The following is a 57,671-nucleotide window of genomic DNA, read 5'->3' as shown; positions in this document are numbered from 1 at the left end:
TTTTTTTCGACAATCGTTTCTGCTAGATGATAACTTTTACGGAGCCTATTAAACCAAAATTTCTTGGTATGATCAAAACTTTTGGCCCCCATAGCAACATAATGTTTTTTAAATTCTTCATATAGTGATTGATCTGCTTTTTGTAAAGCAGCTAAGTCAATCTTTTTTTTAGCGAAAAATTCTTCAAAAGTCATCCTGAAAACATTTAGTCTACTACAAATGTATAGTATTTTATTAATCTTTAATAGCCTCAAAAGGATTAAAGCTAAATTTTTGGCATAAAAAAAGAGCGTAAAGCTCTTCTTTTATTATAATAAGTTTGTACTTATGCCATGTTGTGGTAGACCGCTTGAACATCATCATCCTCTTCGATTTTGTCTATCAATTTTAACACATCAGCCGCATCTTCTTCCGAAATATCAGTGTGTGATAAAGCGATGCGTTCTAACTTGGCAGAAGAAACCGCAATACCTTTTTCTTCCAATAAGCGTTGCATATTTCCAAAATCTTCAAATGAAGTTTGAACAACTACAACATCATTTCCTTCCTCATCGGCCTCTAGATATAATTCTTCAAGACCACCATCGATAAGTTCCAGTTCCAGCTCTTCAATATCCACATCCTCAGTTGCAGGGAATCTGAACAAAGATTTACGGTTAAAAATAAAATCCAAAGATCCAGTTTTACCCAAGGTGCCACCAGCTTTGGTGAAGTAGCTGCGTATATTGGCAACAGTTCTATTGGTATTGTCAGTTGCTGTTTCAATTAAGATCGGTACACCGTGTGGACCGTATCCCTCATATACATATTCTTCATAGCCTTTAGAATCTTTTTCAGAAGCTCTTTTGATAGCCGCTTCTACGCGATCTTTAGGCATATTTACAGCTTTCGCATTGTTTATCGCTGTACGTAATCTAGAATTTGACTCTGGGTGAGGACCACCTTCCTTCACCGAAATTGCAATTTCTTTACCTAAACGCGTAAATTGGATGGCCATTTTGGCCCAGCGTTTAAATTTACGTTCTTTTCTAAATTCGAAAGCTCTTCCCATGTTATAGTTTGTTTGTTTTAAGATTCTCAATCATATCGGCAGTAAGCTTTGCTAAATCAAAAGCAGGCTTCCAATTCCAATCCGCTCTCGCTGGAGAATCTTCAATACTAGCAGGCCATGAATCTGCAATCGCCTGTCTAGGATCATTCTCCGAGTAAGTGATTGCAAAATTAGGAAGAATTTTTTTAATTTCTTCAGCAAGTTCTTTTGGAGTGAAACTTACTCCAGTAAGATTGTAACTTGAACGAATCGTTAAACTTTCCTTTGGAGCATCCATCAGTTGCAAAGTGCCACGAATCGCGTCATCCATATACAGCATCGGTAAAGCAGTATCTTCCGATAGAAAACATTCATAACTACCTTTCTTCAATGCATCATAAAAAATGTGTACAGCATAATCGGTCGTTCCACCTCCTGGTTCCGCTTTCCATGAAATAATACCTGGATAGCGAATACTGCGGATATCCAATCCACGGTGCTCTTGATACCATTCGACAAGTCTTTCTCCTGCCAATTTACTAATACCGTAGATCGTGTTTGGATCCATGATACAATATTGATCTGTATCTGTTTTCGGAGAATGTGGTCCGAATACTGCGATTGAACTTGGCCAAAAGATTTTTTCGATCTTATATTCAACAGCTAGGTCTAACACGTTCAAAAGACCGTTCATATTGAGATCCCAAGCTTTTTTGGGATATATTTCACCAGTTGCCGATAGCATTGCGGCCAATAGATATACTTGTGTGGGTTTATATTTTTGAAATAAGGATTCTATCGCACTTTTATCAAGTACATTTAGGGGCTCGAAAATTTCCCCGTCCTTTAAATTTTGAGGTTCCCTAATGTCGGAAGTAACGACACTTTCAGTACCAAATTTTTCTCTTAAAGCTGTAGCCAATTCAGTTCCGATTTGGCCATTTGCACCGATTATAATAATGCTTTCTTTCATCGATGCAAATATAGTATTTTTATTATCCTAATCAATGTTTCAAAAGTAGCTTATAATCTTCTTTTTTCAATACTAATTGTTTGGTAAAGTATTTATTATCAAACTGTTCTTGTGCTGTTGTTTGATGTTTTACACCCGTTTTCCAGGCCTTTTTTTAATCGAATTTATTGATATTTTTTTCATTTTCTTTCTTGACATTACAAAGCAATCGATTGCTTTTTTTTCATTAAACTTGACCAGATTTATCAAATCAATTTATTTCGTTTTTAAATCTCCGATTTTACCGTATTGTTATACAACTTTAATAGTGTGTTGGATGCATTTTTTATGAATTTTTTTTGGACCTCTTATTTGTGATCATAATTCTCATACCATTACTACCCCGGGTCAAAAGATGATATCCGTTAAGAAGCTCTTTGAAGTGTTGCTCCTCTTGATGAGCGCGATGCCTATATATCCGCTCTTAAAGGAGCTTTGTTGATTACTAGTTTGACTTTTAAATACCGCATTGTTTTAAGATATTTTATTAAAATCGTTTTAACTTATTGATATTAATATCTATTTCCCCATTTTTTTGCAATAATCATCAAATATTTAGCTTGAATTTCGTAAGTTTGAGAAATAACAATATTCTACTTAGAATATTTATAGAAAAATTTCATAACAAATTAAAGAAAAAGTAACAAGATGAAAGTCGCAGTAGTCGGCGCAACAGGCCTTGTAGGTACTGAGATGCTAACAGTGTTAGCAGCGCGCAATTTCCCAGTTTCAGAATTAATTCCAGTAGCTTCAGAGCGTAGTAAGGGTAAGGAAATTGATTTTAAGGGAAAGAAGTATAAGGTGGTTACACCATCTGAAGCTATTGCTTTAAAACCTGATGTTGCTTTATTCTCGGCAGGAGGTGGTACATCTCTTGAGTATGCGCCATTATTTGCCGCTGCTGGAATAACAGTTATTGATAATTCATCTGCTTGGCGTATGGATCCGACTAAGAAATTAGTCGTTCCCGAAGTGAATGCACATGTCTTAACTGCCGAAGATAAAATTATTGCAAATCCTAATTGCTCTACAATCCAGATGGTCGTTGCATTAAAGCCGCTACATGATAAATATAAAATTAAACGTGTTGTTGTTTCTACATACCAATCTGTAACCGGTACGGGTGTAAAAGCAGTTGATCAATTGATGAACGAGCGTGCTGGTATAAAGGATGGCGAGAAAGCATATGCATATGAGATCGATTTAAATGTCATTCCTCAAATTGATGTATTTCAAGAAAATGGATATACCAAAGAAGAAATGAAGATGATTTTGGAAACAAACAAAATCATGGGAGATGATTCGATAAAAGTAACAGCAACCACAGTGCGTATTCCAGTAATTGGAGGACACTCAGAATCTTTAAACATTGAGTTTGAAAATGATTTTGATCTAGTAGATGTTCGTGCAGCTTTATCCGCGCAAAGCGGTGTCATTGTAGTAGATGATCCATCTAATTTGCAATATCCAATGCCAAAGGATGCACATGGAAAAGACGAAGTTTTTGTCGGACGTATACGTCGTGACGAATCACAGGCAAATACATTAAACATGTGGGTGGTTGCGGATAATCTTCGTAAAGGTGCTGCTACGAATACCATTCAAATTGCAGAAACACTGATAGAAAAAGGATTAATTTAATTCTTAATGGATATAAGAAAAGGAGCTGTAACACCTGTTATAGCTCCTTTTTGTTTTCTCATCTTCCACTCGATCGGATGCTGAACGGTGCCCTGGGTTTCTCGTTGCTCAAGCTGTTGCTGATCTGGTGACGACTTATAGCTTCGTTCCCAGTTTTTATGATGACGAGTATATACTAGTAGACCATGATTGCGGTTTACCATAGTTTGTAAGTAAAAAAGGGTTTGTACCATATGATACAAACCCTTTTTTACGTTTAATAAACGTGAATTATTTTACTGGAACAAATTTCCAAGTATCATAGTATTTGTTTGATCCGTTTTGACCTGTAGTTACATAGCCAACATTGTCGATTCCGAATCCAACAGCATCTTGTCTGGCCTGACCTTGGAATACTTGATTGTCAGCATTCCAAACATCAGTTGTAGGGTTATATTCCCAGATTGTGTTTATAACCGTTTGTTTTACACCACCTACGACATAAGCTAAATTGTTTAATACAAAAGTAGCTGTATTAGAACGTGTTAGATTGTATGTGTATGAGTTGTCATTGCGGTTTAAATTATTTAATTTAGTCCATTTAGTACCGTCATATTTGAAGAAGTCTTCAGGATATGAGCTATTATCAACACCACCACCTACATAAGCAATGTTATTGATGACAAAAGCAAAACCATATCTTCTGTTCGATTCTAATGGGCTATCTACAGCTGACCATTCATTTGTAGTAGGATTATATTTGTAGAAAGATTTTACATTATTATCAGTATTATTTCTAGAGCCTGTACCTACGTATCCAAATCCTCCAATTGAAAATGCAACAGCACCAAATCGTGCTTCAGCAGGAAGATCTGCAATTTTCGTCCAAGTATTATTTTTAGTATCATACTTATAAAAGTCAGATAAAGCATTAGATCCATCATAACCTGTACCTACATAACCATTGTCACCAATAGCAAAAGCAACAGCGTTGTTACGCGGTGCACCTGGAAACGCAGCCTTTTGAGACCAAGTTCCTGCAGATGGGCTGTAGGCCCAAGTATCTGTTTTACGAACATCTACTTGTCCTTCTTTTGAAAGACCTGTAGTTACGTAAGCAATATTGTTAACTAAGAAAGATACTGCTCCACTTCTTGCATCACCATCGAAAGCAGACGCTCTTGTCCATTCTACTACTTCGTCTGCATCATTTTTATCTTTCGATTTACAAGAGTAAGTAGAGAAAGTTACGACGCACGCTAATATGATAAGTAGCCAATTTTTCTTGTTCATAAACTGTTAAAATTTAGTATATAAGATGTTTAATTTTATTTTTGGTTTGTTATTTGCATCTTTTGCCACAATAAGTCGATCTGTATTTGAGAATAATCCTGTTGTCGGTAAACTCAAAAATAGTGAAGATTTATAATAGCTTTCTTTTTTAATATTATTTAGATATTCGATCAAATTGAACGTATATTTTGCATTTGCTCCAAAGTCATTAGCTCCAATATAGGTCGCTTGTTGTACTGTTGTTGAAAATGGTGAATTTACTATACTCATCGGATTGCCATATCCATTGGCCACCATTAATATCACACTTGATGGTGAGTTAAAAAATGAGTTATGGTATTTACTTTCTGTCTCTATAACGAGTTCTGCCTTATTGATTGCTACAGTTGGATCATTAACTAAAGCCAAAAGTGTCGGAAAAGTTATTTTGACCACAGCTCCTGTGCTACCTTCCAAGAAGACATCACCATCTGTCACACTACTAGTGAGTTCTGGATTTGCGATACTTAAAGCGCTGAAAGCTGTTCCTGTGCGGTCTGCTTCGATATTATTAAATTGATAAGCCTTATCTGCTAAATTAAATTTAGCAACGCCATTCACTTTAAAACCTTGCGCATTTACAAAGTTATAATGGATCTGCATGCTTACCGTATCTTTATAACCGATAATGGCTGTATTATTTTCTCCTGGTACAAGTGCAATACCTTTAAAATAATCAATAAAATTTTGATTTGAAGAAATTGTTGATCTTCCTTCTTTTATCATGGAAAATAAAGTACTACCTAAGTTATCGTCCAATCTAACGGCTAATGAATCTAATCTTTTAACAAAAGGTCTGAACGATAAGGTTCCTAATGCATTAGGATTATAGGCAAACTTTTGATTATTGTAAATAGCTGCACCACTTACAAACACAGGTCTTTCATTGATATCAGAACCCGAGTTGATCTCTTTCAACGTAATTTGCTCTTTTACTTCGTGAACAGCTATTGTCTGCGTTTTCGTGGTATCTCCGTAAAAATATTTATTGGGTTTTAAAACAAACGTGATGGAGTCGTATTGCGCTGCAGTTGGAATAGAAGCAGTCGTAATATTTCCAATTCCAAGACGCATATAAGAAGTTGAACGAACTGATCCCGTAGTTGTATTGCTGTTTTTTCCAACGAGGATCACTCCAGTTCCTGATGTGGGTACATCATCGAGTTGATAAGTAGATGCATTCACTTGAATCGAATCAACAGGAACGATGCCCATGGATTCATCTCTTGAATTGTCTAAAGAGAGCGAAATATCTTTATTACAAGCTGAAATGCCTATCAGTAATAACGCTGAGAATAAAAATTGAACACTACGTCTCTTAAAGTTTCTTATCATGCTTAAAAATTGAATAATGCAAATGTAATCAATGCGCATTGTTAATCAGTGTTATATTTTGTTAAATATGGTTAATTACCAAGGCGAATGCAAATCTAGTAATTTAAATTTGTTTTTAATTATGGCAAATAAGTTTAAATTATTGATAACACTTTCGGTATTAACCGGTATCGGAATGATTAGTATTCTGGCGATCTGGTTATACGGAAGCTATAATAATCGCCTTGAGCTCTTTCTTTCTTCAGCGGAAAGAAGCATGTTTAATGTAGTTCAAGATGTCTATCAAGCGCATAGCAACGATATCAAAAGGGAGCAAGGCGGGGCATTAGGTACTTTGCGCAAAAATCTGAGATCAAAATATACAGATGCTGAAATTGACACCCTTTTTAAAGATTTGGTTTCTAGCTATAAAGGTCGTCCATTTCGCGGAGATGCTGGCATGCACCAGGATTATAAGCAAAAGCACCTCAATGGTAAATCTGGCGGCGAACTGATGGCTCCTTATTTATTTTCACAAATTAAGATCTCTGATGCTTTGATTGTTGAGATAAAAGAAAAGTTTCATTCGGCACTTGAAGCGAAGGGGGTGCGTGCCGATTATGAAATTACCACTGAGTTATTTCCGCGTGATAGCCTTTTCGCTATTCGGAAGGAATATAGAGCCAAAAAATTATCTTGGACACGGCCCATCATGATCGACGCGGTCGAAAGTAAATTTTTGATCGTCAAATTTAAGCACGTTTGGAAAAATCTCCTGTTTGATCTTGGCTGGCAATTGGGTATTGCTATTCTTTTGGTCAGTATTTTTATAGGTTCTTTTATCTATCTTTTTAAGACCATCTTTCGGCAGAATAGACTGGCAGAGATGCAAAAAGCATTTGTTAACAATATGACACACGAATTAAAGACACCTGTTTCTACCGTGATGACCGCTATTGAGGCAATACAACTGTACGGCGTAAGGCATGATCATGAAAAGATGGACCGCTATTTGGCGATTTCCAGAAATGAGCTTGATCACCTCTCTGATATGATTGATCGTGTTTTACAGTTAGATGTAGACGAACATACTGGGCTGAAATTGGATAAAAGTCAAGTGGATCTGATTCAAGTTTTGAAAGATGCGGCAAACACTTTTGGAATTAATGTCAATAAACAAGTGCTCATATCTTTGGATCTGGATATCCCGTTTTTATCGATCAATGCCGATATCTCCCACTTGAGAAATGTCATTAATAATTTATTAGAGAATGCCGTTAAGTATTCTGGAGATCCTGTCGATATTAAAATTGCCGTGCAAGAATATGCTGATCATGTTGAATTTACAGTTTCTGATCAGGGTAAAGGCATCGCTCCAGAATATCAGAAAGAGATTTTCGAGATGTTTTTTCGAGTACCCGAAGGAAATTTACATCAGGTAAAGGGGTTTGGGATAGGCTTGGCCTATGTGCGTCAGGTTATTGTGCAACATGGAGGAAAAATATCCGTGAAAAGCAGTTTAAATAAAGGTAGTACCTTTATCATTAAATTACCAAAATAATAGCATTATGATTGATATCTTATATGTAGAAGATGAACCTAGTTTAGCTCTTATTGTTACAGATAGTTTGGAAATGAATGGCTTTTCTGTCAGACATTGTCAGGAAGGGCAGACTGCTTTACGATCATTTGAAAAGGAAAAGCCTGATATTTTGTTGATTGATGTGATGATGCCAGTTATGGACGGTTTTACACTGGCGACTCATATTCGAGAGCGCGATAGTCAAATTCCGATTATTTTTCTAACTGCTCGCGTACAAACGGATGATGTGGTAAAAGGCTTTCATCTAGGAGCAAATGATTATGTGAAAAAACCTTTTCGCATCGAAGAGCTTGTTGTGCGTATTCAATCGTTATTGAAAAATAGTCCAAAAATGCAGTTTAGCCAAAATTTGATGATTGGCGATTATGTGCTGGACAGTCTCAAGCAGACATTGAGTTACCATGGAGAAGCGATTAAATTGTCTTACCGAGAAAGTGAATTATTGCGAAGCTTATATGAAAATAGAAATCAAGTCGTACCAAGAGAAGATATCATGAAAACGTATTGGAGTTATGATAAATATTTTTCGGGTAGAAGTTTGGATGTTTTTATCAGTAGGATCCGTAAATATCTAAATAAAGATGCCCGCATCAAGATTACGAATATAAGAGGTATCGGTTATATGCTATCTGTCGATTAGGAAAGATTTATAACTTATTTTTTTAAATAAATTGCTCGTTTATAGTGGTTTAAAATGTTTTTATATTCAACTTAGATAAATTGGATATAAAATACAATTTATCTAAGTTTGTATGCAGTAAAAGAATTGTAAAATGAAAGATAGTGTATTGAGTAGAAAAGAGAAAATTATTCGTGAGGCTTTGAATTTATTTTCTGAGCAAGGATATGCAGATACCTCTACCAAAGCTATCGCTCAAAATGCTGGTGTGTCTGAAGCCTTGATTTTTAAACATTTTGGCAATAAAGATGCCCTATTGGTGCACCTGATTAAGGCTGGTTATCGCAAAGTGCTTACTCATCACAAAGGGATGATGACTTATGTCGATTCTAAAGATTTTTTGCGTAAGATGATCAATCTCCCTAGTAAATTGGTTGCGGATGAACCTATTTTTTGGAAACTTCAGGAACGACTTTCTCATCATCCTTTTTCGAAACAGCAACATGAGCAGTTCATGAAGCCTGTTCAGGCCATTATTGTACGCGCTTTTAAAGAACTGGGGTATAAAAACCCAGATTTAGAAACGGAACTCCTATTAATAGTCATCGATACCCTTTGGAAAAAAGAAGCTAATGGGGAACTTGATCATGCCATGGAGCTGGCTATTCTCCTCGAAGAAAAATACGATTTGATCTAATTTTTGATCTGTTTTTTTGAACGATCATTGCAAGTTTGTGCATGTTTTATCAAATTTGTTGCACAAACTGTTTTTTATTGTGTAAAAAATGTCCGTTCTTAGTACTCTATTTTATACAAACTAATTATGTTAAAAAAACTAGCTCTAGTTGTCGTCGCATTGACATCATCTATCTCTTTTTCACAAGCACAGGACAAAAAAGACTTTGTCAAGTATATCAATTCACCCCACAGTTGGGTAGATTCTGTATTTAACACATTGACTCCCAAAGAGCGTATAGCACAATTATTTTTAGTACGTGCACATACCAATCTTGGGCAGCGTTACATAGACTCTGTTGCTCAGGTGGTTAAAAATGAGCAATTGGGAGGTCTTGTTGTTTTTCAAGGAGGACCCGTTCGTCACGTCGATATGTTTAACCAATATCAAAAACTTTCTAAAGTACCGTTATTGATTACATTTGATGGGGAGTGGGGTCTAGGGATGCGTTTACCGGATTCGACCTTATCTTATCCTTACCAAATGACATTAGGAGCTGTTCAAAATGATCAGTTGATTTATCAAATGGGGCAAGAAGTTGCAAAAGATTTTCACCGCATAGGTATGCATTTTAATTTTGCTCCGGTAGTGGATATTAATAATAATCCCAAAAATCCAGTGATCGGTTTTCGTTCCTTTGGTGACAATAAAGAGAATGTAACCCGAAAAGCGAAAGCGTATATGGATGGAATGATGAATGGCGGTATTATTTCGTCCTTGAAGCATTTTCCTGGACATGGCGATACGGATGTGGATTCGCACCATGATTTGCCTCAGCTTACTTTTAGCAAAGCTCGATTAGAAGCTCTTGAAATGTTTCCATTCAAAGAATTGATCAAAGCGGGCGCACCTGCGATCATGGTCGCGCACATGAATATTCCGAGTTTAGATCCAGCACCAAATATTCCTTCTTCTATATCAAAACCTATTGTGACCGGTATATTGCGTGAAGAATTAGGTTTTCGTGGTCTTACAGTTACAGATGCTATGGACATGAACGGTGTCAAGAAATTTTTCCCTAATGGTGAAGCTGATGTTATGGCTATAATAGCTGGACATGATTTATTGGAAGTATCTGAAAATAGTAATCGTGCTATTGATCTCATCCTAAAAGCTATTCAAGAAGGTCGGATTAATCAAGCAGATGTAGATGCACGCGTTAAAAAAGTACTTGCCTCTAAATTATGGTTAGGTTTAGATCAATATCAAGCTGTCCATCCGACCAACCTTTATGGTGATCTGAATAGAACTTCTGCAAAGCAATTGATCGATCAGTTGGCTGAAGCCTCGGTTACTGTATTAAAATCAACAGATAAAATAAGAGCATTTAAAAAATCAGAAAAAACAGCAATTGTTAATATTGGATTAAAATCTCCAGCTGCTTTTCAACAGATTATGGCAGATGCTCTATCGGATGAGACAACGTATTATGTGACCGATGAAACAAGTCAGGATGAATTGAAAAAGATCATCAAAGAAGTTAAGAAAAATAAGCAAATCATTTTGGCAATTCATGATACACGTTCGCGCCCTCGTCCCCAATTGCCTGTCAATAAGGAAGTGGAAAATCTCGTTAAAAAGTTAGCTAAAAAATCGATTGTGACGTTCTTTACCAATCCATATGCGATCGATGGTTTTAAAGGTGTACACAAGAGTAAAACCATACTAGTGGCTTATCAGAATGATGAGTTTATGCAAAGAGCTGTTGCCAAAGCAATACTTGGGCAGTATGTGACAACAGGTAAATTACCAGTCACTATCAACAAATATTTCAAGTACGCTGCCGGAAAATAAGTCCTTAATCTACCTTTAATATATAAGAAAGGGTCTGATCAGTATTGATCAGACCCTTCTTTTTCTTTATTCGATTTCTTACTTCTTCTCTTGGATGATGAAGTCCGTCATCACTTTAGCACTTTCCTCCTGTACAAAGTCAAACTCCATCTTAGGTTGAGGTTTTCCTTCTTCCCATAGCGGTAAGCCTCTTTGTTTCAATAATGCATTTACACGATCTCTATTTTTCTTTTGATTATCGTCACGTTCTTTTTTAAATTTATCAAGTTGCAATGGTATTTTGGTTTCTTCGTCACGTTTTTCAAACGTAGCAATATCTTCCAATAAAAACTTGTACTCGGTTGAGTTTTTCATTCTTGCTTCATGCTCTTGCTCCAATTTTTTATTGATCTGCGTTAGATCGGCTACTTTTTTATAGGTACTTGATTTAATTTGATCCCATGGTAAAGCGGATGGTTCCGAACTTTCCCCAAATTTCTCTGCAGAATATTGTGTTGGAAAAGTCACATCAGGACTTACTCCTTTATGTTGCGTGCTGCTACCATTTACACGGTAAAATTTACCTAACGTAATATTGATCTGACCGTATTCAGGTGCTCCATTTGGGGTGTCCGGATCTTTCTCTTGTTGTGCTTTCAATAATAATTTACTTGTAGGGCTGATCACGCGCGACATATCGACCGCAGACTGTACGGTACCTTTACCGTATGATTGCGAACCTAAGATGACTCCACGGCCATAATCCTGTATAGCACCTGCAAAAATTTCGGAAGCAGAAGCTGAAAAACGATTGATCATAACACCTAATGGACCATCCCATGATACACCTGCATTGCGATCCTCTTCAACATCAATTGAATTGCGGACATCACGTACTTGTACGACTGGTCCTTTGTCAATGAATAAACCGGTCAGGTCGATCGCCTCTGGTAGAGATCCACCCCCGTTAAATCGCAAGTCGATCAATACTGCATCTACTTTTTCTTGTTTCAGCGTATCCAATAATAACCGCACATCACGCGTTGTACTTTTGTAGTTTGGATCACGTTTGCGGTATGCCTCAAAATCCATATAGAACTTTGGAATATTGATGACACCAACACGGTAAGTTTTACCATCTACTCCTTTTACATTTAAGATCTCTTTTTTAGCAGACTCCTCAGCCACGACGATGCGTTCCCTGGTTAGCGATACTATTTTAGGATGTGCGCCTATTGGTTGGCCAGCAGGTATAATTTTCAATCGTACAAGAGTTCCTGCAGGACCTTTGATTTTTGCTACAGCAGCATCCAATCTCCACCCAATGATATCTTCAAATTCACCGTCTTTTCCCTGTGCTACACCTACGATCTTATCATCTATGGCTAAGCTTTTATCTTTAAAGATAGGACCTCCAGGTATAATTTCACTGATAGTCACCATTTCATTGTCAATCGTCAATCGTGCACCAATTCCTTCAAACGTATTGGCCATGCCTTCATTAAAAGCTTGTGCAAAAGAAGGGTTGAAGTATGAGGTGTGCGGATCTACAGCATCTGTCAATGCAGTCATGATTAACTGAAATGCATCATTTGAATTTGTTTTTTTACCCTGAGAGATCAAATTGTTATAACGTTTACGCAAGGTCTCTCTTTGTTTGGTTTCCGTGCTATCTGTTTTTTTAGCAGTGGTCATTTCCAGATTCAACAAATCATATTTCACACGATGCTTCCATTGCGTGTCAGCTTCCGCCGTGTTTTTGAACCAGCCTAATTTCTCTCTGCTTGGAAGGAAATATTCATCCAATGTAAAATCTTGTTTAACATCCACTTGTTTGAGCGCATACTGCATGCGTTCCAAATAGCGCTTAGAGTACACATTGAAAATATGAAACGGAGCAGATAGATCACCATTTCTAAAATCTTGGGCGATCGTATTGCGATATTGTTGAAATTCATCGATATCGGATTGTAATAGGTAGTTTTTTCCTTGATCCAATGTCTTTATTAAATTGTCAAAAACAATCTTTGAAATGGAATCATTCAGTTGTACTTTTTTATAACTGGTAGATTCTAAGAGTCCTGCAACTTCTTTTGCGATGACTTCGTGTTGTGCGCTAGGCTTTAAACCTCCTTCTACTTCGGTTAGATTAACTCTCGGCTTCGAGCCACAGGAGACGATCGAAATAACAAAAAGGGTGAATATTAGCTTTTTAAACATATTTTCTATAATTTTAATAGTCATTTTTAATATATGAGATAGCGCTTTAAATCCAAAGAGCTAAATTTAAAGAATTTCAGGTCATAATTTTAACAAATCAACAAATTTATTTGATACTTTATCTCAAAAATCTCTACTATTTATATTTCTTGTAATAATAACTCATTTTAGTGAATTTAAGTATCTTTATCCAGTAAGCAATTTATGCTGTAATAATAATGTTATAAGAGGATCACAAGCTTCAGCTGGCTTATAATTCAATCGTATATGTGCCCAGAGCATCTTCTGCTTACGACCAAAAAATGAATCAGAGTGATCTCCGTAGTCGTTATTTATGGGTCATAGCAGCAGTAAGGAATAGCTAATAGCAACACATGATCGGTTTAGAATCAAGATCGATACATGAACTAAACAAAATTGGATGTAAGATGTTCATTTCATACCACGATAAGGAATTCATACCTAATATAATCATATGAAAAATTTAATAATGACAATTCTATGTTTTTGCGTCACAGAGGCGAGTTTCGGACAGCTTAAAAACGTTCGATATCAAGATGGAGATCAAGTCTTAACCGGATTGCTCAATACCGATGCGGGCGAAGGTGCTCCTGGTGTCTTAATTCTTCCAGCTTGGATGGGTATCGATGACGAAGCTACTCAAGCTGCCGTTCAATTGAGCAAGGAGGGGTACATGACCTTTGTTGCTGATATCTATGGAGAAGGTCATAAACCGACTAATGCAGCTGAAGCAGGGCAGCAGGCAGGTAAATATAAGCAGGACTATCAAGCCTATCAAAGAAGGATTCGTCTCGCTTTAGAGCAGCTGTTGAAGGCTGGAGCAAGTCCACGTCGTCTAGCTGTTATGGGCTACTGTTTTGGTGGGACGGGAGCCTTAGAGGCTGCAAGAGCGGGCTTAGAAGTGCAGGGTGTTATTTCTGTTCATGGCAACCTGGGCAAAGGTAGCCGTCCAGATGGAGCACTTAACACTAAAATATTAGTACTTCATGGTGCAGCAGATCCCCATGTTTCCGATCAAGAAATTTCAAATTTTAGAAAGGAAGTGGAAACAGCTCATGCAGATTGGCAAATGATTTATTATGCCGATGCTAAACATGCTTTTACTAATCCTGCCAGTGCTGATTTTCATCCCTTAGCAGCACAGCGCTCATGGAAACATCTACTCGTTTTCTTGGAAGAAGTTTTGAAGTAAAGAACTCTTCATCAAGCTGTAGTTCACTAATCTATAGCTTGATGAAAAGATGTCTTCAGTTTTGTAAAATCCTGATACGTATTTTCTGCTTCTTTATAGTCTTTTAGACGAATGTACACCTCCCCAAGTTTATCTAAAACGGCAAGTTCAAGATGTATATCCTTTCTTTCACGTGCCATTAAAAGGGCTGACAAGAATTCTTTTTTTGCAATTTTGATATTGTTGTCTAAAAGTTTGGACGAAGCCAATACATATTCTATTGCAGCTAATTCATTGTTGATTTTTTTACTTTCTGCGAGTTGTTGCGCCTGCAGTAAAAACCATTGCGCTTCGGTAAATTTATTTTGATCAAAGTATACTTGTGCGAGTTGCTGCCAAGCCACGATCTTACCTTCATAAGCCTTTGATTTATTGTAAAGGGGTATGGCTTTTCTAATGATATCCTGTTCTGCGCCATCATAGTTTTTCATCCCACCTTTGGCCAAAGCAATTTGCATCCACGCATTTGCTTGATCATGATAATTTTTTGATAGGACAGCAGACTTCAGATTTTCCTGTGCAGCACGTTCCGCTTTTTCAAATTTTCCTGCATAAAGTAAGACAACAGCTAAATTCTGATTCAGTATCGTTTTATCTTGTTTATTGTTTGCTTTTGCCGCGATTTGGATCGCATGTTCAAAATAAGCGATTGCTTGATCAGTTAAATTTTTATTCACCGCAAATAAGCCAGCCTCATTGAGCAGTGTATAGTTTGCGATATCATCATATTGCACTTTGATCCGCGCCAATAGTTCATTCCATTTGTCTATATCTGCAGGGACTGGATGAATTAAGTACTGAAATTGTGCTTGATCTGTCACACTTTTGATTTGTGTGAGCAATGTTTTATACCGCAGTTCCTGAGCTATTTTTTTTGCAAAATCTTTTCTGGTACTACTGTCAAATAGCTCTATTAATTGTTCTGTTTTGCTCTTAGGAGGAGGGAGAATATAGACCTTCGGGCCTATACCTTTAAAATCACGATTATACTTGATGATGGCATTCGTATTATCTGCGATTGATTCCTGAGCATACGACATGAAGCAACCTATCAAAAGGTAGGTACTGGTAAGAAAAGTAATTTTCCAATATTTCTTTTTAATCATGTATATCCCTGCTGTTAGTGAGGTTATTGCAAATATGGAGAAAAAATGTGTAAAATATCGTTAAAGGGATAACTAGAACGCTGAGTGTACCTGTTTTTTACGAAAAAATTAAATTTTCAAGATTTTACAGTGGGTTATAATAGACCAGTTTACGAGTCGATCATAATCTTAAATCTCATATAAAGCTCATCTTGATATCCCGATTTGCTCCAAATCAGTGGATGAACTGGTACATGTCCGTATAGTTTTCTCCACACACTGTAACTTTTTTATCGTAGCAACTGATTTGCTTCCATTAAGTTCTAACTTTTCATATATCTTCTTTATTTTAGCTGCTGATCAATTTTCTAAACTTTATCTTTTTGTAAAATGCCATCAAAGAGCAATCTATAAATTTTTTTATATAATATCTTCATCCTAATAATAATTTTGGAAATCTATTCTCAATGATGCTTAAATCTTTGTGTACTTATTTCAACTATTTTTAATTTACAAGAGTAACAAACCATTAAAATGAAAAAACCAGCACTATTTGCGTTGTTTTTTGCGTTGAGCAGCATCGCAATAGCACAAAAGAAAAGCGATCGACCCAACATTGTCTTTATCATGGCCGATGATTTGGGGTATGGTGATCTAGGGGCTTATGGGCAAAAGATCATAGAAACAAAACATCTGGATGCTTTAGCAAAAGAGGGCATGCGTTTTGATAATTTTTATGCCGGCACCTCTGTTTGTGCTCCATCCCGATCCGCTCTGATGACAGGGCAACATACGGGGCATACGCCAGTCCGCGGCAATAAAGAATTAGAACCCGAAGGGCAGCAACCTTTAGCAGACTCGGTGCAAACGATCGCGATGCTCTTGCAAAAGGCGGGGTACGCGACAGGTGCATTTGGCAAATGGGGATTAGGGATGGTGGATACTTACGGGTCTCCAAGCCGCAAGGGATTCGACGAATTCTATGGTTATAACTGTCAGCGACAATCTCATCGTTATTATCCTACTCATTTGTGGCACAATCAAGAGCGCATCGAGCTACAGGGAAATCATGGTCTGATGGCCAAAGGGCAGTATGCTCCAGAGCTAATCCAAGAAAAAACATTAGAATTTATTGAAAACAATAAGGATCGCCCTTTTTTCCTATATGTTCCGACAGTATTGCCTCATGCCGAATTATCAGGTCCTGATGATCAGTTTTATGCCCAATATGCCGATAAATTTGAAGAAAAAGCGCACAAGGGCAATGATTATGGTCCTGCAGCAACCATTCCGGGATATGCCTCTGTAGCTAAGCCACGTGCTACTTATGCCAGTATGGTCAGCCGCATGGATGCACAGGTGGGACAAATTGTTGCTAAGCTCAAAGCGTTGGATTTATTGGACAATACCATTATTGTTTTTACCAGTGACAACGGAGCACATCGTGAAGGAGGTGCTGATCCAGATTTCTTCAATAGTTCAGCTGGATTGCGCGGATACAAAAGAGACCTCTATGAAGGAGGCGTAAAAACTCCTTTTATCGTCTATTGGTCCGGAAAGGTGACTCCCGGATCTACTTCCAATTACTTAGGCGCATTTTGGGATATTATGCCCACTCTAGCAGAAGTTGCGCAGGCAGGAAAACCGCAATATACAGACGGTATTTCGTTTGTTCCGACATTACTTGGAAAACCTAAAAAGCAAAAGCAGCATGATTACTTATATTGGGAGTTTCATGAAGATGGCGGCCGTCAAGCGGTGCGTCGAGGTGATTGGAAATTGATTTTGCAAAAAGTCAGAAGTGGAAATCCTGTTGCTGAACTGTATAATCTAAAGCAAGACCCTAAGGAACAAAATAATGTGGCAGCTAGTCATCCTCAAAAAGTGATAGCGTTGCGCAAAATTATAGTAAAAGCACATGTAGAAACGAGTGATTTTCCTTTGCTTAATAAGTAATGGAGTAAAAATAGTGACGGAGTAACGAAGTAGATCATTACTTCGTTACTTTTTACTAGTCACTACGTAACTGGTTACTATTTTACTATCTAATCATCACATGTGGCTGATTGTGATAGGTGTCGCTTTTGTAAAAGCGAATGAGAAAATCCAATGTTTCGCGCGTTAATGGATAGAAAAACTGCTCATTGATTTCCTTTTCGTACAATTCATAATAATGCTGTACCAATCCAACTGAGAAAAACTTCTGCACCAAGAGCTGCAGTAAGTTTTGCGCATAATTTGTTGGTTCATTTGGCTCTTCCACAAAAAATGGATTATTTTTCAAGGGAAAGATGTTTTCGATGCCACCAAAAAATTCTAGACCTATTTTCGGATTATAGAATGCGGTCACCGGAGTATCTTTTGATGCATTTGGATTCGTTACCTCTTCGATTAGCGGTAGCCCTACTTGCTCGCGGTATGCTGTGGTGAGTTCATGGATGTAACCCGCAATTTCAGCTTCCGTCATAAATGCCAGAAGACCGTCATGCTTTTCATTAAACAATGCTTTTACATCCTCCACTTGTTGTTCTGCCTTTTCGATATGCGTCCTTTTGCCCTTTAGTGCTTCCACCAAATACGCTTGATCTATTTCTTGGTCAGCCGTCAGATCGATCTGACCAGCTTCAACAGCAGACATCATTCCTGATAGGTTCCAGGCATCTTGCCAAGGTACGATCTCCATATAGAATAATTGAGCAGCTTGGGGCTCTTGAAAGTTTTGAATCGAATTTTGATTGACAAAAAAGATTTCACCTGTTGTCAAGTGCTTCAATTGTAGACGCTCTTTCTCCAATTTTTCAAATTCAAAAAAGCTATCGATCCGTTTTCCAATATCGCGCACCTGCTCATATCGCGGATGTGCAGGTGATAGAGTCGAGGCAACAAATTCGCAAGATTTTAAGCCCAATAGATGTAAGCGGAAGAAAACAAAGTGATTGTCCCGCACACGGAAAGTCATTTGATTTAAGTACGCAGGATCATGTTGATAGCGACCCAAGTCGGCGATATCCATATGTTGCATCAAACTGTTGTAGTAATAGCCTCCCGTGATATAATTGGTTGCGATCACCTTTTCAGCAAAATTGCGAACTTCCAGATAATTAGCATCCGCTGCCAGAGCGTATTCCTTTTGTAGTAAGGAGTTTTCCGGAGCGACCTCATAATGTTCCTCCAATACCGCATAAGCAAGATCTGTAACTAGGGCAAGTAAACGCCCTTCTTTATCTAAGAAAAGATGCGGATTACGTTCGCTGAAAAATAACCATGAGAGCACCAGTACATCCTGTGGATTGATATCTTCTGGATAATAATCTGTTAATTCCTGATCCTCAAAAAATGGAAGCATCTTGCCATATAGCGCTTTGTGCTCTGTCCTAAAGGCATCAAAAAGCTTTGTTCCAGATACGACATCCTCGAGGTAGCAGGTCAAATAAACGCTGAGCGTTTTTATAATTTCAGGTCTGATCAGAGCATCCGTTTCTTCTTCGTCAAACCATAATGTGCTTAGCGCATCGTGTATGTCATTGGCTACTTGTAAATAATAACGATCGGCATCCGATCTCCCTTGATAAGGATGTTGTCCTAGCCAATCTTGTATATAAATTCGTTTTTTGTTCATCAAAATAAATCGTTAATGAGTTTAAGTTCTTATTTCTATCCATGAGCTCTTTTTTAGTCGGTTTTTATGAGTAAGGCGATGATACCGCCAGCAGGAATGCTGCTCATCTGGTTTCAAAGAGTAAGGTTACTGTTGAAGGTCTCCTATATAAAATGCTCATCCAAAAATAGCCAAATTTTTGAATTCCATAAATTGATTGTGAAGTAAATGAACAATTGCTAATATCTTCTTACTTTTGATGTATGGCTACACGAATTCCACTGGCAGAGCGCATGCGTCCCAAGAAATTGGAAGATTATGTTGGACAGCAACATATTATCGGTCACGATGCGGTTTTATATCATGCCATTCAACAAAAAAATATTCCTTCTATGTTACTCTGGGGCCCTCCCGGGGTTGGAAAAACGAGTTTGGCACTTTTGATGGCCAAAGAGCTGGGGCGCCCATTTTTTTCTTTAAGTGCGATTCAGTCTGGAGTCAAAGATATTCGTGACGTCATTGAAAAAGCGGAAAAGCTGATGAATATCAATCAGGAGCAACCTTTGATGGATTTTAATCAAGAACAGCCCATTTTGTTTATTGATGAGATTCATCGTTTTTCCAAATCACAGCAGGACTCGTTGTTGGGGGCTGTGGAAAGGGGACTGGTTACCCTTATCGGAGCCACCACAGAAAATCCATCATTCGAAGTGATATCGGCTCTATTGTCTCGCTGTCAAGTCTACGTGCTTGAACATTTAAGCAGCGAAGATCTGATCGGCCTGATCGAAAAAGCATTAAATGAAGACGAATACCTCAAAACATTAAACATTGAGATTGAAGAATACGAGGCCATTTTAAGATTATCTGGGGGAGATGCACGTAAGCTTCTCAATGTACTCGAATTGGTCAGTAATGCCGCAGTCCTGCATCATGAACCCATTACCAATGCGTTCGTATTGAAACAGGTGCAGCAGAATATGGCTATTTACGATAAGACAGGCGAGCAGCATTACGATATCATATCTGCTTTTATCAAATCGATCCGCGGATCAGATCCCAATGCCGCTATTTATTGGCTGGCACGTATGATCGAAGGGGGGGAAGATCCTTCTTTTATTGCTAGGCGATTGCTGATTCTAGCATCTGAAGACATCGGCAATGCCAATCCCAACGCCTTGTTATTGGCCAATACTTGCTTTCAGGCCGTAAATGTCATCGGCTGGCCCGAGTCGCGGATTATCCTGGCGCAAGCAGTAACGTATTTGGCAAGTTCACCTAAAAGCAATGCCTCTTACGAAGCCATTAATAAAGCTCAGGGAGTGGTGAAGCAAACGGGCGATCTTTCTGTACCTCTTCATTTGCGCAATGCACCTACAAAATTGATGAAACAGCTGAATTATGGTGCGGAATACAAGTATGCACATGCATACCCAGGTAATTTTGTGATCCAAGAATTTTTACCGGATGAACTGAGCGGTATGACCTTGTACGAGCCCGGTAAAAATCCGCAGGAAGAAAAGTTAAGGCAGGGCTTACGCGACAAGTGGAAGGAGAAGTACAGGTATTGATTTCATTTTAAATCTCAAGGGATATTGTTTACCTTTGCTGGGATAGGAGTAAGGCATGACATCAGATTTAACATTTACAGCGATAGATTTTGAAACAGCAACAGGGCATCAAAATAGTGCCTGTGCAGTTGGTATCGTGACCGTTGAATCGGGTATCATTACCAATGAATTTTATTCCTTGATCCAGCCTCCACGTAATGAGTATATGTGGCAGACGACACGTGTCCATGGTATCAAACCTCGAGATACGCAACATGCACCAACATTTAAGGAATTGTTTCCATCCATCAAAGCTTTATTGGCAAATAAATTAATGATTGCGCACAATGAGCTGTTCGACCGCAATGTCCTGCGTAAGACGATGCTTTATTATGGGCTATCTTATGAAGAACTCCAATTGGCCGAAATGTGGGAGTGTACCTACAAGATCTATCGTAATAAAGGTTTTAAACCTGCCCGTCTAAACGCTTGCTGTGAAGTGTTGGGCATCACGCTCAATCATCATGAGGCATTATCCGATGCCAAAGCTTGTGCCGAACTTTATCTGCGCCACCCCCATGTGGCAACGCTGGTAGAGAAATTGGGGGAATAAAAAATTAACCAACGAAGAGATCTGCCTATTACTCGATTACTGAGTCATTGACCAGTCCTTGTCACATCAGTGCCCACCGTATTGCTGAGCTCTGTATTTAATCTTCTATAGTCAATTTTTAATCTTTAGGTTAAGAGATCATTAGCGTAATTGTGTGTTTTTTTTCTTATGCTTGCATATGACATTATATTGTCCTATTTTCTTTTATAAAGCTTTTGATCATTCGTTTTTATACTGTTAAACCAGCTATTTGCCACGTTGTCTCTTTTTTTGTCCCCCTTTTGTCCCCTTTGTAAAATTGGTACTCGATTACGTAAAAATTATATTTGCCTTCGAGTTTTTAGAAGTTTGATCATCTTCTAAGGAATTAAATATCTGTATTTTTTATTTTAAATTAATATGTTTTACATCTTTGTTTCTATTGCTGTTTTGATTCTTTTTGCTGGTTTTTATTTTTGGAAGAGATTCAACCTATCCCGACAATTTTTAGATCGTGCTTCATTGACATTGCAATATCGATTTTATCCTCTAGAAAGTGATAGCTCCCCATCGGGCAAATCAAAGAATGGTGCGCTTTTATTTTTAGTGAAAAGAATAAGTCTAGATACACGTCATATTGTGATCAAAGAAGTAAAGCTGGATCATGCTGTTATCCATGTGAGTTTAGATCAGTTGATCATGATTACATTTCCCGCAGAATCAAATCAAGCTTACGAAGCTTCAATTCGTTTTCGCATTCGAGGACAATCGCGCCCATCTGATTTGATGAACCAGCGTCATGCTACCGTCGTAGGTTATATCACTTCCGAGTCAGCAGGTCGTATTCCTTTTAGTATTCAGATTCCTGTTTCACAATTTATAGAGCAAAGTGAGCAGGTTAGAGGATAAATCGCGGTGGCCAACGATTCGCTCGGAATGTTTTAGCAGTTTACTGCATGGGTGATTAGCTTGTATTGTTTTATGTTATATTCCTAGTTAGGATAAGGCTTATTCACCATCTACCCAAGTTTTATTCTTCATGCCCTGATTCGTCAGGGCATTTTTTATGCTAGATTACTTCTATTTCCATTTGCTTTTAACTAGATCTTGCAGGAAATTATCTACCACGCTTATTTCTTTTAGAAACAATCGTCACATAGACAGGTCATCACCTATTAAGTTCTATTTTATGCATTTTGCGATCAATATCAACCCTAGATTGCAATCAGGTGTCATATTGAGGATCAAATTTGCGACATACGCTTGTTGCATATAAGCTTCTATTTATATAAGTTTGTATATCTTATAGATTTAAATATGAAATTATTTTCAATGCAAATTTTAGAGAAAGGATTATTTTTTTCCCTGGTTGCACTTTTTTTTATTAGCTGTAAAAAGAATAATCCACAGCCAGAGCCCGAACCAGAGCCCGTAGTACGTACGAGCGATCAAATGATTCGGGACAGTATCTACTACTACTATAAGCTATACTCGTTATGGGCAGATCAGTATATTCCCCAATATGATAATACTTTTGAATTTACAGATCAATATACGTCTGCCGATGCTATTTTGCTCGGACTGAAGAGTTTGACCCCTGCTTATCCCAATTATGCTAGTTATGGTGGTTTTCTCGATCGTTTTTCCTTTCTCGATGGGCTCAATAATTATCATACCGGAACACAGTCGCGATTGAGAATGGATAGAAATAGCGGCTATGGTTTGTATATTTCTATGGGTACTGGCCGACTCCAAAGTCGCCAGACCTGTTATTTATTTTGTTGAAGGGGGATCACCTGCAGATAAAGCGGGTTTAAAACGTTCAGATATGATTACCTCCATTAATGGAGATAATGACTTTGCTGTTGCAGTTACCTGTGATGCTTCAGGATGTAAACCCGTTGATCAAAACGCGCTTAACCAGATGAGAACTCGGGTATTAAATGCATTGGAGGGCGGTGGGCTTCAACTTGAATTGTTGCGTCAGGATCAATCCACCTACAGTCAAAAGCTCGCCTATACTTCTTATATTATTGATCCACTTTATCGCGACACTGTGTACCAATACTCAACTAAGAATGTCGGTTATCTTGCCCTATCTTCTTTTGAAGAAATAGAAAATAATAATGACAATCAGCAAAAAATTGATGCTGCATTTCAGGGTTTTGAAAACAAACATATTGAGGATCTGATTATCGATTTACGCTATAATACTGGCGGATATGTCGATGCAGCCGTATATGTGGCCAATAAAATCGGCGGATCGGTTGCAGCAGGCGAGCTGATGTTGACCTATATTTGCAATGCCTATATGGACAAAACACATAAGGGAACGAACGGCATGTTTAGCGATACCTATTATAGAAAGACAAGTAATCTGAACCTGCGTAAAGTTTATTTTTTAGTGAGTGAGACAACTGCCTCAGCAGCAGAAATGCTTATTAATGTACTGAAGCCTTATCTTGATGTCCAGATTATCGCTACAGGTACACATACCTACGGCAAACCAGTTGGTTTCTTTGAGCAAATTATTGAAAATAAGGTATCTTTTTGGCCAGCCTCTTTTCAGTTGAAAAATGCCGCTGGCTTTTCAGATTATTGGGACGGTCTTCTGGCAGACAGAACAGATGTCACCGATTATATCTTTTTAGAATCCGGAGATACGCAAGAAACCATGTTAGAGACTGCTTTGGAAGATGCTGTACCAGGCAGTAAAAAAAAGGCTAATGCTCGAAAATCGACCAATCAAATTGCACCTCGCATGTTGCAGGATCAGCAACAGATCAATCGAATCCCCGAAAGAGGGCTATTGAAGAGTCAATAAGAACGTATTCCTCTAGCAGATCCTTTGCCATCGTGATTTTCTGTACGCTGTTCACCATTAGAAATTGAGCGAGCAGTAGGCAAAGTCTGGGCTAGCCTCCAGAATAAAAGATCAAAAAAGCTAGGAGCTTTTGTCTTTGCTTTATTGTTGAGGGCAACACTTCTTTACTAGACAGCGCTACCAAAAATACGTTCGTGACACAGCTCAGCTGCAGCCTGATCCGGTAAGCATTTTAGAAAACCCACTTGTACTTTGCTTATTACTTTTTCGAGCGTTGTATTCATTTCGGCAAAAAGATCTTTGTTCCATCGGATTGCTGTACAGCTGGGCAATACCGCAATGAAACCCTTAATGCCTGGCATTAGGTCGAATTTATTTTCAGGAGCCTGCTGCAGTCGTACAAAAGCTTTTAATACAATACTTTCATTTTTATAACAGGGAGTCTTACCGCTCCAAGGTGTTCCGTAGATCAAGACACCATCCTCCTTGATCCGTATCGAAGGATTATCATCGTTGAGCAACGAGGTTTCCGGGATATGCGATAGCCAAAGGCGACTATGGGTACTTTTGCCTGTTCCGCTCTTCCCCAAGAAAACAATACCCTGCCCATTTAGATTAATAACCGACCCATGGATCATGATGACCTCATGCAATAGAGCAGCCTGACCAAATAGCATCATTAACATCCAGCAGATCACCGTACTTTGCTCGTACGCGCTACTTTGAGGAATATAAATAGTCGATTGTGCAAAATCGCGGTCGCTATAGAGATACCACATGCCATCCCCCTGTTCATTTACGATGGTGGTGATATAGCCTTTTTCCTGTTCATAAAAACAGAAGCGGTCGCCCCAGGAAATGGACAAGTCACTGCGAAGAACCCCCAGATCTGCGACCTCCGGAGCTTTATCTGTACTCAAATTAACTTGGATTGCGGCCTTATCTCCCTGCTTGTACCACTCAAAATCTCGGAATGTCGGCAAGAGCTTCTCCAGATCCAGATCCGTTGTATAATTGATCTGCAGGGTCAGATCTGCTATTTTATATTGTTTTTTTATAGTTTCAGTTGATGTTGTCAAAGTCATAGCGTGTTCTTTAGTCCAAGTATAGGCGTTGTTTGCATATATTGGCCAAGGTTAAGTCATGTGTTACAAAAAGGCATAATTTATTTTCCCCATAGTCCAGCAGCCTATGGATCAGCGTATCGGCTGTTTTACGATCTAATGCAGAGGTTACTTCATCAAATAACCAGATATCCCCGTCGTGCATGAGCGCACGTGCAATAGCAATGCGCTGTGCTTGTCCTTCCGATAGGCCCATTCCAGACTCGCCCACGACCGTATCGATCCCCTCAGGCAGTTCCATCACAAATTCGGCACAGGCCACCCACAATGCCTTTTGGATATCGATATGTTCAGCCTTTTGCACATGCAGCATCAGGTTTTCCCGAATAGTGCCACTAAAGAGGGAGTTGCCTTGTGGTATATAGGCAAAATTGATGCGGTGAGCAGCAGAGAGCGGTCGCGTACCCGCTCGATCTGTTAATAAGATCTGCCCCTTTTCCGCTTTGATCAGCGCTAGCAGCAAGCGGATCAGGGTGGTTTTTCCTTTTCCGCTAGGTCCTACGACAGCAACGGGTTCGCCAGCACGTAAAGATAGATTAAGGTGATCCAAGACCCATTTATCCTCATATCGAAAAGACAAATTCTGGATTTCTAGAGCAGCTATACCCCGCAGGCGTTGCTGATCCATCTGAGGTTCAATTTCCCCAGACTTCAGTTCCAATAGCCGATCTGCCGCAACCCGGAATCGCACGAAACCAGGGATAAAGGTGATGAGCGCTAAGATCGGTGTCTGGATCCGGGCGACCAATTGAAGAAAAGCAGTCATGGTACCAAAGGAGATCTGCCCACTCTGCAGTCGGTAGATTCCCCAGATAAAGGTCAGTAGATAGCCCGCATTGATGCTGACTTTCATGACACTCTGTGTATAAGTCGAAAAGTTGAGCTGTTTCATTTTAAGTCCAAAGAGGTCCCGTTGGCTGTCGGTCAGTTTTTTTCTTCTCTTTGGGAATATGCCCATTGCGCGGATCAGCAAGCGAAACCGCAGGTTTTCTTGCAGGATATTGGAAAAATTACTTTCTTCACCCTTAACTTCCTGACTGAGCTTGCGCATTTTCTGAAAATAGATTTTTGAAAAAAGGAAGAGCGGCGACAGTGCCAATATCATCAGCGCCAACATCGGATCCATGTACCACAGAAAAACCATCGATGCCAGCAGCTGTATAGCTGTGAGTATAAATGAAAGCAAAGTCTTCGCTATCATATTGGCCACTTCCTCACAGTCCGTTTGAATACGGACCTGTATATCACCAGTATGCCAGTTTTTGATGAGTCTCCATACCGATAGCATTTGTGCATCCAGCATATTGCGCTGCAGTTCGAACGTGAGCATCATTTTAATGCGTTCATTGAGCCAGCCCGTATAAGCACGTATACCAAGGCCAACACCTACAGTTGCCACAATCCCGATCAAGGTCCATCTGAGCGGAATATCTGTCGGAGAGATCGCCATATCCACCGCTTTTTTGGAGAGGTACACAAATAGCAGCGAGAGCGCAATAGCAAGCAACTCCAATACAAAATAGAGGAGGAGTTTAGATCGGTATCCCTTGCTGATGGACCAGGCCCAGCGGATATGATGTTTCAGGTTGTTATGCGTCATCAAAATAGCGGACTCTTGTGGTCTTTATTTCTCCAATAATCCCTGCTGTTCGAAATCCTGGATAAGGATCTGAGCATCTTTATGTGCTTGTTCGGCAGTCACATCATATTCTTCACAAAGAAGATCGACCACTGTCGCTTGAGAAAATGCGGTTCCCTGTAATTGTTCCCAAAGCCATGCTGCCGAATCATTAAGGGTATATACAGTAGAGAGGTCAACCATATCCTGACCTGGATCCACAATCATGTGATCCGGACCAATTGTTCTTAATACTAAATCTGCTCTTAATTTCATGCTGTAAGGTTTAAAAAATAATTACTATTAGGTTTAAAAAATAAGTATAATCAAAGTTAATCATTCATATTCAGTATAGAAAATCAGCTTAAAATCCTTCGTTTTAAGCTGGCAAATAGGCGTCTTACCATGCGCAAGTGATACCATATCATTCCTCTTAATCGAGGCCAGCGGCTGTTGATATTTCGCGTGGTATCACTGTTATTAGGGTAGTGTAAAGTCGCAATCGCCAAGATATGCGGAGCAGATACATATTCTTTCAAGACCAGATTGCCATCTCCAGCAAGAACAAATTTCCCATTTTTTTTTCCCACATATCGGTGAAAAACAAATTTCCCCTCATATTGAGCTAAAATAGGAGATCCCAATGGTAAAACAGTGCCAAGATGAGCTACCACGATGACTCGATCGCCATTTTTGATAAAAGGCATCATGCTGTTTCCCTTCACACGGATACAAACCTCCTTACCTTCCTTCAGTAGTCGCTGCACTTCTTCAAAGTAAAGATCATTATTGACCATCCGCGATTGTGTCTTGTTCATTGTGCTTAAGTTAAGGAAGTTGGGTCATGATTTGTAGGGCAAGTTGCAGTTCGACATCTTTTAAGAGCACTCTTTTCATACCATCTAACAGATAGATCGTCGGTGAGGCCTTCGTGTCGTAAAGTCGTTGACGCTGAATTGTGCTGTTGTTATCAAATCCGTTAATCCAATTTTTCGCCAGATGAGGTTGGTAATTGATCCACCTGTCACGATCACCCCAAGGTTCGATCGTGACAATCTGGATTTGCTTCTTCTCAAATAGATCCGTCACCTCAGGCGTATCTTGAAGTAAAGCGATTATTTGTTTACAGTGGGCACATTCCGTGTCGTAAAATATGAGCAATATATATTTGGCATTCACATCGGATAATTTCTGAATATGACCGTCATAACGTTCAAAGCTGAAATCCTCCGCGACTTTCCCCATTTTATTACGCTGTACCAATTTATAAATAGGACGATAAGCCTCTTTTTCCAGATCCGTCAATTGATCTGACTTGATCAGGTATCGGAGCACCGATTCATAGCGTACATCATTGCGCATAGGGGAGTTTCCATCGTACAAATAATGTTCATATAATTTGATATAATAATCGAAACTAGTTTTATTTACTTTTGCCCTATCCAGCATGTTGGCAATAGCATGATCAGCAGTTGAGTCCGAAGTGCCGTTCAATGCGTTGAGAAAATCCGCCAATTTCTGTTCACCCATGCTTGGATCTTTTATTTTTGCCGTATCCTGCATATCCACCTGGTCCCAATAATGGAGTGCTTCAAGATCTGCGGCAGTATATACCGATGCGGTGGTATCGGTTGTAGCCATATCTTGTTTAGTCGATTTGTTGCGCTGGTTGCACGATATCAATAACCAAGTTGTCGCGCCAAAGAATAACCAAAGTTTAAAAGGTGAACATTTCATTATAATTGAGATTATGACAACAAACTTAAATAAATTGAACTTGATATACAATATCATTGAGGTGAAGTTAAAAATAATTGTTGCATGTAAATTTTTCAGCAGGACATACCGCTACTCATTGATTTAATTTGAAGCATCGTCAAAGAAAGCCAGGGAGGTCCATCCACATGCTTCAATTCAATAATTAGTTTGATGAGAACTTTTCATCACAGCTTTTGTTTTATAAATAATAGCTATCTTTGAGATAGCTAAAAAAGGAGCTTAATTAATTTATTTTTGTTTTAAATATGATTACAATACCTGCTAAAGAAATGCGTATTGGCATCACTTTCAGTGCATTTGATCTGCTTCATGCCGGTCATATTAAGATGCTCGAAGATGCTAAGCGTCAGTGTGATTATTTAATCTGCGGATTGCAGACTGATCCTACATTGGATAGACCAGAGAAAAACAAACCAACACAAACTGTTGTGGAGCGCTATATTCAACTCAAAGGCTGTAAATATGTTGATCAGATCGTGCCTTATGCCACTGAACAAGATCTACAAGATGTCTTGCGCTCCTTTAAGATCGATGTCCGTATCGTTGGTGACGAATACCGCGAACGTGACTTTACCGGACGTCAATACTGTGAAGAATCAGGTATCGAGCTCTATTTTAATAGCCGCGATCATCGTTTCTCCAGTTCCGGATTACGTCGTATCGTCGCCGAACATGAAGTTGAAAAAGGATAGAAAGTAACGGAGTGACCAAGTTAAAAAGTAACGGAGTGACCAAGTTAGTTATTAAATTAAAAGAATAGAAGACGTTTACATGAAAATAGGAATTACATTTGGTGTATTTGATTTATTGCATGCTGGCCACATTATGATGCTGGAAGAGGCGCGTCGCAATTGCGATTATCTGATCGTTGGGCTCAATACCGATCCTTCAGAAGTGTCACCAGAAAAATCAACACCGACACAGACAGTCGTTGAACGTTATATCCAATTGGAGGGATGTCGTTATGTGGATGAAATTGTTCCATACGAGACCGAACAGGATTTAATTGATATCATCAAAGCATTGCCCATTCAAGTACGTATCATTGGAGAAGAATATCGTGATATGGATTTTACTGGAAAGAAATATTGCGTTGAAGAGGGTATTGAGATTTACTATAATAAACGTACACATCGTTTTTCAAGCACAGGCTTGCGCAAAGAAGTTGCAGCAAAAGAAGCAAAGAAAGTTAGTCAGTAAGTAACCGAGTGACGGAGTGATGAAGTAACCAAGTGATCAAGTGATCAAGTAACGAAGTGACCAAGTAACGGATTTACACGGGTATTAAGTAAAAAAAAAGATTTATAAAAAACAGAATGAGCAATATCGTACATGTGATTTTATCGGGTGGAGTGGGGAGCCGTTTATGGCCTTTATCTCGGAAAAGCTACCCCAAACAATATCTTTCCCTATTTAAAGAGGGATCGTTGTTTGAGATGACTGTCAACCGTAATCAGGGACTCTGCAATCAGGTGATTGTTGTGGGCAATAAAGATAACAATCAATTAAGTCGTGAGGTGATGGAAAGCAACGGTGTGGAGTATATCGATATTGTGGAGTCTACGCCTAGAAATACGGCAGCGGCGATTGCATTTGCTGCGTTTGCGGCCCAACCCGACGATATCTTGGTCGTGACACCCTCGGATCACGTTATCGTAGGTGACCAAGGCTATACAGCAGCAATCCAAGAAGGTATTGAAAAAGCCAATCAAGGCTATATTGTCACCTTTGGTATTCAAGCGACCAAACCGGAGACGGGTTATGGGTATATCGAATACAAAGGAGACCAAGTATTATCGTTTCGTGAAAAACCAAATAAAGAAACAGCTGAAGATTTTATCGAGAGAGGTAACTTTTTATGGAACTCCGGTATGTTCTGCTTTCGTGCAGATACGCTTTTGCATGAGCTGCAGCAATTTGAACCTCGTGTCTACGCGACGGCATTAGCCGCATGGCAACATCAAAAAGATGGTATTCTCGACGAAGCACTATCAAAAGAGATTCCTTCCATCAGTATTGATTATGCTGTGATGGAACGCTCTAAAAAGATCCGTGTTGTAGCGACAGACTTTACCTGGTCAGATCTCGGTTCATTTGAGTCGATGTATGACTACTTGAAGGAAACTGGACATCCTACCGACGAAAATGGTAACATGGTGATCGGAACAGATGTCTATAGTGCATTTGTCGGTCTCCGAAATACCATTTTTGTCTATACAAAAGATGCCTTTTTGGTATTACAGAAAGAAAGTTCACAAGACGTCAAAAAGATATACAATACCCTCGAGCGGCATCAGTCCAAACTGATCGATTAATAGCATACCGCGTTGTTATTTGCTGCTTACTAACAGATCAATACTAAAAAATAAGCGCTGCACATGCAGCATAATATATCAAAAGAAAAGGAATTGGAACTTGAGTAGACCTAAGATCCAATTCCTTTTCTTTTTTAAGCGCTTTGCTCTTCGCCATGCCTACGCATTAATTCACTAATGTTCAACTGGGTATGTCATCTTTTCTTATTACTTTTTCTGCTTTAATAGAGCCAGTTGCAGCAAATCCCTATCGCTGAAATGATCACGATTTTCAGTAGGGCATCTGGCATATCTTCATATTTTAAATAAAAATAAACACTGGATTAAAAAAATTTCGAGGGATAATCCTACATTTGCACATGCATTACAAAATACACCATGCGACTATCTTATTGCTAGTGGTATTTATTTCCTTGTGCTCATGTATGAAGAAAGATTTATATCAGGGTGAAACCAGGCCTTCAAAAGATCATGAAGTTAACCCCGTTGGTTACCTTTACCCATTTGGCAAAGAGGCCCAAGGGATAGAAGCCGAGATCAGCCTGAATTTAGCACCAGATGCACAGATAGGAGCAGATTTAATCGCCTCCATACCCGCATTAAAGTACAACAAGAGTTTACTATTCTTGTTAACACAGGATGACTGTAAGCAATCTGCCTTTAGCATGACTTGGGCTGCTATCCATGGAAAACCGATCGATATCTCCGATCCCAAAAGAAAATACTATTATGATATCGAAAATCTGGAGGCCGATGATTTACCACCCAATGCCTATACATTAGGCAAAACATTGGGAAACACAGATGGTTTTGGAAATGAAGTCCGGTTTCATTTTACAACGACACTGGCTCCAGAATGGGATTTTATGAATGAGCCTACTTCTGTAAGGCCGGGTTTTACACAGAATTATTACCGTTTCTATATGAAATCCGGTCTGCGCTGGAACAATGTTCGCGAGCTGTTAAATACAGGCAATGCCATTGCCATTCATGATGTCAAGACATTGGCTGTAAATGATGTCGATTCTTTAGTAAAACACTTTGGTATTGCACAGCAGATCACGCAACAAGCCCTAGCAGGGCGGAGAGTGAAATTTCTTGCAGAACCCAATGGCAATAAGACATATCTAGCTGCTGCGATGCAGTTTCCAGATATTCAGACCATGACCGCACAGTCAGGAGCATCCATATTGATCCCCTATCAGGTAGCTCCCGATCTTAACAAAACAACCCTAGCACGTGTTTTTATCAACGATCCTGCACAAGCAAAAGATCTTGTTCTTCGTGCACAATCGATGGCGCCAAAAGATCGTCCTGCTGTGCATCTGGGCGTACATGAGACCGATCGCGAATGGGCCGAATTTCTCTTGTGGTTAAACAATACGTATGGCAAAGATGGTCAAGATAACATCTGGTTCCCCTCACAAGAAGAGTATTATGAATATCATTATTACAGACAACATTGTGCTATAAATGTGAGCAGGCAGGGAGATGAGGTAAAAATAAAGGTGAAATTTCCGAACCAACCGTATTTTTATTATACAGCCTTGACATTAAATATCCCAGGTTTAAAAATGAAGATGATCAAATCCGTGACTTCCAATGCTTCCGTAACTGGATTATCCTATGGCGATTTTGGTGATGGTATCAGCATTAATTTGGATGCGCGGCAGCATCTCTTTACGCACGCCGACCATTATGTCAAAAAGTACCTCTCCAAAAAATCGAAAAGTAGTCTTGCTGATGCGTACTATCATATTGGTGCTTTGAAAAATAATGAGCAGAAACAAGAATTGCTAAAAATGTTGCCCTAAATAAAAACGCCAAAGTGCAGATCTCGATTGCAGGGCACTGGGTTTAAACTTGAGTATCCCGAGTCTAGGTGTTTATTTAGGCAATCATCCTTGGCCAAAAATAAGGCTTGAGCAAGCTATGCACGATGGACTTTATAGCACCTCATGTTTTCTTCAATAGCACTAAATTCATTTCATATGTATCATGTGATTCCACAGTTAGGAGTGGTGCTGACGAGTGATGGAGCATCATCATTTTATGAATTGAAGTCAAGCCATTTATGTAGCCGATTGATTGTAGTTGTAGCGCTACAACTTTTGTAAAATATTATACTAATCCTTCTATTTTTTATCGTTGTGAATGAAATAAATTATAACTTTGTCATAAACAGTTTTAATATTATAATCAATTACTTACTTAAGACATAAAGAGCGGGTTTATTATTTATCCAAACTGTTTATATTAATCTATTATGTTATGTATAAAGGAAAAAGATTTCATCTCTTTTTAGTTAGTTTGGTTACTGTTTCGGTTATGGCGTCAAGTTGTTCTAAAGTAAAGGACTTGTATACTGAAACTGATACTTCACCATCCACGTTATTTCCAGATGGGGGCAATGTTCCCTCAGGCTTCACCTGGAATTCGGCGAAGTCTATGGATATCCGTGTAGCTATCGATGACAAGTTCGATGGTCAGTATTTTTATCGCGTAGAAATTTTCGATAACGATCCCTTACTTGGAACAGGAGCAAATTTATTGGCTGCAGGACAAGCGAAAAAAGGGCAAGATTTTGTCGGTCAGCTCATGTTGCCAACAATGGCCAAGTATCTTTATCTAAGAGAAACGTCGCCTTTAGGTATTGCTTCTGTTACGATGATCGCAGTTGATGCCGCTAAAAGCAGTATCAATGTAACACCTGGCTCGACAACTTCAAGTCTAAATTCCAATAAAGCGAGTGTAGCTCGATCTGCAGTTCGTACAACGATTTCAAATACGAATTCCTCTTCAGTAAGTACTTTTGCCGGACCTGCTGTTGTCGTTCCCAATGATGCTATTGAAATCAGCGGAAACGGAACAATATCGGTTGCTGACAATAAATCGTACGTGATCAAATCTGGAGTCACCTTTACCGGTAAAATTGACGCCAACAATGGCACAAGCAATGTAAAGATCTATGTGCAAGGTAAATGGAAAAATTCAAGCTTTGAATTCAATTTAGGTAGTAACAATGGTCTTTATATTACGGATGGAGGATCGCTCGAATTGATCAATGTGACGCAAAATACCAATGGCGGTTTTGTCAATTATGGTTCCGCAAATCTATCGAAGATGGAGACCAAAAACAATACGTCCTACGTAAACTACGGTACTTTAGATGCTGATAAAGCAGATATTACCAACGGTAGCTTTACCAACTATGGTGTAGCCACTATTCAAAACTTAAGTAGTACGACCAATGGCACAGTGATTCGCAATGAAGGTACACTTACTGTCAAAAATGCGACCTTAACAAATGCGACATTAGAAGCTGTTTGTCATACCACGATTCAGTCGTTGACAACAAATGGTGCGACGATTTCGATCTCGTCAGGAGCGTTGTTAAGCTTGGATAAATTGGATGCAGGAGGTACTAAATTTAATTTAGCTTCTTCTTCTATCTTAGCCGTTACTACATTGGCCAAATTCAATAGCCAGGCGAGTACGATGCAAGGACCAGCGTCTGGACAGGCATTAGCCCGTTTGAAGAAAGTAGATGTCAATAACCAGTATATGGCTATTACCTATTCAGGTAATTTAGAAATTGCTTGTTCGGATCATACTCCAAATGGAGAGTGGAATACATTTTATGTCTTGAACAGTCCAGCGAAGTTAGTTCCTTATAACAAGTCTACCGTTGTGATTGCAGGTACATCTTGTAATGCGGGAGGGAATAATGCGCCAGGAGGTAATCCAAACGACCAAACAGTGACCGAAGTCAACTTAGGTACATATTCGTACGCTTTTGAGGACAACTGGCCATCATTTGGAGATTATGATATGAATGATTTTGTTATGGATGTTACCATTACCAAAACTCAGAATTCAGCTAATAAAGTGACTAAAGTAAAACTGACAAGCAAATTACGCTCTGTGGGAGCGACAAGACGTCTTGCTGCGGCGATTCAATTGGATGGTGTTTTGGCCAATAATGTGAAATCTGTTACTTATTCTAAAGAAGATTTAATTGGGACCAACTTACCACTAGCTTCCAATAAAGTTGAGTCCGGCCAAAAATATGCCGTATTGCCAATTTGTGATGATGCACACAAAGCATTCGGAATTTCTGATACTAAATTTATTTCTACGCAAAATGGAGGATTTCAACCCATAGACGTTGTGATAACGGTAGAGTTCAATACGCCAATAGATGCATTTACGCAATTGAACCTGAATTCATTTATCATTACAAATGGATATAAAACAAATAGCAGAAATGAAGTACATATGGTCAATTATAAGGCCACCGATAAAATGAATACTACACTTGTTAGTTACCAAACGGACAAGGTTCATCAACTCGCTGTAGGTGACCCATTCAAATCCACGGATGGATATCCTTGGGCATTATGTGTTCCTGGATCCTTTAAATATCCAAGCGAAGGAAAAAATATTGTCGGTGTTTATTCAACATTTAAGCCCTGGGCATTAAGTGGTGGTACACAAAATACAGACTGGTATCTAAATAAATGATAGCTTTTACCGCCTAGTTTAACACTCGTAACTGATGTACTTCTGCTTCTACAGGAGTACATCAGTTATTTTAACAATAAAAAAAATAGAGATACATCATATCGTATTTCTTTAACAATTCACTTTTCGTATAAGCCCTAAATGAAGAAAAAAATACTCGTAATTGATGATAAGCCAGCCATAGGGCAACTGATCACCTTATATTTAAATGCGGATTATGATTTTCATTATTTTGCAAGTGCGATGGATGCTTATAATTGGCTTAAGGAGGGTAATAGAGTTGATTTGATCCTTTCTGATTACACCATGCCCGGAATGAATGGATACGAATTGTTGGTGATGATCAAGCAAAATGAATTTTTGAAGGATATTCCTGTAATCATACTTTCAGGCGAAGATAATACCAATACAAGGATCAGCCTACTCGAAGCAGGGGCTGAGGATTTTATTTTAAAACCATTTAATCCGCTTGAACTAAAATTACGCATAAAAAAAGCCTTAAAATAATGCCGAAATATAGTGATTATATTTATTATGGCCGTAGTCGAGAAAATTTCGAACACTTTCAATCTCAATTGCAAGAAACTTTTGGGGTAGAATTGAAGTATTTCGATGATTTCGAGACCTTGTATAAATATTTTCAAGAAAATATAGGTCATTTTCTATCGGTTATCTTTTATGAGCAAAGTCCGAGCTTAATGACGGATTTAAGACAATTGACCAAATTGAATTCTTATGATAGAGAAAAGCTGCTATTTTTGGTCGGAAAAGGATTTTCTTTGCTCGAAAAGAAATCATATTTCGAAGCAGGAGTGACCAATAGCATCAACTCCAATGCAAACAAAAATGTGTTCGAATCGATAAAAAAGTATATCCGTTTATACCTAGAAGCGAGATCACAGACCGAACAATTTAAGACACCAGCATCTTTATTTCCTAAACTTCGTATTCCGATAGGCAAGCGAGTGTTTGATATCGTCGTTTCATCATTATTAATTCTGATGTTATCACCTTTGTTGATCACCGCTTATTTGGCTATTATTATCGAAAGCAAAGGACCAGCGGTATATCGTTCCAAAAGGATAGGAGCTGGATATTATATGTTTGATTTCTATAAATTTAGGTCCATGTATGCGGACGCTGACAAACGGCTCAAAGAGTATATGATGCATAACCAATATGCCAAACAAGAAACAGTGGAGACCAGCAATGCTCAATCCTTTGCCAATGCCGATATTCCCCAGTTTACGATGGATGAGCTACGGGATGTATTGATCGATGACGACATCGTGGTCAAAGGTACAGATATGACTAGTAAGCAAAAGAAAGCAGCTTTCTTTAAACTCGAGAAAGATCCACGAGTCACCAAGGTGGGCCGTATCCTGAGAAAATATAGTATTGATGAGTTACCGCAATTGTTCAATACCCTGTTTGGTGATATGTCTATCGTCGGAAATCGACCACTTCCATTATATGAAGCCGAAATGTTGACTACCGATGACAGTGTCGAGCGTTTTATGGCGCCCGCAGGGATTACCGGATTGTGGCAAGTAGAGAAAAGAGGCGACAATGGAAGCATGTCCGATCATGAACGTATTAAGCTCGATATTGATTATGCCAAAAACTATTCCGTATGGATGGATATTAAGATATTGTTTAAAACGTTTTCTGCTTTTATACAAAAAGCAGATGTATAGCTATATACAAAAAAAGTATTCAACTTGACTATTATTATTTAACCTTAAATTTTCCACCGCGATCGCTCATATAAAACTTATTTGTGTGTGAAATGTGCTATATTTATGTAATTGCAAGACATACTTTGATTAAGATGAGAATTACGAGTTGATGAAAAATTATCGAATGAACACATATATCTATTTTAACACTTTCCTAAATAGTTATTTAGGAATAAAAAAAATGATCACATTATTTTTCTTTATCGCATTTTTCAGCCATGCGAGTTATGCGCAAAGTGTGATTAAAACGGCACAGGAGATCGATTATGCGCAACTTGTATTGCCACCTCTGGAAGATCTATTTGAAAATGCCAAGAAAAGTCCGAGTGTAGAAATGTTTGAATCCAAAATGATGGAGCAAGACAATCTTCTCAAATCAGAGAAAAGAAGCTGGTTAAAATATTTTAAAGTTGGGGGAACATGGCAATATGGTAATATCGGTGTAAACTCCATGTTTACTGATCAGTATACGCCATTATTTTATCAATATTCGGGTGCGACACAGAATTCATTTTTTGTTAATGCCGTAGTCGCAGTGCCTATAGATGATATATTTGATCGTTCTAATCGCGTTAAAAGACAAAAAATGCAGCGTAAATCTACTGAACTGGAAATGGAAAAGTGGTTAGATGAACAAAAAATGCGCATTATTGATTCTTATGTGAAAGTTCTGAATGCCGTATCGTTATTAAAGAAAAAAACTGAAAATCTGACGCTGACCGAAGCGCAGTTGAAAATCGTCGAATCCGATTTTGCCAATGGACACGCAGCGATCTCAGATCTCAATGCGGCAAAGAAAATGGAAGTTGAAGCTTTTGAAGCCTTTAAGTTGACCGAAAGTACCATTATGTCCGAACTATTACATTTAGAGATCTTAAGTAGAACAAAAATTATAAGTAAATAACAATGGGTATTATAATTTATATTATTAAATCTTTATACAGATTTAAATGGTGGTTAATCTTATTACCCATTTTAGTGACGTGTATCGTGATCTATTCGACTAGAAAGATGAATCGATATTATGAGTCGGACATGACCATTTATACCGGTATCATCTCTACCAATGGCAATGATCTTTCTCAAGATGGTAAACAAGATTGGAATGTCCTTAAAAATTCGTTGTTGAATGTAATCAATACGATTGGTTCTAAAGAAACGATGCGCGTCGTATCGTTAAAGCTTTTTGCTAGAACGATGATAAATGGAGATTTGACTAAAGATAATACCTTTATTTCCAGTGAGCATTATCGTGAATTACTTAATATTACACCCGAAGCTGTCCGCAAACTTATTGATAAAACCTCAGAAGAACGTACGGTAGAAAATCTTAAGAAGTACGAAAAAATCGATGCCAAGAACTTTGTGTACGGATTATTTAATTGGAACCATCCCTATTTTAGTTATGGAGCGTTAAGTAAAATTGATGTTAAGCAAGTTGAAAACAGTGACATTCTACACGTTACCTATGAAAATAACGATCCTGGTATTACCTTCCAGACTCTCAGTATATTGAGTGAGGTCTTTGCCGATGAGTATCGAAATCTTCAGTTTGGCAATACCAATAACGTGATTAAATATTTTGAGTCTGAGCTTGCCCGTATTGGAAAAGATTTATTCCTGAAAGAAGATTCCCTGACCAAATTCAATGTCGATAATCGTATTATCCATTATGACAAACAAACCGAGGCGGTGACCATTCTAGACAAAGATTATGAAATCAGAAAACAGGATGCTTTGTCAGCACGAAATAAAGCGCAGGCAAGTATAGTTCAATTAGAATCAGGAATTGATGCCAATATTAAAAGTATTAAAAATAATGCGCAATTTTTATCAAAACTTAGGGATATATCTGATTTGAATTATTCTATTTCTCAAATTGAATCTTATAAGCCAGACTCGTTGGGAGTGGTCAAAAATGCTTCTTCAGCATCCACTTTAAATGATCTACGTTCATCACTAAAAAGTAAGGAAAAAAACTTTCGCGATTTTATCGAGGATTATTCGGCACAAAAATTCACCAAAAATGGCTACCCAAATGCCAATTACGTCACACAATGGGTGGATGAATTGCTAAAATTACAGCAAGCACAAGCTGATATCTTGGTTGTCAATGATTTTAAAACAGAACTGGATAAAATGTATTCTCATTTTTCTCCAATAGGATCGTTGCTCAAAAGACAAGAACGCGGTATCAATTTTACAGAGCAAAGTTATTTATCTGTTTTAGGAGGTCTCAATGCAGCACGTTTACGACTCAAGAGCATTGAGATGAGTTCCGCAACACTTAAGGTCATCAATCCTGCGACCTATCCATTAAATTCCAAACCAACAAAACGTAAGATGCTGGTAGCAGGTTCATATTTCGGTACTTTGGTGTTTTTGTTGGGCTGTTTATTACTGCTGGAATTGTTGGATAGAACCTTGCGCGACAAGACGAGGACAGATCGTATCACCAAGGGGCAAGTTGTTGGTGCATTTCCTAAGAAAAAAAGTGGACGTTATCAAGATCAGATTATTAAAATTGCTTCGCAAGCGCTCGCCAATCAGTTATTTGTCTACCATAGGCTAGATAACGACAGCAATTTTATTAATATATTAAAGTTTGATTCCACAGTAGCAACCCGAGAGGTGATGCACCATGTATTGGAGGAATGGAAAAGTATTGGACTTCGTGTCGACATCTTGCAAGAGGGAGAAGATTTTAATGCCCGATCAAGAGCTTTTCTGATCGAGTATGCACTATTAGAGCAGATGAAACAAGCGGGCAATGATTATACGTTAGTAGGGCACACCAACCTCTTCAATGTCCCTATACCCACTTCGTATCTTACGCAAGCTACCGTCAATGTCGTGATGCTTAGTGCAGAGTCGACTTGGAAAGAAGAAGATGAGGAGCTATTTCAGGATCTTGTAGAAAGAAGCGGGGATGTACCTGTAGTCATTTGTCTTGTCAATGCAGATCGGTTTGCCATTGAGACCTTTACAGGACTACTGCCACCGTATAGTTTCTTGAGAAAATTAGAGTACAAATTTTCGCAACTTGGTATTACGGCTTCTAAAGCGTAAGGGGTTAGATATGTTTGACAAGGAGGTATTAAAAGGTATTTTTTTTGAAAAGCTAGTATTGAAGATCATTGCTCTCGCGAGCTGTCTTCTACTCGCTTTTTCTAGCGGTCTCTGGTGGGCTCTTGCCTCTTGTAGGTTTTGCACTGATACCGTTTATTTTTTGTTTTCTAATCGTTTGTGTCAAAAAGCCGTTTATTAGTTTTCTTTTTCTATTTACCGTATGTTTTTTCATCATGGGGGTATTGCGCTACGTGCGTATTCCTATGCCACCAAGTCTTGTGGTAGATTTAGCGATTTTATTCAATTTCATTGTTTTAGCACTCCATCACCTTTATCAAAATTATAACGCAAAATTCAAATTACCGGCATTCTTCTTTATTTCTTTATGTTGGACTGCCTATTGTTTTGTAGAGGTATTCAACCCCATTGGTACCTTTGGTAATTGGTTAGGGACGATACGTGCTACCGGTATCTATATCATTCTTTTTCAGTTCTTAGTTTATTACATCTTTAAGGATGCTAAGAAGTTAAAGATGTTTCTTGTTTTTTGGGCTATATTAACCTTACTTGCTGCGCTCAAAGCCGTAGGGCAAAAGTATATCGGTATGGACGTCAATGAAAAAATATGGCTTTATACACTTGGAGCCCATACGCATGTGATCTACAGCGGGATTCGTTATTTTTCTTTTTTTACCGATGCAGCAAACTTTGGTTGCCATATGGGCATGGCGATGGTTGTTTTCTCGATTTTATTTTTGTATGAAACGAATAAGGGTATTCGATATTTTTACCTTATTGTTGCTATTTTTGCCCTTTACGGTATGATGATATCCGGGACCCGATCGGCCATGGCCATACCTGTTGCTGGCTATGCTTTTTATATTATATTGCTCAAACAGTGGCGTTTGATTGTGGTTGGATCAATTTTATTCATAGCCGTTTTCGGTTTTCTATCTTTAACAAGCATTGGTAATAGCAATGCAGATATCAGACGTATGCGTACAGCGTTCCAATTCAAACAAGATGCCTCTTTCAATTTGCGTAAGGAAAACCAGCAACGGATGAAATCATTTATGGGAAACTATCCCATTGGTTTAGGACTTGGATCGGCCAAAAATGCAGGCGAAGGTGACCTCTTGCATGGTCTGCCCACCGATACCTCCTTTGTTTTTATTTGGGTCGAATCTGGAGTGATCGGTCTTGTGCTTTATATCTTTATTTGGATCTGTTGTCTGGTATCGTGCTTTTACTTTGTTTGGTTCAAATTAAAGGATCCCATGATTCGAGGTATTTGTAGTGCCTGTGGAGCTGGTATTGCGGGTATGATGGTGGCGGGTTACGGCAATGAAGTCTTGCACCAATTTCCAACCGGAGAAACAATTTATATATTGATGGCCATCGCCATGTTGTGCCCTTATTTAGATAAAAATAAACAAAATGAAGTCCAAGTCACATAAAGTTTCTTTTATAACCGTTAATTATAATGGGATTGTGCATACCGATCATCTGTTGCAAACCATTTTTGAGAAGGACTTTATTTTTGACTTTGAAGTCATCGTCATGGACAATGGATCTCAAGACAATGAGTTTGCGGTACTGCAAGCAAGATACCCACGCATCAAAGGAGCCTATCTGATAGAAAATTTGGGTTTTGCAGGTGGCAATAATCGTGCTATAGAGCAGGCCAGCGGTGACTATTTATATTTTATCAACAACGATACATTACTGCCCGAAGATGCCGGAAGTCAGATCGAATCCATGATCAACTTCTGTTCAGCCCACCCTCAAGTTGGAGGTCTTTCACCAAAGATCATGTACGCAGTACCCGAAAATTTAATTCAATTTGCCGGTAGCAGCCCATTAAGCGCTATCACATTAAGAAATCAGCAGCTGGGTTATCGAGAGCTGGATCAAGGTCAATATGATCAAATCCGTCAGATTCCTTATTTCCATGGCGCAGCCATGTTTGTTCCCAAAATTGTGATCGATCAGGTCGGTGTCCTGCCCGAATGTTATTTTTTGTATTACGAAGAATTGGATTGGTCCTGTACGATAACCAAGCACTTTGAACTGTATTATTTTCCCCAAGCCTTTATTTATCATCTCGAGAGTGCGTCCACGGGTATCGAGAGTCCATTTAAAATATTTTATCTCACGCGCAATAGAATCATTTTTGCCTATCGGCAGCGCCGGCAGGTCGTGAGACTACTCGCTTTATGTTATTTAACTTTTATCGCTTTTCCTAGTAATATCTGTATATATTTGTTCAAATGTAAATTACAGCACTGTTGGGCAATGGTACGTGGACTAAGCTCAGCGTATCGTTGGATCTTAGGCTTAAACCGTGATATATGAACATGATGCTTGCGCTTTTTTGGTATATTGATTTTTTGTTTTTCATCATTTTTAGTTTATGGGTACTATATGTTTTCGTATTTGCATACGCATCGCGTATACCCAACAGGCATATTTACCCCGGTACGGACAAAAAATTGCGCTTTGCGATCTTATTTCCTGCCTATAAAGAAGATCGTGTGATCATAGAAAGCGTACTTCACTTCAAAAAGCAGCACTATCCAGATGACCGTTATCAGATTGTGGTGATTTCAGATCAGATGAAGCCTACTACGGACCACATGCTAGGGCAACTGGGAGTCTTTATCGTCCATCCGCAAGGACTAAAACGCTCCAAAGCTTCCGCTCTTCATGCGGCGATGGACCGACTGGATCCCCAACATTTTGACGCCGTAGTCGTGATGGATGCAGACAATATTGTTTATCCTGATTTTCTCGATCAGCTCAATAATGCTTTTGTCGCTGGAGCTAAAGCGGTACAGACACATCGTACGGCTAAGAATAAGGGAACGAACGCAGCTGTTTTGGATGGTGTCAGTGAAGAAATCAACAATTCTATTTTTCGATTAGGGCATACGCGTCTGGGCTTACCAGCAGCATTGATCGGTTCGGGTATGGCATTTGATTTTACTTGGTTCAACGATCGTATTCGCCACATCGAATCCATGGGAGAAGATAAGTTTTTAGAATATTACTTACTCTTGGATCGGATCGATACTGCCTATTTAGAAAGTGTGATGGTACTTGATGAGAAAATTCAAAACAGTAATGACTTTTCGCAGCAGCGCAGACGTTGGATTGCGTCCCAAGTTGATATCTTCAAAGTTGCTTCAGCGCAATTTAGAAATGCGATCCAGACGCATAACTGGGCTTTGGTAGATAAGATTTTCCAATGGTCTATGCCCCCTCGCATCATGATGCTCGGACTCCTTCCGTTGATCTTTATCGGATCGCTTTTTATTGTTGCAGTCTCTTCTTTAAAATGGTTTTTTTTAATTATCTTGTACATGGCAGGATTAGCTTTAGCAATACCGGCACGACTGTATTCCAAATCCTTACTCATAGCCGTGTTCAGCATACCACGTATGTTTTTCGCGATGTTGAGTAGTATTATGCATTTCCGCTCTGGCAGATCGACATTTATCCATACCAAGCATGGCGATTCAGTGGACCATGACCATAAAGACCTATAGTTGTATCCATTAAGTAATAAAAAGAATACCCTTATTATTATGGCCTTAAAAGATAAAATCAAAGAATCACCACGTCTTAAAAAAATCGTTCACAGTCTGCTTATGCATCCCGTCAGAACACGTCCTCGATGGTATATTCGTTTATTCCAGTTTTTATACGTGCGCAGGGGTAGGGGCTCCGTTATCTACTGTAGCGTGAGGCGAGATCTCGTTCCGTTTCGCAAATGCGAAATAGGAGCATACTCCGTGGTCGAATCTTTTTCTTTACTCAACAATGCGGTTGGCGATCTCTTGATTGGTAGCCATTCGCGCATTGGTGTAGGCAACACCATTATTGGTCCCGTCACCATTGGTGATCACGTGCATATCGGGCAGCATGTGTTGATCTCCGGTTTAAATCACAGCTACGAGCAGGTTGATCTGAAAATATCAGATCAAGGCGTCACCGTCAATCAAATATGTATAGACAGCAATGTCTGGATCGGGGCAAATGTCGTCATCCTTCCCGGTGTCCATATTGGAGAGCATAGCGTGGTCGGCGCTGGATCAGTCGTGACAAGAGATGTTGCTCCCTTTACCGTAGTCGTAGGGAATCCAGCCAGGTGTGTTAAAAAATGGGATCCCGTACAGCATAAATGGATTAAAAATGGATAAGAGCCGTCCTGCAATCAGTGTGATCATGCCCGTCTATAATACAGAGGCTTATGTTGATCTGGCCATCCAGAGTGTCATGGCACAAACATTTCCAGATTTTGAATTGCTGCTCATCAATGACGGATCCACAGACAATAGCTTACCTATTTTGCAAGATTGGTCTCGCAATGATACCCGTGTCAAGATCTTTTCACAAGAAAACCAAGGATTATCTGCCGCACGCAATACAGGTATGATGCACGCATCCGGCAGCTATATCTATTTTATGGATAGCGATGATCTGATCATACCTACTACATTAAGTTCATGCTACGCCATTTGTGAAAAACAAGAATTAGATTTCGTGTTTTTTGATGCCGATGTTTTTGACAGTGATCTCGAAAATCCAGCGTTACTCAGTAACTTTAATTATCAACGCAAGCACTTTACACCCCACAGGGTTATGTCTGGAAAGGCAGCCTTTGATCATCTGCTTCACAATGGAGAGTTTTTTTCATCCGTATGTCTGTTATTTATACAACGCGATTTTTTAAATCAGATTAATCTAACCTTTCAAAAGGGTATCGTTCACGAAGATCAATTATTCACATCGTTGTTGTTTCTCAAAGCCAATCAAGTGGTCTATATTCCCACAGCATTTTTTTTACGTCGTGTTCGTATGGATTCCATCATGACGGCTCCATATGCCATGAAGAATATGCAAAGTTATTGGGTTGTCGGACATCAGTTATTGCAATATGCTAAAAAAAATAAAGCGATTCAACCTCTTGTGGATCTTTATGTGAGGGGCATGATTGACGCTGCCGTGTGGAAGGCCTACCTTATGCCTTTAAAAGATAGGCTTCGTATTTTTATAGTTTGTTTACGAGACTGGAGACCTTACGTCAAGTGGAAGACCTTTATGGTTTTATTGTTTAAGAAATATAAATAGGTCTATGAAAAGTACCCAACAACAAGTGCTATCCGGAGTTTTTTTTACGGCTGTAGCTAAATACTCCAATTTAGTGATCTCGCTTGTCGTCACCGCTATCCTTGCACGACTTTTATCACCAGATCAGTTTGGGGTCATCGCTATTGCTATGGTCATTATCGCGTTTTTAAATTTAATAGCAGATATTGGTCTTTTTCCAGCGGTCATCCAGTATAAAGATTTAGATCGTAAAGACTTGGGGCAACTATTTTCTTTATCCTGTTATTTGGGGCTTATCATTGCATCTGCCTTAATTTTTACTTCCCCATGGATTGCCCATTATTACCAGCAGCCTTTACTTAAAAATGTCATCAGGCTCTTGGCGATCGGTTTATTTTTTACCGCAAGTTCAGTGGTCCCCAATGCGATGTTCTACCGAGAGCGGATGTTTAAATTCATTGCGATCAGGAGTTTTCTTATTCAGGTCATCCTTGGGGTCATTTCCATTACTGCAGCACTATATGGAGCTGGTATCTATGCCTTATTGATCAATCCCATTCTGCATAGCATCCTTATATTTATAGTATCGTGCATACACTTTCCCTTGCCCTTTCGCTTTAAGATCTCTTTAGATGCCATCAGGCCCGTATTAAGGTACTCAAGTTTTCAGTTTCTGTTTAATATTGTTAATTATTTTGGTAAAAACTCAGATACGCTGTTGATTGGCCGACATTTGGGGGTGGGCTTGTTGGGTTATTATGACAAAGCTTATCAACTGATGTCGCTTCCCCTGCAAAATATTACGCAGGTCATCACACCTGTTATTCACCCCATACTTAGTCAAAAAAAAGGCCACCCATCCCAGCTGGTTTCCGCCAGTGAAGAACTGGTCAAGCTCTTGGCACTCATCGGATTTCCCCTTACCGCATTTCTATATTTTTCCGCAGGAGATCTGATATTTTTATTCTTCGGTCCACAGTGGGATCAAGCCATTCCGGTTTTTAAAATATTGAGCCTCACCGTTGGTATTCAGTTGATCTTGTCATCCTCCGGTTCTATTTTTCAAACAACAGGCGATACCAAAAGCATGTTTTTCTCCGGACTCTTTTCCGCCGTTTTAAATGTATCCGGCATATTGATCGGTATATTTTATTTCAGATCCATTCTTGCCGTCGCCCAATGTTTGACGGTGACCATCAGCATGAATTTTATTTTTACTTATCTGTTGATGTATATGCATATTTTTAAGAGAAGCATTTTATATTTTTTTATGCCACTCATCAAACCGGTTATTGCAAGTTTATTTTTAAGTTTAGTACTTTATATATGTACCCTAGTTTTTATTTCAGATATCGTCTGGTACGCATTAGCGATTAAGAGTATGGTTTCCCTACTTTTTTTTATCGGCATGGTCTGGTTCGGAGGCTATCGATCTTATGTAGAACTGTATTTAAAAAAAAATAATAAAAAATAAGCAAGTATTTTTAAGATATATGGATCGTATCGTGTTTTAGTGTTATGGGTTTAAAAATTTTGTTTCTCGTTTTTCATGGTTTTAGTGCGCACAATGGTATCAGTAAGAAGATATTTGGCCAGGTCAAAGGTTTTCAGGACTGTGGAGCCGATGTTAGGCTTTGTCATTACGAGGTGTTGGAAAATAACCACCGTGCTTGGTTGGTAGATGATCAACTGATTGTCGATTTTGGCCAAGGTAGTTGGGCTAAATTGAGAAAAAGATTTGATTTCTCAGCCCTGGTTCAGTATGTCCAACAAGAGCGGTTTGATTTAGTTTACATGCGATCCTATCACAATGCAAGTCCGTTTTTGAACGATGCTGTGCAGCAGTTTCGTCAATCGGGAGCCCAAGTTGTGATGGAAATTCCGACCTATCCTTATGACCAAGAATATATCCGTCTGCTGGACAAAATAGTGCAGTGGCCAGATCGTATTTTCAGAAGATCTCTGGCCGAGCGCCTCGATGCTGTCATTACATTTGCTCAAGATGAGCAGATCTTTGGACAAAAGACCATCCGTATTTCCAATGGCGTTGATTTCGATTCACTGCCAGTCCGCGTCCCCACTGCTCGTGTAGCTCATGAAATTCACCTTTTGGGGGTTGCCGAGATCCATTACTGGCATGGTTTTGATCGCGTGATCAAGGGCTTGGGCGATTATTATAAAAAGCATCCCCAGACGAAAGTATTTTTTCACATGGTGGGCAACCTCAGTGGCAAGGTGGAGCAAGATGCGATATTCGACGCCATTAGCGCAGGTGATGTCAAGGATTATGTGTTTATGCATGGAGCCCTGTGGGGTGAAAAGCTGGACAACATGTTTGACCTGGCAGATTTTGCCATCGGCAGTTTAGCAAGGCACCGCAGCGGAATCACCTACATTCGGACTTTAAAAACCCGAGAATATGCGGCACGCGGTATCCCATTTATTTATTCCGAGATTGATACTGATTTTGAAGGCAAACCCTATGTTTTAAAAGCAACGCCAGATGAAACGCCCCTCGATATTGCGCAAATAGTAGACTACTGCTCTACATCGACCTTATCCCCCCAAGACATTCGAAGGGATATCTATGATTTATCATGGAGTAATCAAATGAAAAAAGTGATTGATAGTTTAAAGCTAAACTGATGGCAGCATATTTAAATAAGATTAGAGACAAGATTCGATATAATGCAATTATCGAATGGTACAATTTATTATTCTTAATCACCAATAAAAAGCAGCAGATTGTACCCAAAGTGTCCACGATTGAAGCAACTATTGAAGAAATTATTGCTACCCGCTGTTCCGTTAGTCGATTTGGCGATGGAGAGCTGCTTTTGATCGGTGGAGAGGGCATTCGCTTTCAGCAGCGTAACGCCAAGCTGGGCGAGCGACTAGCTGAAGTATTGTTGAGCGATAAGCCCAACCACAAAGTATGTATATCCGATGCTTTTACAGATCTCAGCAGATACAACAGGAGAGCACGCAGGTTTTGGCGAGCACATTTTTATCTCTACGGTTATCTGTGGGACAGATACCTCAATAAAAACAAGACCTACGGCAATACTTTTATCACACGTCCCTATATCGATTTTGATAATAAGAGTCTTTCAGCGCATTGGTTTTCACTTTTAAAGCACATTTGGCAAGGACGTGATGTCGTTTTCATCGAAGGCGAAAAGAGTCGACTAGGCATGGGCAATGATCTTTTTGATCAAGTCAAGAGTATTAAGCGTATTCTCTGCAAGTCAAAGGGAGCATTTGATCAGTACGATGATATTATCCACGAAGCACTTAAGCTGGATCAAAGTACCCTTATTTTAATTGCATTGGGACCAACCGCGACCGTACTTGCTTACGATTTGAGTCAGTATGGCTACCAGGCCATTGATGTCGGCCATATTGATATTGAGTATGAATGGTTTAAAATGCGCGCTACGCATAAAGTCAATATTAAGTCCAAATATGTAAACGAAGTGCATGGCGGCGACCAGGTGATCGTCCAAGACGAAGAGCGCTATCAAAGTCAAATTCTAAAAAAGTTGGTATAACGGAATGAAAATTTTATATTATCTGCCCTCTCTTTATCCTGCAGGAGGATTAGAAAGGATCATTATTTTCAAAGCAAACTACTTTGCCACACATTTTCCAGATTATGAAGTCGTCATCATGACATCGGAGCAACGTGGTAAGCCCACTTTTTACCCTTTATCCGACCAGGTCAAACACATCGACTTGGATGTCAGCATCGATTATCCATTTGATCAGTCTTTGTTAAAAAAATTTTTTCTTTTTCCTTTTCGCTATTCTACCTTTAAAAAAAGATTTATAAAGGCAATTGAGCAAGAAAAGCCAGATATTGTTATTTCGACCATTAGACGGGAGATTAATTTTTTACCCTTATTGAGGGACGGGAGTTTCAAGATCGCAGAATTGCATGTGACAAAAGAATTTTATCGTCCCAATTTTGATAGCAATTTAAACAATTGGTTGCAGCAGCAGCGCGATCGGAGCAGAGCAAGTAAACTTAAAATGATGGATGCGGTTGTTTTTTTGACCCATCAAGAAAAGTATCTGTGGCCAGAACTTCAGCATGTACATGTCATTCCCAATCCGCTGGTTTTCAGTGCTACGACCATTTCAAGTTGTACCGCAAAGCAAGTGATTGCAGTCGGTCGGTATGTACCACAAAAAGGTTTTGATTTGCTGATCGCTGCCTGGGCCATCGTGAACGGACGTCATCCAGACTGGGTATTGAAAATTTATGGAGAGGGTACAGGTGTAGACCTGCAGGGCCAGATCGACCGATTAGCATTGTCCGATGTTTGTACCTTACGACCCACCACCAGTGCCATTGAAGAAAAGTATGGTGAAAGCTCGATCTTTGTGCTATCATCGCGTTATGAAGGTTTTGGGATGGTATTGGCCGAAGCCATGTCTTGTGGCTTACCAACTGTCGCTTTTAACTGTCCCTCGGGACCTAGTGAGATCATCAAGCATGAGGTAGATGGCTTTTTAGTAGATAATGGCCATATTGCACAGCTGGCCGATCGTATTTGCCAGTTGATTGAAGATGAGGCCCTGAGAAAAGAGATGGGGATGCGCGCAAAGGAAAACAGCGCACGCTTTCATATGCAGAATATCGCTCTGCAATGGAAAGAACTCTTTGATACGTCCAATCAAACCTTTAAATAACATCCGATTTATCCATTATGAAAAAGAAACTTAAACTTGCTTACATCGTTCCTGGGATATTTTATCCCAGTGGTATGGAACGGGTATTGACAGCCAAAGTCAACTATTTTGTCCATTATTTTGATTACGAAATCCATATTTTTGTTACCGATGGAAAAGGGCTGGAGCCCTACTATCCATTAGATGAAAGGATCCATTTACATCATTTGGACATTAATTTCGATGGTATTTTTAGGTTCTCACTTTTCAAACGGTTACGCTTATATATAAAAAAGCAACGGCTTTTCAAAAAACGGCTGGAAGCACAATTAACGGCCTTACGTCCTGATATTACGGTGTCCTTGTTGCGGCGTGATGTCAATTTCTTAAATGATTTAAAAGATGGTAGCCTTAAAGTTGGCGAGTTGCATTTCAATAAACTTGTCTATCGCCAATTTACCGACCGTCGTTTTCCAGTTTTTGTCCAGAAAGCGATTTCGTCTGTATGGCAGATGCAGCTGCTAAAAAATTTGCGTAAACTAGCAGCTTTTGTTGTCCTGACACATGAAGATGCCGGCTATTGGCAAGGTCTTGACAATATCTCGGTCATCCCCAACCCTTTATCCTTTTATCCCGTTCAGGCTGCCGCATTAGACAATAAACAAGTGATTGCTGTGGGTCGGATGACCTATCAAAAGGGTTTTGATATGCTTATTGAAGCCTGGAAGACTGTATCGTCCAAACACCCCGATTGGATTTTGAAGATCTATGGAGGCGGAGAAAAGGAAGCGTATCAGTTGCAGATTGACAGGCTCGGGATCGGCGCAACTTGTTTTCTGGAAGACGGTACCGATACGATTGGAGAAAAATATTATGAGAGTTCGATTTTTGTTCTTTCCTCGCGATATGAAGGGTTTCCTATGGTTTTGGGCGAAACTATGGCTTATGGTGTCCCTCCTGTATCGTTCACCTGTCCATGCGGCCCCCGTGATATTATTGTCCATAAGCGCAATGGTCTGTTGGTCGAAAATGGTCATATTCCACAGCTGGCCGATCATATTTGTTACCTGATAGAAAATGAGACAGAGCGCAAAATAATGGGCCAAAATGCCCGAAATGACGTTCAAAAATTTGATATTGCACCTATTGCTCTTCAATGGCGCACTCTTTTTGAATCTTTAAAACAAATTTAGCATACGATGATGAATAAAAAGATGAAGTCTCCTTGGTATCAAAAATATTTATCAGCCTACAATGTTTCTCCCAATGAGGTGCCGACGGCTGTCATAGATCTGATCGCTAGCCAGTTAAAACAGCAGCAGAGTGAGCATCCGCTCGTGACAGTTTCGGTCATTGCTTACAATGAAGATAAAAATTTATGGGCTTGTTTATGGGCTTTAAGCGATCTTTCATCACGATACCCCATCGAAATTATAGGGGTTAATAATAACTCCACCGATAGCACAGAAACTATTTTTAAGCAGTCCGGGATACCCTATTTCAACGAAGTGCAAAATGGCTGCGGATTTGCAAGAAAATGCGGACTAGAGCATGCTAGGGGTGCGTATCACATGAATATTGATGCCGACACCTTATATCCTGTTGACTATGTCAATATCATGATCGGTCATTTAGAGCAGACCGGAGTAGTTGCAGTGAGCTCCACTTGGGGGTATGTCCCCGATAAAGAGCATACCGCATTTTCATTGTGGCTCTATGAGCGCATGCGTGATATCTTTTTATACTTGCAGTCTATAAAACGGCCAGAATTGAGCGTTCGTGGGCTGGTATTTGCTTATCGTACCGCTTTAGCACAAGAGATTGGCATACGCACCGACATCAAACGTGGCGAGGATGGCTCACTGGCACTGGGGTTGAAAAAATTTGGTAAAATTGTTTTTGTTCGAAATAAAAAAGCCAAGGCGATTACGGGGTATGGTACGATCAGTGCAGACGGCTCCCTATGGAATAGCTTTAAGATCCGGTTTATAAATGGCATAAAAAATATACCACTAATCTTTTCTAAAAAAGATCAATATAAAGATGAAGACTCAAATTTAATTGATCCCAAAAATAAATAATCTATTTTTGTCTCCTTATAGCGATCTCCTATGTTAGAGTTTATATTTTGGTGCAGTTTGCTCTTAGTGTTGTACACCTATGTGGGCTATGCCATAGTCATTTATGTATTAGCCAAATACAGGCCTTATCGGACTCAGGAAGAGACGGTTTGTCAGCGTAAAGACGAGCTTCCAGAGGTCACGCTTTTTATTGCGGCCTACAATGAGGCGGATATTATTGCCGAAAAAATGGCAAACTGTAGGGCCCTAGCTTATCCCAATCATAAGTTAAAGATCCTCTGGGTGATTGACGGCAGTACCGATCATAGTGAAGTTTTATTGCAGCAGTATCCCGACGTGCAGGTCGTGAGTTCGCCCTTACGTAAGGGCAAAACGGCGGCGATCAATCATGGGATGGGTGTAGTCCATACGCCCATTGTTGTTTTCAGCGATGCCAATTGTTTGCTCAATACCGATGCCTTGACGATCATCGTCCAGCAATTTAATGATCCTAGTATTGGCTGTGTATCGGGTGAAAAAAGAGTTGCTTTTAGCGATGCCGATACCATATCGTCCAAAGGCGAGGGTACCTATTGGAAATATGAGTCCTTATTAAAGAAGCTGGACTTCCAGTATTATTCCGCAGTAGGAGCTGCTGGCGAGCTATTTGCGATCCGTACGGCCTTGTTTACGGTGATGCCAGAAGATACCCTTTTAGATGATTTTATGTTATCGATGGGCATTGCGCAAAAAGGCTATCGTATCGCCTACACCCCAGATGCCTATGCCGTAGAGTCCGGTTCGCTCAATATGGAAGAAGAGGCAAAGCGCAAACGTCGCATTGCAGCTGGTGGGTGGCAGTCCATCAGCAGGCTATTGCCTCTGCTCAATATCTTTGATTATGGCAAGTTGAGCTTCCAATATCTGTCGCACCGCGTACTGCGCTGGTCGGTCACCCCTTTTGCTTTATTTGCCTTGTTGCCCTTATCCATTATTATTGGACTAAGACATGTATCACCTTATAATGTGTTTCATATCATTTTTGTAGGTCAAGTATTATTCTACCTTTGTGCAGCTTTTGGGTATCTGAATAAAGATAAACCCAAAGTATCTAAACTGTTTTATATCCCCTATTATTTTATATTTATGAATGTAAATGTCGTGCTGGGGATTTACTACCTATTGGGCAATCAGCACCGTGGCATATGGGAAAAGTCACAGCGGAAATAATTTAGCAAAACATGATGGAGCAAAGAGCATTACATAACTTAAAATATTTGGAGAAGATCTTAGATCTGACCAGCGATACCTTATTCTTGATCGATCAAGATAATGTATGTGTTGATGCCATTATCAAGACCGACAATCCAATAATCAATCCTCGGACCGAGTTGATCGGCGCTAATATGCTCGATCTTTTGCCTTTATCCACTGCGCAGCTTATGGAGCAGGAATTTAATCAATGCCGTCAGACCGGGGACACGTCCAACCTGAACTACGATCTTCCAGCGCAAGATCAGACCTACTTCTTTAAATTTATTATCCATAAATTTGACGAGGAGCATTTGCTGTGCCAATATCGCGATATTACCCAACGCAGCAATATGAAACATCGTCTCAAATCTGCCTTAAAAGCACAGCTTGAAGTAGGCAAAGTGGCGATGATCGGTCACTGGCGTTTTGATTGCCAAGATCAAAACTTTTTGCATACCGGTTATTCCAATCTCTTGCGTACGAATTTGCTCGAAGCCAAAATTACGTCATTGAATGATTTGTTGGCGTCCATTCATCCCGATGATCGCGAAAAGATGCGCAAATTTGTCAACAGTGATTCAACTGAATTTAAAACATTGGAATACCGCATGATCCTTCCCGATCAGCCGATTGCGTATATCCGCGCTACAAAATATGCGAGATATTTGGAAAATGACCATACGATCATGGACGGATTTTCGCAGAATGTAAGTGACTTTATGAAAAATAGAAATGAACTAGAAATGGTGTTGGCCGTTGTTCATAATGCCCCATACAGTATTTTTGCTTGTCATACCGATGGGCAGCTGGCTTTTGCCAATAAAGCCTGCCGTCAGCAGAATGGTTTATCTGATGAAGAAGAGATTACCCATATGCTGGTGTACGAGCGATTGAAAAATTTTAGCTCAAAAGAAGAGTGGGAAGCCTTCTTTCAAAAAGTACAAGATGCGGCAGGTTATCTCCAGTACCGATGTGACATATCCTATCCTGAAATGGATATCATCGGTTCAGAATGCAGTTCCTTGATTATTAAAAATGGGAATGGCGAAGATATTGTCTGGACCATCCAGCGGGATATTTCCGATCAGATCAGATATGAAGAGCAATTGCTACGCTCCAAAGAGGCTGCTGAAGAGTCCGAAAAATTAAAATCAGCCTTTATTTCCAATATGAATCATGAGATCCGTACCCCTTTGAGTGCTATTATCGGTTTTGGTAATATTATTGCGGAAACACCAGATCCCGAATTGCGGAAAGAGTACGGCGAGATTCTGACCACCAATAGCAGCCAGTTATTGCGTTTGATTTCAGATGTATTGGAGATGTCCCAGATGGATGCAGGCAAAATGCGGTTTAATGCAGATCTGGTATCCCTCCAAAGCATCCTCAATGAGCTCTCATTAAGTTTCAGTAACTTAGAAGATCATCCGTTGCTTATTATCGATATACCCGAAAAAGAACTCACGGTCCAATTAGACCGCGGTAGAATCATGCAAGTGCTGGTCAATCTGATCAACAATAGCATGAAATTTACCCCTCCGCATGGTGCTGTTCATATCGGTTACCGGATAGGCGAGGACTTTTTTGAGCTTTATGTCAAAGACAATGGCATCGGTATTCCCAAACATCTTCAGCAATCGATCTTCAACCGTTTCTTTAAGATCAATGAAACGGCCAAAGGTACCGGGCTGGGACTGTCCATTTGCAAAGCCATCATTGAGCAGATGCATGGTACGATCACGGTCGAATCCGAAGAAGGTCAGGGAACCACCTTTAGCATCAAGCTCCCAATTCACAATCCTGATTTATAAAGCTGATACCGACCTATGAATAACCGTCCAACACCTCAACCGCTCCGCATCCGTGCCTCTTTGGGCAAAGTCGCCGCTGTGATATTGATGGTGGTCACCTCCCTATCTTTTCTGGCCTTATATGTCTCTCCCGATACTTTTGTATTGTTTCAATGGATCGGTGTTGTCCTGCCGATGTTGCTCTTTTGCAATTTGTTTGTGTTAATTATTGCTTGGTACAAAAAGAGTTGGTATAGTATTTGTCCGCTAATTGCGATACTGGCCAACTTCCATTACTATCCACATAAGTTTCAGATGCATCAACCGGAAGAAGGGAATTTGGCTGAGATTAAATTTGCGACATACAATGTCCACGAGTTCAAAATGATCTATAATTTATCTTCTATGGAACAGATTGCAGCGTATTTTTCGACCAACCAAGTCAATACCATTTGCCTGCAGGAGGTTCCTGCAGATTGTACAGAGGCAGATCTCAAGCAGATCTTTAGCAGTATGCCCTATGTCGTGATCACCGGAGGAGGGGGACAATCTGATCAACTCGCTATTCTTAGCAAATACCCCTTAGATTCGATTTCGACGATTTCCTTTCCCGAGCGTCCCAATTGTGCCTTATTGGCCGATATAGCGGTCAATAATGAAAAGATTCGTATTGGCAACTTTCATTTACAGACGACCAACTGGAACCAGGTCAAAGGGACACTCCTCTATCAAGAAGATACACGTCATCGCTGGACTGATGCGTTGGCTACGATCTCCAATAATTTCAAATTCAGAGGTCGCCAAGTGGATTCCCTTAGGCGCATATTGGATGGCTCGCCCTATCCGTTGGTCGTGAGCGGTGATTTTAACAATACCCCCGTTTCCTACGGTTACAAAACTATCAAAGGTGATTTGGAAGATGCGTATCTTGAGGCCGGCAATGGCTATGGCTATACTTACCGTTATTTTATGAAGCTGTACCGCATTGATTTTGTCTTGTATTCAGGAACAAAACTAAAAGCGAAAAATTACCGTACCGGTGATATTGATTTCAGTGATCACTCCCCTGTATTGGTCGATATGGCCATACATTGATCTTACCTGTAACAATTTTGGCCCAAATCACGTTTATACTCTTAAAAACTTCGTTATTTTCAAAAAATATTTTAATTTAATGGTAGCGGATTTTTGATTTTAAATTATATTTACAAATAATGTTACGGATGTGTCCCTAACATAGTGTAAGCTGCAAATGACCTATGGAAATTGATTTTTCACTTTATAATATCCTCATCGTCGAGGATTCAGATGTCAACCTCTACCTCTTGAAGGGTATTCTTGAAAAGGAATCATTCAATGTGTTTTCGGCTTCGGCTGATTCGGAGGCTCTTGAAACTTTAGAAAAGGAACGAATTGATCTGATATTGATGGATGTCATGTTGGGCGATTCAAATGGTTATGATCTGACCATGAAATTGAATTCGCTGGAGCACCACAAGCATATTCCAGTTATCTTTATTACCAACCTGCGATCACCCGAAGACATTGTTCGTGGTTTTGATAGCGGAGGCGTAGATTATATACCCAAACCTTTTAACAGACAGGAGCTTCTGCAGCGCATCAAACATCAGATCCGCATTATCTCCTCCAATCATACCATTAGCCGACAGACTGCAGAGCTCAAAGAAGCTATTCTCAATCGTGACCGCATGTATGCGATCTTGGCACATGATCTGCGCAGCCCCATTTCCTCCCTCAAAATGATCCTCAATATCCTCACGATGCAGACCGAAACACAAGATAATGGCTATGCCGCCATGGTCCATACCGGAAATGATATTGCCGAACAGCTTTTTAGTGTACTGGACAATTTGCTCAAGTGGACCAAATCCAGTCTTGGTATGCTGAGTTATATTCCTCAAAAACTGAATCTGAATGAGCTCATTTTAGGAGTTGTGGAGACCTTATCTCCCACAGCTAAATTGAAGAATATCAAACTCGACATCGATCTGCAGTCCGGATTAGAGATCTTTTTTGATGTGGACATCATGAAAAGTATCTTACGCAATCTGTTGATCAATGCGGTCAAATTTAGTCATAGCGATTCGCATGTCAAGCTGCACCTCTATCAAGACGAAGAATGGGCAGTCGTCGAGATCATCGATACCGGGGTGGGCATGAGCCCTGAGATTCAGGAACAATTACGTAACCAGGTTTCGCGAGAGGGGTCGGTCACTCCGATGCATGATCAAGGGAAGGGCCTTGGACTGTGGGTTGTCTACCATTTTATTCACCGTCATGGAGGAAAGTTCTTTTTCGAATCCGAGGAATACCACGGATCCCGTTTTGGATTTAAGGTCAAGCTGGTTAATCAGGATTTAAACAAGTAACATGCCGCAAAAGCAAAGATACACGGTATTTCGGACTGAGCTACCGTGCATGTTTATATTATG

51 protein-coding genes (2 of these 51 cut by a window edge) are annotated in these 57,671 nt (G+C 39.5%); 36 read left to right on the top strand and 15 right to left on the bottom strand.

What is annotated here, in order from left to right; all coding sequences use genetic code 11:
- The 3 genes from AC06G9_RS21340 to AC06G9_RS21330 all read right to left on the bottom strand — a co-directional run.
- Positions 1-194, bottom strand: partial view of a hypothetical protein gene (locus AC06G9_RS21340; RefSeq protein WP_480957173.1) — the 5' end (the start) only. The gene continues 1,294 nt to the left of window position 1, outside the view; 194 of the gene's 1,488 nt are visible here — the first part of the coding sequence; the start codon lies at positions 192-194; the stop codon falls past the left edge of the window.
- A 131-nt stretch (positions 195-325) separates the two neighbouring features.
- The gene (locus AC06G9_RS21335; RefSeq protein ID WP_045755492.1) at positions 326-1,051 is read right to left on the bottom strand and encodes a YebC/PmpR family DNA-binding transcriptional regulator; all 726 of its coding nucleotides are present in this window, start codon (positions 1,049-1,051) and stop codon (positions 326-328) included.
- Between the two features lies 1 nt (position 1,052).
- Positions 1,053-2,003: an NAD-dependent epimerase/dehydratase family protein gene (locus tag AC06G9_RS21330; RefSeq protein WP_045754060.1), complete on the bottom strand. Its 951-nt coding sequence runs from the start codon at positions 2,001-2,003 to the stop codon at positions 1,053-1,055.
- Between the two features lie 687 nt (positions 2,004-2,690).
- On the opposite strand from AC06G9_RS21330, the gene AC06G9_RS21325 reads away from it, so the two are divergent.
- Positions 2,691-3,683, top strand: a complete 993-nt coding sequence (locus AC06G9_RS21325; RefSeq protein ID WP_480957172.1) for an aspartate-semialdehyde dehydrogenase — start codon at positions 2,691-2,693, stop codon at positions 3,681-3,683.
- Here the strand turns inward: AC06G9_RS21325 and AC06G9_RS21320 are convergent.
- Genes AC06G9_RS21320 through AC06G9_RS21310 form a run of 3 tightly spaced genes read right to left on the bottom strand, consistent with a single transcriptional unit; the run spans position 3,680 to position 6,329 of the window.
- On the bottom strand, positions 3,680-3,916 hold the full coding sequence (locus AC06G9_RS21320) for a hypothetical protein (protein ID WP_346568868.1): 237 nt from the start codon (positions 3,914-3,916) through the stop codon (positions 3,680-3,682). The genes AC06G9_RS21325 and AC06G9_RS21320 overlap by 4 nt on opposite strands.
- A gap of 37 nt (positions 3,917-3,953) precedes the next feature.
- The gene (locus AC06G9_RS21315) at positions 3,954-4,955 is read right to left on the bottom strand and encodes a Kelch repeat-containing protein (RefSeq protein WP_260947700.1); all 1,002 of its coding nucleotides are present in this window, start codon (positions 4,953-4,955) and stop codon (positions 3,954-3,956) included.
- A gap of 6 nt (positions 4,956-4,961) precedes the next feature.
- On the bottom strand, positions 4,962-6,329 hold the full coding sequence (locus tag AC06G9_RS21310; RefSeq protein ID WP_480957171.1) for a DUF4270 family protein: 1,368 nt from the start codon (positions 6,327-6,329) through the stop codon (positions 4,962-4,964).
- Between the two features lie 121 nt (positions 6,330-6,450).
- Between AC06G9_RS21310 and AC06G9_RS21305 the strand changes: the two genes are divergently transcribed.
- The 4 genes from AC06G9_RS21305 (at position 6,451) to AC06G9_RS21290 (ending at position 11,060) form a co-directional block, all read left to right on the top strand.
- On the top strand, positions 6,451-7,869 hold the full coding sequence (locus tag AC06G9_RS21305) for a sensor histidine kinase (protein WP_480957170.1): 1,419 nt from the start codon (positions 6,451-6,453) through the stop codon (positions 7,867-7,869).
- Positions 7,870-7,876: 7 nt separating this feature from the next.
- Positions 7,877-8,551, top strand: coding sequence for a response regulator transcription factor (locus tag AC06G9_RS21300; protein ID WP_045754055.1), 675 nt, complete (start codon positions 7,877-7,879; stop codon positions 8,549-8,551).
- Positions 8,552-8,684: 133 nt separating this feature from the next.
- A complete protein-coding gene (locus tag AC06G9_RS21295) occupies positions 8,685-9,227 on the top strand; it encodes a TetR/AcrR family transcriptional regulator (protein ID WP_045754054.1) in 543 nt (180 codons plus the stop codon).
- A 126-nt stretch (positions 9,228-9,353) separates the two neighbouring features.
- A complete protein-coding gene (locus AC06G9_RS21290) occupies positions 9,354-11,060 on the top strand; it encodes a glycoside hydrolase family 3 protein (RefSeq protein WP_480957169.1) in 1,707 nt (568 codons plus the stop codon).
- A 78-nt stretch (positions 11,061-11,138) separates the two neighbouring features.
- Here the strand turns inward: AC06G9_RS21290 and AC06G9_RS21285 are convergent, their stop codons facing one another.
- Positions 11,139-13,259: a carboxy terminal-processing peptidase gene (locus AC06G9_RS21285; protein WP_094772755.1), complete on the bottom strand. Its 2,121-nt coding sequence runs from the start codon at positions 13,257-13,259 to the stop codon at positions 11,139-11,141.
- A gap of 475 nt (positions 13,260-13,734) precedes the next feature.
- On the opposite strand from AC06G9_RS21285, the gene AC06G9_RS21280 reads away from it, so the two are divergent.
- Positions 13,735-14,472: a dienelactone hydrolase family protein gene (locus tag AC06G9_RS21280; protein ID WP_480957168.1), complete on the top strand. Its 738-nt coding sequence runs from the start codon at positions 13,735-13,737 to the stop codon at positions 14,470-14,472.
- A 26-nt stretch (positions 14,473-14,498) separates the two neighbouring features.
- On the opposite strand, the gene AC06G9_RS21275 is transcribed toward AC06G9_RS21280, so the two are convergent.
- Positions 14,499-15,617, bottom strand: coding sequence for a tetratricopeptide repeat protein (locus tag AC06G9_RS21275; RefSeq protein WP_480957167.1), 1,119 nt, complete (start codon positions 15,615-15,617; stop codon positions 14,499-14,501).
- Between the two features lie 513 nt (positions 15,618-16,130).
- Here AC06G9_RS21275 and AC06G9_RS21270 point away from each other — a divergent pair.
- A complete protein-coding gene (locus AC06G9_RS21270; RefSeq protein ID WP_480957166.1) occupies positions 16,131-17,552 on the top strand; it encodes an arylsulfatase in 1,422 nt (473 codons plus the stop codon).
- Positions 17,553-17,637: 85 nt separating this feature from the next.
- Here the strand turns inward: AC06G9_RS21270 and AC06G9_RS21265 are convergent, their stop codons facing one another.
- Positions 17,638-19,215, bottom strand: coding sequence for a DUF3843 family protein (locus AC06G9_RS21265; protein ID WP_480957165.1), 1,578 nt, complete (start codon positions 19,213-19,215; stop codon positions 17,638-17,640).
- 242 nt (positions 19,216-19,457) lie between these two features.
- Here AC06G9_RS21265 and AC06G9_RS21260 point away from each other — a divergent pair, with 242 nt between their 5' ends.
- The 5 genes from AC06G9_RS21260 to AC06G9_RS21240 all read left to right on the top strand — a co-directional run bounded on the left by AC06G9_RS21260 (position 19,458) and on the right by AC06G9_RS21240 (position 24,160).
- On the top strand, positions 19,458-20,765 hold the full coding sequence (locus AC06G9_RS21260) for a replication-associated recombination protein A (RefSeq protein ID WP_248755209.1): 1,308 nt from the start codon (positions 19,458-19,460) through the stop codon (positions 20,763-20,765).
- Positions 20,766-20,820: 55 nt separating this feature from the next.
- On the top strand, positions 20,821-21,357 hold the full coding sequence (locus tag AC06G9_RS21255) for a 3'-5' exonuclease (RefSeq protein ID WP_045754045.1): 537 nt from the start codon (positions 20,821-20,823) through the stop codon (positions 21,355-21,357).
- 399 nt (positions 21,358-21,756) lie between these two features.
- Complete coding sequence (locus AC06G9_RS21250; RefSeq protein ID WP_293926544.1) at positions 21,757-22,245, top strand: hypothetical protein; 489 nt, start codon at positions 21,757-21,759, stop codon at positions 22,243-22,245.
- 408 nt (positions 22,246-22,653) lie between these two features.
- Positions 22,654-23,121, top strand: a complete 468-nt coding sequence (locus AC06G9_RS21245) for a hypothetical protein (protein ID WP_480957164.1) — start codon at positions 22,654-22,656, stop codon at positions 23,119-23,121.
- The gene (locus AC06G9_RS21240; RefSeq protein ID WP_480957163.1) at positions 23,054-24,160 is read left to right on the top strand and encodes a S41 family peptidase; all 1,107 of its coding nucleotides are present in this window, start codon (positions 23,054-23,056) and stop codon (positions 24,158-24,160) included. Before AC06G9_RS21245 ends, AC06G9_RS21240 begins: the two co-directional genes overlap by 68 nt.
- Positions 24,161-24,327: 167 nt before the next feature.
- On the opposite strand, the gene AC06G9_RS21235 is transcribed toward AC06G9_RS21240, so the two are convergent.
- The 5 genes from AC06G9_RS21235 to AC06G9_RS21215 form a co-directional block, all read right to left on the bottom strand.
- A complete protein-coding gene (locus AC06G9_RS21235; RefSeq protein WP_480957162.1) occupies positions 24,328-25,245 on the bottom strand; it encodes a hypothetical protein in 918 nt (305 codons plus the stop codon).
- A gap of 10 nt (positions 25,246-25,255) precedes the next feature.
- Positions 25,256-26,884: an ABC transporter ATP-binding protein gene (locus AC06G9_RS21230; protein WP_480958201.1), complete on the bottom strand. Its 1,629-nt coding sequence runs from the start codon at positions 26,882-26,884 to the stop codon at positions 25,256-25,258.
- A gap of 24 nt (positions 26,885-26,908) precedes the next feature.
- Positions 26,909-27,178 (bottom strand): PqqD family protein, encoded by a 270-nt coding sequence (locus tag AC06G9_RS21225; protein ID WP_248755213.1) that lies wholly within the window; start codon positions 27,176-27,178, stop codon positions 26,909-26,911.
- 83 nt (positions 27,179-27,261) lie between these two features.
- Positions 27,262-27,720, bottom strand: coding sequence for a S24/S26 family peptidase (locus AC06G9_RS21220; RefSeq protein WP_248755214.1), 459 nt, complete (start codon positions 27,718-27,720; stop codon positions 27,262-27,264).
- Between the two features lie 10 nt (positions 27,721-27,730).
- The gene (locus tag AC06G9_RS21215) at positions 27,731-28,639 is read right to left on the bottom strand and encodes a DUF5106 domain-containing protein (protein ID WP_480957161.1); all 909 of its coding nucleotides are present in this window, start codon (positions 28,637-28,639) and stop codon (positions 27,731-27,733) included.
- A gap of 287 nt (positions 28,640-28,926) precedes the next feature.
- Between AC06G9_RS21215 and AC06G9_RS21210 the strand changes: the two genes are divergently transcribed.
- From AC06G9_RS21210 to AC06G9_RS21095, 24 genes are all read left to right on the top strand, one after another.
- Positions 28,927-29,373: an adenylyltransferase/cytidyltransferase family protein gene (locus AC06G9_RS21210; RefSeq protein ID WP_021188618.1), complete on the top strand. Its 447-nt coding sequence runs from the start codon at positions 28,927-28,929 to the stop codon at positions 29,371-29,373.
- Positions 29,374-29,452: 79 nt separating this feature from the next.
- Entirely contained in the window at positions 29,453-29,881 is a 429-nt protein-coding gene (locus AC06G9_RS21205) for an adenylyltransferase/cytidyltransferase family protein (protein WP_094772745.1), read from the top strand.
- 116 nt (positions 29,882-29,997) lie between these two features.
- Positions 29,998-30,996, top strand: coding sequence for a mannose-1-phosphate guanylyltransferase (locus AC06G9_RS21200; RefSeq protein ID WP_480957160.1), 999 nt, complete (start codon positions 29,998-30,000; stop codon positions 30,994-30,996).
- A gap of 425 nt (positions 30,997-31,421) precedes the next feature.
- Entirely contained in the window at positions 31,422-32,810 is a 1,389-nt protein-coding gene (locus AC06G9_RS21195) for a hypothetical protein (RefSeq protein ID WP_480957159.1), read from the top strand.
- A 457-nt stretch (positions 32,811-33,267) separates the two neighbouring features.
- Positions 33,268-35,520 (top strand): LruC domain-containing protein, encoded by a 2,253-nt coding sequence (locus AC06G9_RS21190; RefSeq protein ID WP_480957158.1) that lies wholly within the window; start codon positions 33,268-33,270, stop codon positions 35,518-35,520.
- Between the two features lie 141 nt (positions 35,521-35,661).
- Entirely contained in the window at positions 35,662-36,027 is a 366-nt protein-coding gene (locus AC06G9_RS21185) for a response regulator (protein ID WP_293926514.1), read from the top strand.
- Positions 36,027-37,217 (top strand): sugar transferase, encoded by a 1,191-nt coding sequence (locus tag AC06G9_RS21180; protein ID WP_293926511.1) that lies wholly within the window; start codon positions 36,027-36,029, stop codon positions 37,215-37,217. Before AC06G9_RS21185 ends, AC06G9_RS21180 begins: the two co-directional genes overlap by 1 nt.
- Before the next feature lie 223 nt (positions 37,218-37,440).
- Positions 37,441-38,163 carry a TolC family protein gene (locus AC06G9_RS21175; RefSeq protein WP_293926509.1) on the top strand — a complete coding sequence of 241 codons (723 nt, stop codon included), beginning with the start codon at positions 37,441-37,443 and terminating at the stop codon, positions 38,161-38,163.
- A 2-nt stretch (positions 38,164-38,165) separates the two neighbouring features.
- Positions 38,166-40,328, top strand: a complete 2,163-nt coding sequence (locus AC06G9_RS21170) for a GumC domain-containing protein (protein ID WP_293926506.1) — start codon at positions 38,166-38,168, stop codon at positions 40,326-40,328.
- Between the two features lie 233 nt (positions 40,329-40,561).
- Positions 40,562-41,785: an O-antigen ligase family protein gene (locus AC06G9_RS21165; RefSeq protein ID WP_480957157.1), complete on the top strand. Its 1,224-nt coding sequence runs from the start codon at positions 40,562-40,564 to the stop codon at positions 41,783-41,785.
- A complete protein-coding gene (locus AC06G9_RS21160) occupies positions 41,766-42,683 on the top strand; it encodes a glycosyltransferase family 2 protein (protein ID WP_293926501.1) in 918 nt (305 codons plus the stop codon). The genes AC06G9_RS21165 and AC06G9_RS21160 overlap by 20 nt, the downstream gene beginning before the upstream one ends.
- Positions 42,680-43,876, top strand: a complete 1,197-nt coding sequence (locus AC06G9_RS21155; protein ID WP_434439122.1) for a glycosyltransferase family 2 protein — start codon at positions 42,680-42,682, stop codon at positions 43,874-43,876. The genes AC06G9_RS21160 and AC06G9_RS21155 overlap by 4 nt, the downstream gene beginning before the upstream one ends.
- A 39-nt stretch (positions 43,877-43,915) precedes the next feature.
- Complete coding sequence (locus tag AC06G9_RS21150; RefSeq protein WP_480957156.1) at positions 43,916-44,530, top strand: acyltransferase; 615 nt, start codon at positions 43,916-43,918, stop codon at positions 44,528-44,530.
- The gene (locus tag AC06G9_RS21145; RefSeq protein WP_434439119.1) at positions 44,523-45,461 is read left to right on the top strand and encodes a glycosyltransferase family 2 protein; all 939 of its coding nucleotides are present in this window, start codon (positions 44,523-44,525) and stop codon (positions 45,459-45,461) included. The genes AC06G9_RS21150 and AC06G9_RS21145 overlap by 8 nt, the downstream gene beginning before the upstream one ends.
- A gap of 4 nt (positions 45,462-45,465) precedes the next feature.
- On the top strand, positions 45,466-46,914 hold the full coding sequence (locus tag AC06G9_RS21140) for a lipopolysaccharide biosynthesis protein (protein ID WP_480957155.1): 1,449 nt from the start codon (positions 45,466-45,468) through the stop codon (positions 46,912-46,914).
- Positions 46,915-46,958: 44 nt separating this feature from the next.
- Positions 46,959-48,086, top strand: coding sequence for a glycosyltransferase family protein (locus AC06G9_RS21135; protein ID WP_480957154.1), 1,128 nt, complete (start codon positions 46,959-46,961; stop codon positions 48,084-48,086).
- The gene (locus AC06G9_RS21130; protein ID WP_480957153.1) at positions 48,086-48,991 is read left to right on the top strand and encodes an SP_1767 family glycosyltransferase; all 906 of its coding nucleotides are present in this window, start codon (positions 48,086-48,088) and stop codon (positions 48,989-48,991) included. Before AC06G9_RS21135 ends, AC06G9_RS21130 begins: the two co-directional genes overlap by 1 nt.
- A gap of 4 nt (positions 48,992-48,995) precedes the next feature.
- The gene (locus tag AC06G9_RS21125; RefSeq protein WP_293926481.1) at positions 48,996-50,135 is read left to right on the top strand and encodes a glycosyltransferase family 4 protein; all 1,140 of its coding nucleotides are present in this window, start codon (positions 48,996-48,998) and stop codon (positions 50,133-50,135) included.
- A gap of 17 nt (positions 50,136-50,152) precedes the next feature.
- On the top strand, positions 50,153-51,307 hold the full coding sequence (locus tag AC06G9_RS21120; RefSeq protein WP_480957152.1) for a glycosyltransferase family 4 protein: 1,155 nt from the start codon (positions 50,153-50,155) through the stop codon (positions 51,305-51,307).
- 6 nt (positions 51,308-51,313) lie between these two features.
- Positions 51,314-52,195, top strand: a complete 882-nt coding sequence (locus AC06G9_RS21115; protein WP_434439106.1) for a glycosyltransferase family 2 protein — start codon at positions 51,314-51,316, stop codon at positions 52,193-52,195.
- A 30-nt stretch (positions 52,196-52,225) separates the two neighbouring features.
- Positions 52,226-53,404, top strand: a complete 1,179-nt coding sequence (locus tag AC06G9_RS21110) for a glycosyltransferase family 2 protein (protein WP_480957151.1) — start codon at positions 52,226-52,228, stop codon at positions 53,402-53,404.
- An 11-nt stretch (positions 53,405-53,415) separates the two neighbouring features.
- Complete coding sequence (locus AC06G9_RS21105) at positions 53,416-55,239, top strand: PAS domain-containing sensor histidine kinase (protein ID WP_480957150.1); 1,824 nt, start codon at positions 53,416-53,418, stop codon at positions 55,237-55,239.
- Between the two features lie 15 nt (positions 55,240-55,254).
- Positions 55,255-56,313 carry an endonuclease/exonuclease/phosphatase family protein gene (locus AC06G9_RS21100; protein WP_480957149.1) on the top strand — a complete coding sequence of 353 codons (1,059 nt, stop codon included), beginning with the start codon at positions 55,255-55,257 and terminating at the stop codon, positions 56,311-56,313.
- Positions 56,314-56,477: 164 nt separating this feature from the next.
- The gene (locus tag AC06G9_RS21095; RefSeq protein ID WP_480957148.1) at positions 56,478-57,608 is read left to right on the top strand and encodes a hybrid sensor histidine kinase/response regulator; all 1,131 of its coding nucleotides are present in this window, start codon (positions 56,478-56,480) and stop codon (positions 57,606-57,608) included.
- Positions 57,609-57,666: 58 nt separating this feature from the next.
- Here AC06G9_RS21095 and AC06G9_RS21090 read toward each other — a convergent pair whose 3' ends face one another.
- Positions 57,667-57,671, bottom strand: partial view of a UDP-glucuronic acid decarboxylase family protein gene (locus tag AC06G9_RS21090; RefSeq protein WP_480957147.1) — the 3' portion only. 931 nt of this gene lie beyond the right edge of the window; the window shows 5 of its 936 coding nt (coding positions 932-936); its start codon lies off the right edge, out of view; its stop codon occupies positions 57,667-57,669.

This window comes from Sphingobacterium sp. MAE (assembly GCF_056711605.1).
The sequence above is the reverse complement of the archived record's forward strand: the minus strand, read 5'-3'. Positions and strand labels throughout refer to the sequence as shown.

Coding starts and splice junctions, on each gene's coding strand:
- AC06G9_RS21265 (WP_480957165.1), bottom strand. CDS start 19,215: ATGAACAAAAAACGAATTTATATACAAGATTGGCTAGGACAACATCCT.
- AC06G9_RS21305 (WP_480957170.1), top strand. CDS start 6,451: ATGGCAAATAAGTTTAAATTATTGATAACACTTTCGGTATTAACCGGT.
- AC06G9_RS21110 (WP_480957151.1), top strand. CDS start 52,226: ATGTTAGAGTTTATATTTTGGTGCAGTTTGCTCTTAGTGTTGTACACC.
- AC06G9_RS21320 (WP_346568868.1), bottom strand. CDS start 3,916: ATGGTACAAACCCTTTTTTACTTACAAACTATGGTAAACCGCAATCAT.
- AC06G9_RS21100 (WP_480957149.1), top strand. CDS start 55,255: ATGAATAACCGTCCAACACCTCAACCGCTCCGCATCCGTGCCTCTTTG.
- AC06G9_RS21280 (WP_480957168.1), top strand. CDS start 13,735: ATGAAAAATTTAATAATGACAATTCTATGTTTTTGCGTCACAGAGGCG.
- AC06G9_RS21325 (WP_480957172.1), top strand. CDS start 2,691: ATGAAAGTCGCAGTAGTCGGCGCAACAGGCCTTGTAGGTACTGAGATG.
- AC06G9_RS21135 (WP_480957154.1), top strand. CDS start 46,959: ATGGGTTTAAAAATTTTGTTTCTCGTTTTTCATGGTTTTAGTGCGCAC.
- AC06G9_RS21140 (WP_480957155.1), top strand. CDS start 45,466: ATGAAAAGTACCCAACAACAAGTGCTATCCGGAGTTTTTTTTACGGCT.
- AC06G9_RS21290 (WP_480957169.1), top strand. CDS start 9,354: ATGTTAAAAAAACTAGCTCTAGTTGTCGTCGCATTGACATCATCTATC.
- AC06G9_RS21330 (WP_045754060.1), bottom strand. CDS start 2,003: ATGAAAGAAAGCATTATTATAATCGGTGCAAATGGCCAAATCGGAACT.
- AC06G9_RS21260 (WP_248755209.1), top strand. CDS start 19,458: ATGGCTACACGAATTCCACTGGCAGAGCGCATGCGTCCCAAGAAATTG.
- AC06G9_RS21295 (WP_045754054.1), top strand. CDS start 8,685: ATGAAAGATAGTGTATTGAGTAGAAAAGAGAAAATTATTCGTGAGGCT.
- AC06G9_RS21310 (WP_480957171.1), bottom strand. CDS start 6,329: ATGATAAGAAACTTTAAGAGACGTAGTGTTCAATTTTTATTCTCAGCG.
- AC06G9_RS21235 (WP_480957162.1), bottom strand. CDS start 25,245: ATGACTTTGACAACATCAACTGAAACTATAAAAAAACAATATAAAATA.
- AC06G9_RS21150 (WP_480957156.1), top strand. CDS start 43,916: ATGGCCTTAAAAGATAAAATCAAAGAATCACCACGTCTTAAAAAAATC.
- AC06G9_RS21230 (WP_480958201.1), bottom strand. CDS start 26,884: ATGACGCATAACAACCTGAAACATCATATCCGCTGGGCCTGGTCCATC.
- AC06G9_RS21155 (WP_434439122.1), top strand. CDS start 42,680: ATGAACATGATGCTTGCGCTTTTTTGGTATATTGATTTTTTGTTTTTC.
- AC06G9_RS21095 (WP_480957148.1), top strand. CDS start 56,478: ATGGAAATTGATTTTTCACTTTATAATATCCTCATCGTCGAGGATTCA.
- AC06G9_RS21270 (WP_480957166.1), top strand. CDS start 16,131: ATGAAAAAACCAGCACTATTTGCGTTGTTTTTTGCGTTGAGCAGCATC.
- AC06G9_RS21255 (WP_045754045.1), top strand. CDS start 20,821: ATGACATCAGATTTAACATTTACAGCGATAGATTTTGAAACAGCAACA.
- AC06G9_RS21245 (WP_480957164.1), top strand. CDS start 22,654: ATGAAATTATTTTCAATGCAAATTTTAGAGAAAGGATTATTTTTTTCC.
- AC06G9_RS21190 (WP_480957158.1), top strand. CDS start 33,268: ATGTATAAAGGAAAAAGATTTCATCTCTTTTTAGTTAGTTTGGTTACT.
- AC06G9_RS21160 (WP_293926501.1), top strand. CDS start 41,766: ATGAAGTCCAAGTCACATAAAGTTTCTTTTATAACCGTTAATTATAAT.
- AC06G9_RS21200 (WP_480957160.1), top strand. CDS start 29,998: ATGAGCAATATCGTACATGTGATTTTATCGGGTGGAGTGGGGAGCCGT.
- AC06G9_RS21210 (WP_021188618.1), top strand. CDS start 28,927: ATGATTACAATACCTGCTAAAGAAATGCGTATTGGCATCACTTTCAGT.
- AC06G9_RS21300 (WP_045754055.1), top strand. CDS start 7,877: ATGATTGATATCTTATATGTAGAAGATGAACCTAGTTTAGCTCTTATT.
- AC06G9_RS21335 (WP_045755492.1), bottom strand. CDS start 1,051: ATGGGAAGAGCTTTCGAATTTAGAAAAGAACGTAAATTTAAACGCTGG.
- AC06G9_RS21145 (WP_434439119.1), top strand. CDS start 44,523: ATGGATAAGAGCCGTCCTGCAATCAGTGTGATCATGCCCGTCTATAAT.
- AC06G9_RS21285 (WP_094772755.1), bottom strand. CDS start 13,259: ATGTTTAAAAAGCTAATATTCACCCTTTTTGTTATTTCGATCGTCTCC.
- AC06G9_RS21125 (WP_293926481.1), top strand. CDS start 48,996: ATGAAAATTTTATATTATCTGCCCTCTCTTTATCCTGCAGGAGGATTA.
- AC06G9_RS21165 (WP_480957157.1), top strand. CDS start 40,562: ATGGGGGTATTGCGCTACGTGCGTATTCCTATGCCACCAAGTCTTGTG.
- AC06G9_RS21130 (WP_480957153.1), top strand. CDS start 48,086: ATGGCAGCATATTTAAATAAGATTAGAGACAAGATTCGATATAATGCA.
- AC06G9_RS21250 (WP_293926544.1), top strand. CDS start 21,757: ATGTTTTACATCTTTGTTTCTATTGCTGTTTTGATTCTTTTTGCTGGT.
- AC06G9_RS21185 (WP_293926514.1), top strand. CDS start 35,662: ATGAAGAAAAAAATACTCGTAATTGATGATAAGCCAGCCATAGGGCAA.
- AC06G9_RS21115 (WP_434439106.1), top strand. CDS start 51,314: ATGATGAATAAAAAGATGAAGTCTCCTTGGTATCAAAAATATTTATCA.
- AC06G9_RS21120 (WP_480957152.1), top strand. CDS start 50,153: ATGAAAAAGAAACTTAAACTTGCTTACATCGTTCCTGGGATATTTTAT.
- AC06G9_RS21220 (WP_248755214.1), bottom strand. CDS start 27,720: ATGAACAAGACACAATCGCGGATGGTCAATAATGATCTTTACTTTGAA.
- AC06G9_RS21315 (WP_260947700.1), bottom strand. CDS start 4,955: ATGAACAAGAAAAATTGGCTACTTATCATATTAGCGTGCGTCGTAACT.
- AC06G9_RS21275 (WP_480957167.1), bottom strand. CDS start 15,617: ATGATTAAAAAGAAATATTGGAAAATTACTTTTCTTACCAGTACCTAC.
- AC06G9_RS21240 (WP_480957163.1), top strand. CDS start 23,054: ATGGTTTGTATATTTCTATGGGTACTGGCCGACTCCAAAGTCGCCAGA.
- AC06G9_RS21175 (WP_293926509.1), top strand. CDS start 37,441: ATGATCACATTATTTTTCTTTATCGCATTTTTCAGCCATGCGAGTTAT.
- AC06G9_RS21215 (WP_480957161.1), bottom strand. CDS start 28,639: ATGAAATGTTCACCTTTTAAACTTTGGTTATTCTTTGGCGCGACAACT.
- AC06G9_RS21205 (WP_094772745.1), top strand. CDS start 29,453: ATGAAAATAGGAATTACATTTGGTGTATTTGATTTATTGCATGCTGGC.
- AC06G9_RS21170 (WP_293926506.1), top strand. CDS start 38,166: ATGGGTATTATAATTTATATTATTAAATCTTTATACAGATTTAAATGG.
- AC06G9_RS21180 (WP_293926511.1), top strand. CDS start 36,027: ATGCCGAAATATAGTGATTATATTTATTATGGCCGTAGTCGAGAAAAT.
- AC06G9_RS21195 (WP_480957159.1), top strand. CDS start 31,422: ATGAAGAAAGATTTATATCAGGGTGAAACCAGGCCTTCAAAAGATCAT.
- AC06G9_RS21225 (WP_248755213.1), bottom strand. CDS start 27,178: ATGAAATTAAGAGCAGATTTAGTATTAAGAACAATTGGTCCGGATCAC.
- AC06G9_RS21105 (WP_480957150.1), top strand. CDS start 53,416: ATGATGGAGCAAAGAGCATTACATAACTTAAAATATTTGGAGAAGATC.